Consider the following 56,720-nt stretch of genomic DNA (forward strand, 5'->3'; position numbering starts at 1 on the left):
CGCCGCCGGCTGGATTGCGGCACTGTGGGGCAACGACATTACCCGCTGGTACGTCGGACACTTCTGATGTGGGTGCTGGGTTTAACCGGGGGCATTGGCAGCGGTAAAAGTGCAGCCAGCGACTACTTTGCCAAACTCGGCATTGTGGTGGTGGACGCCGATATCGTCGCCCGCGAAGTCGTCGAACCCGGCCAGCCGGCCTGGCAGGCCATCCGCGAGCATTTTGGCCCAGAGGTACTGCAGGCCGATGGCAGCCTGAACCGTGCCTGGCTGCGCCAGAAAGTGTTTGCCGAACCAGCCGAGCGCCAATGGCTGGAACAACAAACCCACCCACGCATCCGCGCCAGCATTATTCGCCAGCTGCAACAGGCGCAGTCACCCTACGCCATTCTCAGCTCACCCTTGTTGTTTGAATCCGGCCAGGCACAGTTAACGGCCCGCACGCTGCTAATTGATGTGCCGGAAGAAGTACAGTTACAACGCGCCAGCGCCCGCGATGGCAACGACGCCGAACAAATCCGCCGCATTATGGCCGCCCAGCTGAGCCGGCAGGAACGCCGTACCCGCGCTGACGACCTGGTGGATAACAGCGGTAGCCTGGAACAGTTGTATGCGCAGCTGCAGGGGTTGCATGAGAGGTATCTCTCGTTGAGCGTTGAGGGTTAAGCGTTAGGCGAGCATTGGAGCTTTACTACCGGGCACGCTGAACCCTGAACGCCCAACCCTTAACGACAAATTAACTCCGAAAATACCCATAACGATTGAAAAAAACATTCTGGACACCGCATGAAAGTAAACTGCCCAACCTGCAAAAAAGACGTGGAATGGACCCCGGAGAATAAATACCGGCCGTTCTGCAGCGAACGCTGCAAGCTGATTGATTTAGGCGAATGGGCCAGTGAAGGGCATGCCATTCCCGGCCGCCCGGCGGATGAAATTTTAATGTCGGAAGACTGGGAAGCCAGCCAGCAGGAACCGAAGCATTGAGCAGTGTTTAGGGTTGGGCGTTCAAGGTTCAGCGAGCCCGGCGTTCAGTCCCGATGCCCGCTCAATACTCAACGCACGACTAACCCTCAACCCTCAACCCTCAACGCCTAACGCATCAATGCCCCCGATGATGCCCGCCTTTACCTGGGCCCATGCCCGGCCCTTCCATACCACGGATATCGGCTGTTACCGTCTGACATTCGCCATCGGCAAAGCATAACTCCAGTGCCAGCGGTGCGTTCAGAGGCAGTTGCAGGTTAAACAGCATCAGGTGCAGGCCACCCGGTTGCAGGCTGACATTGCCGCCGGCGGGTACGGTGATGGATTCAATTTCACGCATCCGCATCACGCCGTTGTCGTTGGTATGGGTGTGAATTTCAATATTGCCGGCCCATTCGGCCCTGGCCGATACCAGTACTTTGTCGGCACTGCCCGGGTTGCTCAGTTGCATAAAGGCCGCACTCATGGCGCGGCCGGGAATGGGTTCCCGTACCCAGGCACCATTCACCTCAACCGGTTCTGCCCATAGCGGGGCGGATAACAGGGTTGCTAATACAAGGGCCAAACTACGCATTGTCATTCTCCGGCTTAATGCCTTAACCAATTAAAAACCAAACCATAATCGACCCGGGCACGCTGGGCCAGCACCAGCCCTGAGACAAATTGCCGCACTATTGCCGCTCTATTGCCGCACCATTACCACACTCAAGCCGGCTGCCAGTTCAGTGCATCCTGCAGCTGGGCGGAAGGGCGGCTGAAGGCATAACCGCTTAAACCGCCCACGCCCACCTGCTGCAACGCCTGCACATCGGCCGGTTGTTCTACCCCTTCGGCCAACACCTGTAAATCCAGACTGTGGGCAATCTGCACCATGGACTGCACAAAAAAGCGGTGGTCACCGGCCTGCGCCAGACCACGGTTAAAGCTGCCATCAATGCGCAGGTACTGCAGCGGTAAGCGTTGCAGATAGGCAAAAGCCATACTGCCGGTGCCCACCTGATCGACCCCCAGCACCACGCCAAACGGCTGCACCACATCCGCCAGCCGTAACAGTGCGGCTTCGGTGCCGGGCAGTGACGATTCGGGTAATTCCAGTGCCAGCTGGGCGGCCGCTTCCGGCGCCGCCGCCAGCCACTGCTGCAGCTGGCGTTGGAAGGCATCGTTCAGCACCGATGCCGGCGAAATATTCACACAACAGCGCACGCCTGCAGGTAAAACCTGTTGCTGCAGCTGACGCAACACGTTGCGCACAATCAGGGCATCAAACTGGGCCGCCAGATGGTGCTGTTCCACCATCGGCCAGAAACGGCCGGCGCTGAACGATTGCCCCTGCCACTCAATACGGCTGAACACTTCCAGCTGTTGCAGGGTTTTGCCATCGGCCGCCAGTACCGGCTGAAACAGCAGCTGCAGCCCTTCGTTCTGCAACACCTGCAGCAGCATGGTGCGCCATTCCCCGGCCGTCAGTTCAGCGTTTGCGTTATCGCCATCGTAGAGTTTTACCCCGCCGGTGGCCTGATGCTGCGCCTGCCGTAAGGCGGCATCGGCACAGCTGAGGGCCTGCGCCGGTGATTCCTGTTCACCCTGCAACACCACGCCGCCCAGATGAAACACCAGCCCCTGCCGGCGCGACAACACTGTGGTGCTGAGCTGGTCGTACAGTTGCTCGGCCAGCACCGCAGCCTGGGCTTTGCCGGTACAGGGCAGATAGAGGGCAAAATCACTGCCACTGCGGCGACCGGCAAAGGCGGCGCTGTAACCCTGCAACCAGAAACGCAGCTGGCGGCCCAGACCGTGCAATAAATCATCGGCGGCCTGGCGGCCCTGCTGCTGATTCAGCTCGGCCAATTGCTGCAGTTGCAGCAATAACAGCACGCCACTGTGGCCATCACGGCGCTGCAGAATATGTTCCAGCCGCTGGTCAAAGCCGCGCCGGTTTAATAAACCACTGAGGCTGTCGCTGAAGGTTTCGGCACGCAGCTGTTCGGTTAAGGCCGCTTGCTCGGTAAAGATGGTGCGCAGTTTTTTCACCATCTGATTCATGGCCAGCACCATCTGACGCAATTCCCGCGCTTTGGGAATGTTGCGCTGCACCGGCCATTGGCGGTTGCAGATCGCCTGTGCCTGTTTTTCCACTTCCGCCAGCGGCCGCAGCAGCCAGCGCAATAACCATTGCAATAACAGCAGGCTGAGCACCAGTACCAGCCCGTACCATTGCAGCTCGTGGCGTACCATGGTCCATAAATCCTGATAGGCCGGGCCGCTGTGGCTCAGCACCCGCAACGTGCCCAGTCGTTGCCAGCCGCTGGTGACATCGGCTTCCGCAACCAATAAATCCAGCGCAAACAAACGCGGCAACCAGTCCGGCACATCGCTCACCACGTCATCGGCGCGGCGCTGCAACTGGCTGCCATCGGTCGCCTGCAATTCAATCAGGGCAAAGAAACCACGATCAAACAGCGCATCCATCTGGCGCTGCAGCTGTACCATATCGCCGGCCGTCTGCGACATGGATAACGCCAGCGAGGTGGCGGCATCGTAGGCGCGGGCGTTCAGCTGTTGCTCAAACGCGCTGCGGGCATTGTTAAGCGTCAGCAACAGGCTGCCGCTGAGCAGAATAAGAACCAGAAGGCCGGTGAGAATCGAGAATTGCTGTCGCAGGGTCATGGCACTGCTTCCTTGTTATCCGTTCTTGTTATTGGTTTTGTTACGCACTGCTATAAATCCATGCCCTGGGCCTGCATGCGCACGCGCAGGTCAGTCCAGAGGTCGAGCTTGTTCGGGTTGCCCATCAGAATGCCCTGCCCTTTCAGGCGCTCCAGCCACATGCCTTCGGCATTAAAACTGTACACCGGCACCAGGTCCGGACGCTTGCTGGCCGGAGCAATAATATTGATCAGGTTATCCAGCACCAGCGGCACCGCATCCGGCGTGGGAAAGTAGGTTAATACCATGTGCGCTTCGTTCAGGCGAACCGCTTTCACATAGGTAATCCGCAGTTTGGCGGTATCCACACCCAGTTGGCGCAACGAGTAGTATTTGGCGATCACATAGTCTTCGCAGTCGGCACCGGCGGTGGTCAGAATGTCGTAGGGCGTGGCCCAGTAATCGTCCTGCTGCCAATGTTTCAGATCGCTGATAAACGGAACTTCGCGGTTAAAAAACGCATTCACGGCAGCCAGCTGTTCAGCCTCCGGCGCGCCGGCCAGATTGGCCAGTAAATCCTGCCAGCGTTGCAGTCGCGCCACGGCGGCCGCATCGAAATCCTGTCCGGCCTGTTCCAGCAAGGCTTCCGGTACTGCCCGGCGGGCATCGGCACCGGCACGGGTAACCAGCAGCAGGCCTGCCAGTAACAGGACAAACAGCAGGAAAACACGGCGGCACATTGTTGTTATTATGGGTGCGGACATAAAAGCACTGACAGAGCCGGCAAGGGCGTTAAGCATACGCGAAGTTAACAGCCTGAAACCATAATGCCGTCGATCCGTTTACAAAAGCTGCTATGCTCAGCCCATCAGGTTTGCAAAAGTAATAACAATGTCTGAGACCGAAATGCTCAGTGCTGCCGAGCGTCTGAAACAGCACTTTTCTTCCCGGGTACTGAATCAGGTCCGGCAGGTAATTGACTTGTGGCGCCAGCTGCCTGGCAGCCAATGGTCGGCCGAGCGCATGACCGATTTCCGCACCGGTTGTGAAAAATTACAGAAATTTGCCCAGCGTTTTGAAGCCGCCCGTCACGAACAACTGGCCCGCGCCCTGTTACAGATTCTGCACAGCATTCAGCCTGGCCGCAGCCCCGACAGCGCCCAGCTGGAGCAGCTGAACAAGCTGATTATTGACCTTAGTAAAACCGCCCTGCGTCACACCGATGACAAAGCCACCGGCGTACCGATTCCGGAAAAGAAACCCGTGTATGTGGCCCTCAGCCATCAGGACCAGGCCGCATTAATGGCCGAGCAGATGCAGTATTTCGGCTTACGTCCGGAACTGCAGATCTCGGCCACTGAATTTCAGCAGGCCCTGCAGCGCCGCCACCCTTCGGTGCTGGTAATTGACCATGATTTCGGCGGCCCCCAACAAGGTGTCGCGCTGGTGCAGCAGCTGCAACAAAGCCGCGAAAATCCGTTACCGGTACTCTTCACTTACAGCGGTAACGAACGGCCGGCACTGGCCGAACAGTTGCAGATGATGCGTTGCGGCGGCGTGGGTATTTATAACGAAACCGACGTCCACAGCCTGATTGGTCAGCTGGAATCCCTGCTCGACGTTATTCCTGAGTCCCCCTACAAAGTACTGGTTATTGACGATTCCCGCGCCCAGTCACAACACACCAGCAATGTGCTGAACAAGGCCGGTATGCTCACCGAGGTGATCAACGACCCACTCACCGTACTGGATGTGCTCAGTGGCTTTACCCCGGACCTGATTCTGATGGATATGTACATGCCGGGCTGCAACGGCATGGAACTGGCCAAGGTGATCCGTCAGCAACGTCAGTACCTGAACCTGCCTATTATCTATTTATCCGGTGAGGAAGACCGCGAACGTCAGCTGGCCGCCATGGCTGAAGGCGGTGACGATTTCCTGACCAAGCCGGTGGAAAGCAATCACTTGCTCACCACCGTGCGCAACCGCATTGTCCGCGCCCGCCAGCTGCACCAGCTGATTGCCCGCGACAGCCTCACCGGCCTGCTCAATCACACCCACCTGTTGGGGGCCTTGCAGGAAGCCATGCGCCGTAATACCGACCGGCCGCTGACCTTTGTGATGGTGGACATCGACCACTTCAAACAGGTGAACGATACCCATGGTCACCCGGTCGGTGACCTGGTAATCCGCAACCTGTCGCTGTTTTTACGCCAGCGCCTGCGCAAATCGGACCCCATCGGCCGTTACGGCGGTGAAGAATTTGCCGTGATCCTGCCCGACGCTGACGAAGCTCAGGCCATCAGCATCATGGACGATATCCGCGCCGGCTTTGCCAACCTGCTGCACGATGGCAAAAGCCTGCGCGTCAGCTTTTCCTGTGGCGTAGCGCAATGGCAGGGCGAAAGCCTGAGCGAACTGGTCTCGTCCGCTGATCAGGCGCTGTATCAGGCCAAGCATCAGGGCCGCAATCAGGTCGTCGGCGCCAGCAGCCTGCCCAGCCACTAAACCCAGCCAACAAGGCTGGCCGCTGCTGCGCTGGACGCTGTGCCGCTTTTTCGGCAAACTCGCCCGCTTCTGACTGCAAATCCTTTCCCGACTGCAAGGTAATCCCGCTATGGCAGGCATTTTGGTTTTACAGGGGCCGAACCTGAATCTGCTCGGCACCCGCGAGCCGCATATTTACGGCAGCACCACGCTGGCCGATATTGAACAACGGCTGCAGGCACAAGCGGCGGCGGCGGGCTTCACGCTGGAACAATTCCAGAGTAACGCCGAACACGAGCTGCTGAACCGTATTCATGCCGCCCGTACCGATGGCACCGCCTTTATCATTATTAACCCGGCCGCCTTTACCCACACCAGCGTGGCGCTGCGCGATGCCCTGGCCGGCGTCGCCATTCCCTTTATCGAAGTGCATATTTCCAACGTGCATGCCCGTGAAGCCTTCCGCCAGCATTCGTACCTGTCGGATATTGCCATCGGCGTTATCGCCGGGCTGGGCGTACAGGGCTACGAACTGGCGTTACAGGCGGCCGTAAAACGCCTGCAGGAGCAAGCATAATGTCGTGGATGCAAGTCCGGTTTCACGCCGGTGCCGACCAGGTCGAAGCACTGGAAAATGCCTTACTGGCCGTTGGCGCTCTGTCCGTTACCCTGCAGGACGATGCCGACCAGCCCATTCTGGAACCGGAACTGGGTACCACCCCGATCTGGGACAACACCCAGGTTATCGGCCTGTTTGAAGCCAGCCGTAACAGCCACGAGCTGCTGCAGGAAATTAATGCAGCGTTTCAGGCCGAAGGCGGCAACGAGCTACCGCGCCATAAAACCGAACTGGTAGAAGACAAAGACTGGGTACGGGCGTGGATGGATGACTACCACCCCATGCCGTTCGGCAAGCGTTTATGGGTATGCCCCAGCTGGCGGGAACCGCCGCAGCCGGACGCGGTCAATCTGCTGCTCGATCCGGGCCTGGCCTTTGGTACCGGCACCCACCCGACCACGGCGCTGTGTCTGCGCTACCTCGACCGTGAAGTGCAGGGCAACGAACTGGTGGTGGATTACGGTTGTGGCAGTGGTATTTTGGGCATCGCCGCCCTGCTGCTGGGCGCGAAACACATGGTCGGCGTGGACATCGACCCGCAGGCCTTAACCGCCACCCGCGATAACGCCGGCCGCAATGGCATTGCCGACGACCGCTATGAAATTTATTTGCCGGCCGATACGCCGGCGGTACAGGGTGATATTACCGTGGCCAATATTCTGGCCGGCCCGCTGACCGAACTGGGGCCGCATATTGCCGGCCTTACCCGTCAGGGCGGTAAACTGGCGTTGTCCGGCCTGCTGGCCGAGCAGGCTGAAGAAGTGTCGGCCTGCTACAGCCAGTGGTTCGATATGGCCCCGGCTCAGCAACAGGATGACTGGGTTATTCTTACAGGGATTAAACGCTAAGGATTGTTCATGGCCGTACACGTTACCCGCTGCCCCCATTGTCAGACCAGCTTTCGCGTCCGCGACGAGCATCTGAGTGCTGCCCGCGGCATGGTGCGGTGCGGCTCCTGCCTGCAGGTATTCAAAGCGGCTGAGCACTTTATTGATGGCGACGCAGCACCAGCCGCCGCCAAAACACTGGTAAAAGCACCCGCGACAGCCGCGCAGCCGGCCAGACAACCGGCACCGCCAAAACCTGCCGCGGTAAAACCGCCCGCCCCTGCCGACGATGACGACGATTTCGGTCTGATTCACGACAATATGGACGACGAGCCACTACCGGAAAAAATGGCCGATGATCCCTTTGTCGATTTCAATCTGCGCACGCCGGAAAAACAACCGCGGCCGGCCCCGCGCTTTGAACTGGAACTGGATGAATCCATTACCAGCCTGCGCAATGCCAGCAGCACCACCCTGGATTTCGTTGACCCAGAAAAGGCCGGCAAAGGACAGGATGACGACGAAGCCTGGGCCGATGCCCTGCTGCAGGACGACCCGCAGGATGATATTGCCCCGCCACCCAAGCGCCCGGTGCTGAACGAAGCCGAATTTAACTTTGATCTGCCACCGCCGGAAGAAGATGATTTCCGTGGTTTCCTCGATGACGACGAAGACGAAGCCGGGCTTGCGGCGACCAAACGCCCCTCAAAAAACACCGGTAAAAACACCAGTTTTGCCCTGAATGGCGATGACGAGCTGACACAACAAGCCCGGGAAATTGCCATTCCGGTGCGCAATGTCCCCCGCCTGCAGGCTGAACCGCTGCAGTTTCAGGAACCCACGGCCAATCACCGCCGGCTGCCCTGGGGCTGGCTCAGCGGCATTGTACTGATGCTGATCATTGCCGCCGCCCAGACCCTGTATTTCCGCTTTGACGACTGGGCGCGCACGCCCCAATGGCGGCCGTTCTACAGCCAGCTGTGCGCGCAACTGAACTGCACCCTGCCCAAAGTGCAGAACGTCCGCGAAATGAATACCCAGCACCTGGTCGTGCGTGCCCACCCGAAGCTGCAGAAAGCCCTGATGGTAGATACCCTGCTGCTGAACCGCGCCGATTACGAACAGCCCTTCCCGGATCTGCTGCTGGTATTCAGCGACCTGAACGACCGCGTGGTCGCCAGCCGCCGCTTTACCCCGGCGCAGTACCTGTCGGGTGAACTGGCCGGCCAGCAGGACATGCCGGTACGCACCCCGGTGCACATTGCCCTGGAACTGGTCGACCCGGGCCCGGAAGCGGTTAGCTACGCCATCGATTTGCTGGGGAATCAGTAGGGGCGTCGCCGTTAAGTGTTAGGCGTTAAGGGTTTGGCGCGCACTGCAGCAAAAACCCAACGCCCAACGCCCAACGCCCAACGCCCAACGCCCAACGCCCAACGCCCAACGAACATTTTCCCCCTTTATTCCGAAGGGGGTTATGAGTATCATACCGCGCCTTAACCGCAGCACATTTTTTAACCAGATCTCACCCGAATTCTTATGCCCGCAATTGGCCCCTACACACTACCCAATCCCGTAGTTCTGGCGCCGATGGCCGGGGTTACCGATCTGCCGTTCCGGCGCTTATGCCGGCAACTGGGCGCCGGTCTGGTGGTGGGTGAAATGGTGTCGGCCAGCGCCGATACCCGCAACACCCGCAAATCACAGCTGCGTATGAACCATGAGGGCGAGCCCGAGCCTATCGCCGTACAGATCGTCGGTGGTGACCCGGAAATTATGGCCGCCGGTGCGGTTTTTAACGTACAGAACGGCGCCCAGATCATCGACATCAACATGGGTTGCCCGGCCAAAAAAGTGTGCAACAAAGCGGCCGGTTCGGCGCTGATGAAAGACGAAGGCCTGGTACGCGAAATTCTGCAGGCCGTGGTGGCCGCCGTGGATGTACCGGTATCGCTGAAAATCCGTACCGGCTGGGATCCGGACCACCGCAATGGTCCGCGCATTGCCCGTATTGCTGAAGATGCCGGCATTGTGTCGCTGGCGGTGCATGGCCGCACCCGCGCCTGTGGTTACGGCAACACGGTGGAATACGACACCATTCGTACCATTAAACAGAGCGTTGGTATTCCGGTGTTCGCCAATGGCGACATCACCAGTGCCGAAAAAGCCGTCGCCGTTATGCAATACACCGGGGCCGATGGCGTATTAATCGGCCGCGCCGCCCAGGGGCGGCCGTGGATCTTCCGCGAAGTGGCACATTATCTGGCCACCGGCGAACAACTGCCGCCGCCATCACTGGCCGAGGTAGAGCAGATTCTGCTGTCACACCTGCAGGGTTTGTATGAATTTTACGGTGAGTTTCTGGGTGTCCGCATTGCCCGCAAACACACCGGCTGGTACCTGGCGCAGCAAGGTGATACCGGCTTCCGCAGCCGCTTTAACCCGCTCGACAGCGCCGCCGCCCAACTGGCCGCCGTACAGGCATTTTTTAAGGACGCTATCCGCAGCAAGGAGTTAGCCGCATGAACACCAAGCTTTTAGAAACCGATTTTATGAACACCGACGTTATCGATAGAAGGATGGTTGACACTGTGAGCGATTCAGCAGACCTGCAGCAATTTCTGCGCGCCCCGTTAGAACCCACGCAAACCCTGCGTGACAGTGTGGAAAAAGCACTGCAGAACTACTTTGATCAGCTGGATGGTCAGTCCGTGGTGGATATTTACGACATGGTCCTGTCCGAGGTGGAAGCCCCGCTGCTGGAAACCGTGATGAAATATACCCGCGACAACCAGACCAAGGCCTCACTGGTGCTGGGCCTGAACCGCGGTACGCTGCGTAAAAAGCTGAAACAGTACGGCATGCTGTAAGCCTGCGGGCCAGCACCGGCGGCCCTGTGCCGCTTTTTCTTTTTTCATTGACGACAGAAAGCGACCCTATGAGCACTCACATTCCTGCCAACGAAAAACCGGTTGATATTACTCCGGTACGCCGCGCCCTGATCAGCGTGTCTGACAAAACCGGCATCGTCGACTTCGCCCGTGCCCTGCACGCCGCCGGCGTGGAAATCCTGTCCACTGGCGGTACTTATAAGCTGCTGATCGACAATAAGATTCCCGCCATAGAAGTGTCTGACTACACCGGTTTTCCGGAAATGATGGATGGCCGGGTAAAAACCCTGCACCCGAAAATTCACGGTGGTGTGCTGGGTCGTCGTGGTCAGGACGATGCGGTAATGGCCGAACACGGTATCAACCCCATTGATCTGGTGGTGGTCAACCTGTACCCGTTCGCCGCCACCGTGGCCAAGCCTGACTGCCACCTGGCACTGGCGATTGAAAACATCGACATCGGTGGCCCCACCATGGTGCGCTCCGCCGCCAAGAACCACGCCTACGTGGGCATTGTGGTGAACACCGCCGACTACGCGCTGGTGCTGAACGACCTGCAGGCGCACAACGGTCTGCGCTACAAAACCCGCTTCAACCTGGCCTTGAAAGCCTTTGAACACACTTCCGCTTACGACGGCATGATCGCCAACTACCTGGGCACCATTGACCAGTCTGCGGAAGAACTGAGCACCGACAACCGTCTGGCGTTCCCGCAGACCTTCAACAGCCAGTTCATCAAAGCGCAGGACATGCGTTACGGCGAAAACCCGCATCAGCACGCGGCGTTTTACGTGGAAGCCAACCCGGTTGAAGCCTCGATTGCTACCGCCAAACAGTTGCAGGGCAAAGAACTGTCGTACAACAACGTGGCCGACACCGACGCCGCGCTGGAATGCGTAAAATCCTTTACCAAACCGGCCTGTGTGATCGTGAAGCACGCCAACCCCTGCGGCGTGGCCGTGGTACCGGAAGACGACGGCGGCATCCGCAAAGCCTACGATCTGGCCTACGCCACCGACAGCGAATCCGCCTTTGGCGGCATCATCGCCTTTAACCGTGAGCTGGACGCCGAAACGGCCAAAGCCATTGTTGACCGTCAGTTTGTGGAAGTGATCATTGCACCGAAAGTCAGCCCGGAGGCTGCCGATGTGGTCGCCGCCAAGCAGAACGTGCGTTTGCTCGAATGCGGCCAGTGGCCAGCCGAGCGTAGCGCCGGGTTTGATTACAAGCGCGTCAACGGCGGTTTGCTGGTGCAGGACCGTGACAACGGTATGATCAGCGAAGCTGACCTGAAAGTGGTGACCAAACGCGCCCCCACCGAAGCCGAACTGCACGACCTGATCTTCGCCTGGAAAGTGGCCAAGTTCGTGAAGTCCAACGCCATTGTGTACGCCAAAAACCGTCAGACCGTGGGCGTCGGCGCCGGCCAGATGAGCCGCGTCAACTCCGCCCGTATTGCGGCCATTAAAGCCGAACACGCCGGTCTGGCCGTGGAAGGTGCGGTAATGGCGTCGGACGCCTTCTTCCCGTTCCGCGATGGCATCGACAACGCCGCGAAAAATGGCATTAAAGCCATTATTCAGCCGGGCGGTTCGATCCGCGATGAAGAAGTGATTGCGGCGGCCGATGAGGCCGGAATCGCAATGGTGTTTACCAACATGCGCCACTTCCGCCACTAAGCTTTTCGGAGCTGCTGCGCTTGGGCTGGCGGCGTTAAAAATTCCTTCGGGATGCTCATGTAGATTAATGGCAATAACGTTGGGCGTTCTGCGGGCACATCAGCGCAGGCGATGAACACTGAACGTGGAACGTTGAACGATTAAACAGGTACCGATTATGAAAGTGTTAATTATTGGCAGTGGTGGTCGCGAACACGCTCTGGCCTGGAAGGCCTTGCAATCGCCGCTGGTTGAGAAAGTATTCGTCGCGCCCGGCAACGCCGGCACCGCTATTGAAGCCGGTGTGGAAAACGTTGCCATCGATGTGATGAACTTCGACGCGCTGGAAGCCTTCGCCAAAGACAACGGCATTGGTTTAACCATCGTCGGCCCCGAAGCGCCACTGGTAGGTGGTATCGTGAACCAGTTTGAAGCCGCTGGGCTGAAAATTTTTGGCCCGCGTCAGGGCGCGGCGCAGCTGGAGGGTTCCAAAGCCTTCACCAAAGATTTCCTCGCCCGCCATAAAATCCCGACCGCCGATTACCAGAACTTCACCGAGGTTGAGCCGGCCCTGGCGTACCTGCGTGAAAAAGGCGCACCGATTGTGGTGAAGGCCGATGGTCTGGCCGCCGGTAAAGGCGTGATCGTGGCCGAAACACTGGAGCAAGCCGAAGACGCCGTAAAAGACATGCTGTCCGGCAACGCCTTTGGTGATGCCGGCTGCCGCGTGGTAATTGAAGAATTCCTCGCCGGCGAAGAAGCCTCTTTCATCGTCATGGTCGATGGCAAAAACGTGCTGCCAATGGCCACCAGCCAAGACCACAAGCGCGTCGGTGATAAAGACACCGGCCCGAATACCGGTGGTATGGGTGCCTATTCCCCGGCGCCGGTGGTCACGCAGGAAATTCACGACCGCGTCATGCGCGAGGTCATTTACCCAACCGTCAACGGCATGGCCGCCGAAGGCAACGATTACACCGGTTTCCTCTACGCCGGTCTGATGATCGACGCCGCCGGCACCCCGAAAGTGATCGAATACAACTGCCGCTTCGGTGACCCGGAAACCCAGCCAATCATGCTGCGTATGCAGTCGGATCTGGTGGCGCATTGCCTGGCCGCACTGGATGGCAAACTGGACAGCGAAACTGCCCAGTGGGATCCGCGTCCGTCACTGGGTGTGGTACTGGCGGCGGCCGGTTACCCGGGCGATTACCCGAAGGGTGATGTGATCAGCCTGCCGGCCACGGAAGCGGAAGGCTGCAAAGTGTTCCACGCCGGTACCCAGCTGAATGCCGCCGGCCAGCCGGTGACCGCCGGTGGCCGTGTGCTGTGCGCTACCGCACTGGGCAACAGCGTCAGTGAAGCGCAGGCCAAAGCCTATGACCTGATCAAAGGAATCAGCTGGCAGGGCATGTTCTGCCGCTCCGACATTGGCTACCGCGCCATTGCCCGCGAGCAGGATAACCACTAACAGGTTCAGACGGAGATCTCAGGGATGAGCCAGTCACTGCCCACCACCGTACTGACGGTCCTGCTGGCCTGGTTGCTGTCTGCAGCCGCCAGCGCCAACAGCCCGGTGCTGGTTCCTCCCGAGTCATTCGCTTACTCCATTGCGCCCTTTGTTTCGGTCTACGAAGACAGCAGCCGGCAACTGACCATAAACGAGATGGTGCAGCGCGATTACCAGCTGCGTTTTACGCCCAGCCATGCACAAGCGCTGAAATTTGGTATCAGTCGTTCCAATTACTGGCTGCGCTTCAGTGTCACCAACCCCTACCAACACCGCCGTGAAGTGATATTCACCCTGTCGGACAGTGATCTGGCGGTGTTTGAAGTCTTTGATATCAGCGATCCGGATAACCACCAACACCTGACCGATGATCACCCCGCCCGCGATCTGCGCGGTGGTTATATGCAGGCCTATCCGGTGGTGCTGAGCCTGCCCCCCGGCAGCACCCATACTTATATGCTGCTGCTGAACTCCGATGGTCTGTTCAGCACTCAGCCACGACTGCTGTCACGGGATCGCTTTGTCGCCAATGAGCAGGAATATTCGCTGCTGGCCGGCATTGCCTTCAGCTGGATTCTGGCGACGCTGGCCTTTTTCAGCTTTGTCTGGTGTACCCGCAAAACACCCATGGCCGCCATCGGCATCCTGTATGGCCTGGCTCTGGCGCTGTATCAGCCGGCCTGGTCCGGACATCTGCACCTGTTCGCCGGCGTCAGTACATTTGTTGCCGATAAACTCAGCGAGCTGGCGCTGGCAATATCGGCCGCCGCACACCTGCTGGCCGGTACGCAATTGCCCTGGCAGGGACGCTATGCCGGCAAAATACGCCGCGGGCTGAAACTGGCCGCTGCTCTGCAGGTTCCGGCAGCGGTGCTGATTATGCTGCTGTTACCGCAACCGGCCATGCTGTTGATTGCCGCCCTGATGATGCTGAATTCCCTGCTGATGATTCCGCTCCTGTTACTGGTGCCGGGCAAAGACAAGTACCTCAGCAACTGGCTGCTGGCCGGGCACGCGGTCTTACTGATTGGTGGTCTGCTGGCCCTGCTGACCGCCTACAACCTGCTGACGCTGGACAGCCTGATTTACTGGGCACCGATTATTCTGCCGATGCTGGTCATGGCCACCTTAGTGGTTGCCACCATGCTGCTGATTACTTCGGGCCGGCAACCGGTCGCCCGACGGGATAACGAACTGCGCCTGACCCCGGCCCTGCTGGCGCAGATCAGCCACGAACTGCGCAGCCCGATCAACGGCGTACTGGGAATGCACGAGCTGCTGGCCGACACCCCCATCAGCCAGCAACAGCGGGAACTGGCCGACACCATTGCCCTGGCTGGCCATGATCTGCTGCATATCGTCAACGAAATTTCCGATACCGCGCGCCTGCACAACGGCGTGCTGGAGCTGGAGCGGCATGCGTTTAATCCGGCCCCTTTACTGACCCGCATGGTCAGCCATTTCCAGCAGGAAGCGGCGCGTAAACAGGTCGAGCTGGTACTGGATCTGCGTGATGATCTGCCGGCTCTGGTCAGCGGTGATCCGGCCCGGCTGCAACTGGCGCTGCATAACCTGCTGGCGCGGGCTCTGGCCTATACCGAACACGGGGAAATGACCTTATCGGTAGCCCCTTACCGCAGCACACAGGCCAGCGGTATCCGCCTGCAGATACAATTAAGCAGCACCATTCTGAAACAGGAAGAACTGAAAAGCGCCTTCCAGATTCTGCAATATCAATTGCCCATTCCTGACAGCCGTAACGATAAGAACTGGAGTCTGCTGCTCACCCGATTCCTGCTGCAGCGTATGCATGCCTTGCTGGAAGTGGAGAGCATGACCGCGCAGGGAGCCTCGCTGACGCTCTTTATGCCGCTGCCAACCCAGCCCAGCCCGGCCGTTGTCAGCCCCAAAACCGATGGTTCGCTGATTGGGAAACGGGTATTGATTGTGGATGACAGTGCGTCGTTACGGGCGGTGCTGGAACGTCAGACCAAACGCTGGGGGATGCGCCCGGACACCACTTACAGCGCCAAAGAAGCCCTGGCGATGCTGCGCAATCAGATCAATATCGGCAAGCCCTACGACATCATCATCATGGACCACGATATGCCGGTGATGAACGGCCTGCAGCTGGCCGCGCGGATTAACCAGGATGCGGATATCAGCATCAAACCGGCGCGGCTGATGCTGACCGGTATCAGCCTGTCCGTTATCCGCAAAGAAGCCATCGAACAAGGCATTCAGTGTCTGCTGTCAAAACCGGCCGACAGTGAACGCCTGCGCCAGGCCATTCAGGATTTACTGCGCACTTAACCGGCGGGCACGGCGCGACTGGCCGCCCAGTCACGCAGATCCTGCATCGGCTCGGCCATCACCACGGATAATGGCTGCGTACGCTGTAATTCCAGCAACAGATCGGCGGTGCCGATCTGGCCATTGTTGCCGGCGGCATGCCAGGCCGATACCACCGCCTGCTCCAGCTCGGCACCGGAGAAACCCTCAGCGGCCTGCGCCAGCACCGGTAAATCCAGCGTCTGCGGGTCCAGCCCGCGCTTCTGCAGGTGAATGCGCAGAATATCGGCCCGTACCGCCGCTTCCGGCAGATCGACAAAAAACATTTCATCCAGCCGGCCCTTGCGCAGCAGTTCCGGCGGTAAGGCATGAATGTTGTTGGCGGTGGCGACCACAAACACCCGCGTATCGTGTTCGGCCAGCCAGGTTAACAGGGTGCCGAGAATGCGCTGACTGACACCGGCATCGTTGCTGTCCTGCCCCAGACCTTTTTCAATTTCATCAATCCACACCACGCAGGGCGACATCATTTCCGCCAGCTTTAACGCTTCGCGCAGATTGCGCTCGGTTTCACCGAAAAACTTGTTGTACAGGGTGCCGAAATCCAACCGCAATAATGGTATGCCCCAGTGCCCGGCCACCGCTTTGGCGGCCAGACTTTTACCGCTGCCCTGCACCCCGAACAGCAGCATGCCACGCGGACGCAGCTGACGTTCGGCGGTTAAAAACGCCTGCCGGCGTTGTTCCAGCCACTGTTTCAATGCCGTTAAGCCGGCCACATCGCTCATGCGCGCGGTGTCGTATTCAAAGCTCATCACCCCGTCCATATCCAGCAGTGCCAGCTTGGCCCGGCTGACGCCCGGCACATCGTCCTGGGTGATGGCACCGTCATCGACAATGGCGCCCCGCACCAGCCGGCGCGCGTCCGACAAGGTTAACCCACGCAGGTTGGCGACCAGCTGCTGCAGGGTGGCGTTATCGGTACGGACTTTCACGCCCGAGGTTTTGGCGTAGCGCTGCGCTTCTGCCCGCACCAATGCCAGCAGCTGCTGTTCATCCGGCAAGGCCATACTGAAGGTGGCACTCAGGCGCTGTAATTCCGCCGGCACTTTCAGGCTGTGACTGAGCAGCACCAGGGTTTTGCCCAGCCGTTCCTGCTGCAGAGCAATGTCCTTTAACAACCGCACCACCACCGGTTCTTCCAGGAAGGGATGCAGGTCGCAGAAAATAAACAGGCCGCCATCGTGACGTTCGCGCACCGCTTTCAGCGCATCGGCCGGCTGGCGGGTATCACCACCACCAACGTCCTCACCAAAACCGAGCCGGCGCAAACCGTCGGTTAAGGTCCATTGCTGCAACGCCAGCCCGCGGCGGATGGCCAGCCGGGTCAGCATCTCCAGCGCCCGCGCTTCCTCGTGAGATTCGATCAGCAAAATGGGAACGTGCCGGTCGAGCAACAGCCCAAGATCATGAATTTCCTGCATGCCAGACTCCTTCAATAGGCCGCCATTCTAGCCCCTGCACTGCCACCGGGCGAGTACTGTACTACCCCGATTTGTGGCATGCAGGCACCGGCCAAATGGCTTAGAATGGCGCAAAGTCCGGAGGTAGCCTTATGAGCAGCAGCACCCGCCATTATTCCCTGTTCGATAAACTGATCCACAACGCCGATCAGGCCCTGCGCACGCTGGTGCCCGGCGCCGCGCAGGAATACCGCCCGTCACCCGCACAGCAGCGTGACCACCACGAACTGAGCGACACCGAAGCCCGCCACGCCGCCGGCTTAATGCGTATTAACCACACCGGCGAAGTCTGCGCCCAGGCGCTGTACCAGGGCCAGGCGCTAACCGCGCGCCTGCCGGAAGTGCGTGAGGCCATGGAAGAAGCCGCCCGCGAAGAGGTTGACCATCTGGTCTGGTGCGAACAACGCATCAAAGAACTGGGCGGCCGCACCAGCCTGCTGAACCCGCTGTTTTACGGCCTGTCGTTCGGCATCGGCGCGCTGGCCGGCAAAATTTCTGACCGCGTCAGCCTGGGCTTTGTCGCCGCCACCGAAGAACAGGTGTGCAAACACCTGAGCCAGCACATGACCAGCCTGCCGGTGCAGGACGAGAAGAGCAAAGCCGTGCTGCTGCAGATGCTGGAAGACGAAGCCCGTCATGCCACCACCGCCCTCGACGCCGGTGGGCATAAATTTCCCCTGCCGGTGAAACTGGCCATGACCGCGGTTTCCAAGGTCATGACCAAGTCTGTTTACCGGGTCTGATTTTCAGCCTGTTCGGCTGGGTGGCCGTACGCCAGCCCTGCCGGGCTGGTTGGCTGCCACTGCGTGGCAGCTAATGCGGGGCTTCGCCTACCGCCATGGATGGCGGAAATGCCGGTTTTGCAGGAGCAAAAACCGGCCCTGCACCCCAATGCAAGGGGAGGCATCCCCTTACCAACCCCTCTGGCCCGCGTTCCAGCTGGTTACTCGCTTCGCTCGCCCTTCGGGCCAGCCTTCGGCTGTTACTCCCGCTGGTCGTTTCCTCGTTTACCAAACCCAATTGAGCATACGCGGCCAAGGGGCATCCATGCCCCTACCCGCTCGTTTGGAATCATCCAAACGATGCTATTGGCTTTGGAAAACTTCGGGCTGAAACGAATGGGCCGAAACAACTTCAGCGGCTACGCCGGCATGGTTTTATTGAGCGCGCTCTGCGCGCAAAACCAAAAACCAAAAACCAAAAACCAAAAACCAAAAACCAAAAACCAAAAACCAAAAACCAAAAACCAAAAGAAAATATCCGGCCACAGGCCGCCAAAAAAGATTCAGGTTGCTGCGGTTTTACCAGGCCCATTCGGGCCAGCCCGCAGGTAAAAAAAGCCGGTAGCCATGCCCGGATGACTCCGGGCAAGGATCGTGGCACAGGACGTGCATTACGATCCGTTGGCTTAACCGGATTTTTTTAACCAGGATCAGCTGGGACGCGGGCCAGAGGGGTTCGCAAGGGGATGCCTCCCCTTGCATTGGGGCGCAGGGGCGGAGCCCCGCATCAGGCCGCCAACGGCGGCCTGTCCAGAGGCCGCAGGCCGCATAAGCCGTCACGCAGTGACGGCTAAACCAGCCCGGCAGGGCTGGCATAAGCGGGCAGAAAACAGGCGCTTCAGGCCGCCCGTGCCTTACGAATCAGGTCGTAAGCCGTCTGGATTTCCTGCGTTTTTTCCTTCGCCAGTTTCATCATTTCCTCCGGCAGGCCCTTGGCCACCAGCTTATCCGGATGATGCTGACTCATTAATTTGCGGTAGGCTTTTTTCAGCTCGTCATCGCTGGCGTCCACCGCCACCCCCAGCACCGCGTAGGCGTTGCGCAGCTGCGCCGGTGCATCGGGGCGGGTGTTGTATTGCTGGCGCTGGCCGCTCATGGCGGCCTGCACCCGGCTGTTGATCCATTCAAACTGAAACGCACCAATACCCAACTGCCGACATAAACGGTCAAACAAGCGCCGTTCTTCTACCGACAGGCGCCCATCGGCGTAGGCGACGCTGAGCTGAATTTCCAGAAACATCTGCGCCAGCCCATGGCGTTGCTTTAGCAAGTCACGCAGCCGCTGTAAATCCGCATCGACGTCGGTGGCCGGGTCTTTGCCTTCGGTAAAAAAGCGGATAGCACTCTGGCGCTGGGCGCCGGTTAACCCCATCTGCGCCATAATCTGGCTGGCGGCATCAATTTCCTGCTCACTGACGCGGCCGTCAGCTTTGGCCAGCCGGCCCATAAAGCGGAAGGTGGTGCGGAAGAACACCTGCTGCACTTCGCGCTGGTCGCCCTTACCTGCAGCCGCTGTTGCGCCCCCGGACAATACCCGGACCAGGGCGTTATCCAACAAATGCCCGGCAAAGGCACCCACCAGCAAACCAAAGGGGCCGCCGCTGAGCAGCCCGACGATGGCGCCAAAGATTTTTCCGAACCAGATTTTCATAGGCTTAAACCCTGCCCTTGCTGCTGATGCTGCAGGTACTGCTCCAGCTGTTGTAAGCGTTGCGGTGTACCAACGTCCACCCAGGGCTGTTCCAACAGCGCACCGGCCATACGTTGATGATCCATCGCCCGCCGCAGCAGCGGCGCCAGCGGGAAAGCACCCGGCTCGCAACCGGCCAGCAGCTGCGGGTGCAGCACACTGAGGCCACTGAAGGTTAAGCGGGGTGCATCCACCGCCGTGGCCGGGTTCAGGACCCGGCTCTGCTGCAGAATAAAATCGCCACTGGGATTATGGTCGGGATTCTGCACCAGCCATAACCAGCCCAGATCATCGCCCAGCTGAATATCGCTGACGCCCTGATAATCCCAGCCCGTCCAGACATCGCCATTAACCAGAAAAAACGGCTCGCTGCCCAGTAATGGCAAGGCCTGCAGAATACCGCCGCCGGTTTCCAGCGCTTGTGGTTCCGGCGAATACTGCAGGCGCGCCCCATAACGGCTACCGTCACCCAGCGTGGTTTCAATCTGCGCCCCCAGCCAGGCGTGGTTAATCACTATGTCGGTAATACCGGCCGCTACCAGTTTTTCAATGTGATGCACAATTAAGGGTTTACCCGCCAGCGGCAGCAGCGGTTTGGGGCAATGGTCGGTCAGCGGTGCCATACGGGTACCGCGACCGGCGGCCAGGATCATGGCTTTCATTCAGCGCTGCTGTCGCGGATATGCGGTGTTTCCGAAGCCGGCAGTTGGGCCAGCAGGGGCATAAAGCGTTGCTGCAGCCAGGCGTGAAACGCCGCCAGTTCGTCATAGCGGGCGCTGATATCCAGCAGGTATTGGCAGGTATTGGGGATATCGGCCAGATAGCCGCTCTTGCCGTCGCGCAGATGCAGGCGGGCAAAAATACCGGCGGCTTTTAAATGCCGTTGCAGGCCCATCCAGTCAAAATCGCGGCGGAACTGCGCCCAGTCGCCCAGGTAAATGCCCTGCGGGCGGGCCTGTTCCCAGTACAGTGCGGCCAGCTCATCCACCAGTGTGGCCGGCCAGCGCACGTAGCAATCACGCAGCAGCGACACCAGATCGTAAGTGGCAGGGCCGGCCACGGCATCCTGAAAATCGATTACCCCCAGTGAACCATCGGGGCGCAGCATCAGGTTGCGGGAGTGGTAATCGCGGTGCACTGCCACCACCGGCTGTGCCAGTGCGCTGGCCCGCAGCAGTGTAAAGGTTTGGTGCAGCAGCTCCTGTTCGGCATCGCTCAGTTCCATGCCCAGCAGTTGCTGGCACAACCAGTCGCGGAACAGCGCCATTTCGCGGTCCAGCAAGCCGGCATCGTAAGGCGGCAGGTTGTCGGTCGGCAGTTGCTGAATGTGTAACAGCTGGGTGATGGCCTGACCGTACAGATCCGCCAGGTCTTTTTCACTCAGGCCATCGGCGTGCAGCGCCGGCCACAACAGCTGGTCGCCAAAGTCTTCCAGCAGCATAAAGCCGCGCTCAAAATCATGCGCAATCACTTTCGGTACCGTCACATCCTGGTCGCGCCAGGCTTTGGCGACGGCCACAAAGCGCGGGTTGTCTTCTTTATCGGCCGGTGCATCAACGGCAATCCAGCTGTGGTTTAAACAATGCAGACGGAAATAACGGCGAAAACTGGCATCGCCGGATACCATGTCCATTTTTGCGGTCACATCAAAGTCGGCATGCTGGCGAATCATCGCCACAGCCCATTGCGCGAGATCTTCCCGACGCTGATCCATGCTGGCCTCTCAGGGTTAGTCGTTCTAAAATTGGCCGCCTTTCCGGCAGCCCTGCTCAGTGCAGTGGTTTTGCTGTTAAGATACCACACTCATTATGGATAGGCGCTACAGCCAGTCATGACACAGTTTTGCCAGACATTTCAGCGCCTTACGTCTTTTATTGCGGTCTGTTCCGGGCTGCTTTTATGGCCGTTGGCGGCCCACGCAGAGAACCTGTCCACGCCGCCACTAAGCTGGTACGAGCGTGACCAGTTAAGCGCAGCAGAACAGCAGGCGCTGCCGGAATTCTGCCGCGGCGCTTACCGTATTCCGGCCATTACGCCCCTGCCCGGCGATCTTTCCGAAGCCGAGGCCGACCAGTCCACCAGCGACAAAGACGGTAATTTCGAGCTGCAGGGCAACGTGGTACTGCAACAGCAGGATCGTATTGTACGCAGCCAGACCGCCCGCTGGTTTCAGAGCCTTAATACCGGGGAATTCAGCGGTCAGGTGGGGGTCACCACGCCCGAGCTGGTATTGCAGGGTGAACAGGCCAGCCTGGACCAGACGGCCGGACGGCTGCATATCAACCAGGCCGAATATTCCCTGCCGGGCCGGCATATCCGCGGCAGTGCCGATGAAATCCAGTCAACCAATACCGGGCTGATGGATATGCGCAACGCCACCTTTACCTTTTGCGAACCCGGCCATAACGACTGGGATATTGCCGCCACAGAACTGCATCTGGACCAGAACGAGGGCATTGGTACCGCGAAACACACCCGTTTGCGCATTGCCCGGGTGCCGGTGTTGTATCTGCCCTATTACCGCTTCCCTATTGGTGATCAGCGGATGACGGGTTTTCTGAATCCGAGCGTTGCCATCACTAGCAAACTGCAGGCCGAAGATATTCAGATTCCGTTTTACTGGAATATCGCGCCCAATTACGACGCCACCATTACGCCGCACTATGTGCGTGAACACGGCACGGTGCTGGAATCCCAGTTCCGTCATAAAACCCGCTGGTTCGGCGATGGTGAATTTAACTACGCCTACCTGGAAAAAGACAAAACCACAGAAGAGAAGCGCTGGCTGGTCAATTACCAGCAGGAAGGCCGCTTTGGCAGCAACTGGCAGCACCGCTGGGTTTACAACAACGTCAGCGATGACGATTACCTGAATGATATGACCCCGACGTCCTATGTTGACCGCACCACACAACTGCCGCGGCGCGGGGAAATTCTGTGGAACCGGAATAACTGGCATTTCGATATCACCGGTGAGACCTTCCAGACCATCGACCCCAACATTGGTCTGGCTGCCCGCCCTTATGGCCGGTTGCCGCAACTGAACCTGTCGTACATGCCACTGACCATTAACCAATGGCAATTCCAGCAGCGCCTGCAGGCCACCCGCTTCAGCCGCAAAAGCAACGACATCATCAACGATACCGAACAAACGCTGAGCGGCTTTGCCGCCCTCAACGGTGACCGGCTGTTATCCGATACCAGCCTTGCCTACCCAATGGAATGGCCCTTTGGTTTTGTAAAACCGGAAATTGAATACCGCTACCGCAGCTATAACTTACGGGATGCCGATGAAGCCCTGCTGGCCCGTCCGGATGCCCCGGATCTGCATGCCAGCTTTGGCGTGCCACGCTACAGCCTCGATGCCGGCCTTTATTTTGACCGCGATCTGGACCTGTTCGGCAGCGACTATCAGCAAACTCTGGAACCACGGGTGTTCTGGGTAAACAGCCCGTATCAGGAAAACCAACACCAGATTCCGAATTTCGACAGTGCCGCCATCACCGTCACCTATGCCAGTTTATTTACCGGTGAGCGCTTCACCGGTGATGATCGCCTGGCCGACCTGGATCAGGTCAGTGCCGGCGTCACCAGCCGCTTTATCCGGGGTGACGGACTGGAACAATTCCGTGCCAGTGTTGGCCAGATTTTCTATCAGACCGACCGTCAGGTGCAGCTGAACGGTACAACGGTTCCCCCGGCGGACACGCGCAATACCTCCAGCATGCTGGCCGAGGTGGAATGGACCCCCGACACCCACTGGTCGGTGTATTCCATCCTCGAATGGGACCCTTACGATAATTACACTAAGCAGAGTCGTTATGGTCTGCGGTTCCAGCACGATAACCGCATGCTGAACCTGGCCAGCAATACCACCAAACAGTTCAATGCCAGCAAAGACGAAACCGAGGTTCTCAGCGACCAGATCGACATCGGTGCTTTCTGGTCACTGAATGATCGCTGGGCTTTAATCGCCCGTGCGCTGTACGATAACCGCCCATACGAAGAATCACCCAAACAGCCACGCAGCCGGATTCTGGAATCTTTGGCCGGCGTCGAATATCAGAATTGCTGTTGGCGGGTACAGTTTACCTACCGGGAAAGCTCCTTACAGGAGAATAACCCCGAGTCGGAATTCACCACGCGTAAGCGCTATGGCTTTCTGTTCAGCGTACAGCTGAAAGGGCTTGGAAATTTTGGTGCTGGCACCGACAAACTTATCAGCGAAAGCGTAACCGGATACTCAAGACGGCAATATCATGACTATTAAATCTTTATTACTCGGCGGCCTGCTCGCCGTGGGCGCGACACTCACCCAGGCTGAACCGGTGCTGCTGGATCAGGTAATCGCCGTGGTGGATGACGATGTCATTATGGCGTCAGAACTGCAGCAGCGGGTGGAACTGGTGTATCAGCAAAACCGTGGCGGTACGCTGCCGCCGCAAGCGGCGCTGGAAAGCCAGGTGCTGGAGCGCATGATTATTGAAAGCATCCAGCTGCAGATGGCCGAACGCGGCGGTGTGCGCATCAGCGATGCCCAGCTGAACGAAGCGATGGGGCGTATTGCCAGCCAGAACAATATGAGCCTGCCGCAATTCCGGCAGGCCATGGAAGCGGAAGGCATTTCCTTCGCCTTAGCGCGCCAGCAGATTCTGGATGAAATGCGCATTTCCCGCGTGCAGCGTTTTCAGGTCGGTGAGCGCATTCAGATTACCGATCAGGACGTCGATTACTTCCTCGCCTCAGAGCTGGGCAAAATGGCTTCATCGGCGGAATACCAACTGGGCCATATTCTGATCGCCACCCCCGACAACGCCACCCCGGCGGATCTGAAAGCGGCCGAAAAGAAAGCCAGCGAGATCGTCCGTAAACTGCGTAACGGCGGTGATTTCCGCCAGCTGGCGATGGCCGAATCCAGCAGCCGCACCGCACTGGAAGGTGGCGATTTAGGCTGGCGCAAAGAAAGCCAGCTGCCCGGCTTATTTGCCGACGTTGCCCCCAAGCTGCAGGTCGGTGAAATCTCCGACCCCATCAGCGCCAGTGGCGGCTTTCATATTATTCAGCTGAAAGACAAACGCGGCGGCAGCACCCAGCTGATTACCCAGACCAAAACCCGCCATATTCTGCTGCGCCCGAACGAGCTGCGCGATGCCGAAGACGCTGAGCGCCAGATTCACCAGCTGTATCAGCGTCTGCAGGCCGGCGAAGATTTCGCCACCCTGGCGCGCGAATTCAGCGATGACCCCGGCAGCGGCAGCAACGGCGGTGATTTAGGCTGGGTCAACCCGGGCGATATGGTGCCGGAATTTGACGCCACCATGAAAGACACCGCCGCCGGCGCCATCAGCGCGCCCTTTGAAACCCAGTTCGGCTGGCACATTCTGCTGGTTGAACAACGCCGCCAGACCGACGTTGGTGCCGAAAACCAGCGAAATCAGGTGCGCAATATGCTGTACGGCCGTCGCTTTGAAGAAGAGTTGCCCATCTGGCTGCGTAAAATCCGCTCCGAAGCCTATGTGGAAATCAAGGACCGTTCATGACCCTGCGTCTTGCCATTACCGCCGGTGAACCGGCCGGCATCGGTCCCGACCTGTGCATTCAGATTGCCCAGCAAGTGCACGCACATGAACTGGTGGTGATTGCCGACCCACAGCTGCTGCAGCAACGCGCCGCCCTGCTCGGTTTACCGTTGAGCATTCGCCTTTACAACGACGCCGAAGCACCTCGCCCCTCGTGCGCTGGTGAACTCTGCGTCTGCCCCGTGGCTCTGGCGCAGCCGGTGGTGGCCGGGCAACTGCAGGTAGCCAACAGCCACTATGTACTGGAAACCCTGCGCGTGGCGGTGCAGGGCGCATTGGATAAACGCTGGGCGGGTATCGTCACCGCGCCGGTGCACAAAGGCATCATCAACGACGCCGGCATTGCCTTCAGTGGCCACACCGAATATTTCCGTGATTATTGCGGCGTAAAAGAAGTGGTGATGATGCTGGCCACCAGCGACCTGCGCGTGGCACTTGTAACCACTCACTTACCGCTGAAAGACGTTCCGGCGGCCATTACCCCGGAGCGCATCAAGCGGGTAACGCGCATTCTGCATAACGACCTGGTGACCTTTTTCGGTATTCCGGCGCCGCATATTCTGGTCGCCGGGCTGAATCCGCACGCCGGCGAAGACGGCCATCTTGGCCGCGAAGAACTGGATGTGATTATCCCTACTCTGAACGACCTGCGCGCCGAGGGCCTGCACCTCACCGGCCCGCTGCCGGCCGATACCCTGTACACGCCCAAGCACCTGCAGCACGCCGACGCCACCCTGGCCATGTACCACGATCAGGGCCTGCCGGTACTGAAATTTCATGGCTTCGGCCGCGCCGCCAACATTACTCTTGGCCTTCCCGTTATCCGCACCTCGGTGGACCACGGCACCGCCCTCGACCTCGCCGGCAGCGGCAAGGCCGACGCCGGCAGCCTGTTAACCGCCATCGACGTCGCCCTGCACATGGCAGCTCATCATGTCTGAAAAACGCAAACACATCCCTACCGCGCAGGGCCACAAAGCCCGTAAGCGTTTTGGCCAGAACTTCCTGCACGATCACCATGTGATCGACAAAATCGTCCGCGCCATTAACCCCAAACACAGCGATGCGCTGGTGGAAATCGGCCCGGGCATGGGCGCCATTACCGAACCGCTGCTGGAAGCCTGTGGCAAGCTGGATGTGGTGGAACTGGACCGCGATTTAATCCCGATTCTGCGCACCAAGTTTTTTAATTACCCGGAATTCCGCATTCACGAAGGCGATGCGCTGAAGTTTGACTTCAACACCATTCTGCAGCCCGGCCAGCGCCTGCGCATTGTCGGCAACCTGCCGTACAACATCTCCACACCGCTGATTTTTCACTTTCTGGCGCACCACAAAATTGTGCAGGACATGCACTTTATGCTGCAGAAAGAAGTGGTTGAACGTCTGGCCTCCGGCCCTGGCACCTCCGATTACGGTCGGCTGGGTATCATGGCGCAGTACTACTGCAAGGTAGAGCCGCTGTTTATTGTTGGCCCCGGTTCCTTCAATCCGCCGCCGAAAGTGGATTCCGCCATTGTGCGCCTGCGCCCTTACGAAGAACTGCCCTACCCGGCCAAAGACGTGAAAGTGCTGCAACGGGTGGTGCGCGAAGCCTTCAGCATGCGCCGCAAAACCCTGCGCAACACGCTGAAAAACCTGATCAGCGCCGAACAGCTGGAAGCCATCGGCATTGATACGACGCTGCGCCCAGAACGCTTAACCCTGCAGGAATACGTGCGCATTGCCGATGCTGTGTGCGATTTGGGGCTGCTCACCGACCCAGGTATCGATGAAAGCTTCGATGAAGGCGCCGATGACCTGAACGCGGACGACCAGGCATGAACCTCAGTGACAGCATTGTGGTAACGGTAAAACCGGAATACCTGCCGCAGCAATCGTTGCCGGAAGAACAGCGCTATGTGTTTGCCTACCATATCCGCATTCACAACAACGGCCTGCAAGGCGCCACCCTGCGCAGCCGCCACTGGTTTATTACCGACGGCAACAACGAGGTGCAGGAAGTGAAAGGCGACGGCGTGGTGGGCGAACAACCCACCATTGAGCCGGGTGAAACCTACCGTTATTCCTCCGGTGCGGTCTTACGCACCCGGGTTGGCAGTATGCGTGGCTACTACGTGATGCAGGCCGATGACGGCACCCTGTTCCACGCCAGCATTCCGGTCTTTACCCTCGCCAGCCCCAACGCGCTGAACTGAGGAATACACCCATGGCAACTTACGCAATCGGTGATATTCAGGGCTGCTACGACGCCTTGCAACGCCTGCTGCAACAGTGCGCCTTTGATCCGCAGCACGATCAGCTGTGGCTGGCCGGCGATCTGGTCAACCGTGGCCCACAGTCACTGCAGGTGCTGCGTTTTGTGCAGCAGCTGGGTGAGCGCGCCAGGGTGGTGTTGGGTAACCACGATCTGCACTTACTGGCGCTGCATTACAGCGGCGGCAAACTGAAAAAAAGCGACACCATTCAGGATATTCTGCAGGCACCGGATCGTGAACAACTGCTGGATTGGCTGCGTCGCCAACCCTTAGTGGTACTGGATGAAACCAACAACTGGTGCATGAGCCATGCCGGCATTCCGCCCCACTGGAGTGTGCAACAGGCCCGGCAGCTGGCACAGGAAGTGGAACGTGTTTTACAAAGCGACCGGTGCAGCGAATTTTTCCGCCAGATGTACGGCAACCTGCCCGACCGCTTGCAACCGGACTTACAGGGGATAGACCGGCTGCGGGTCATTGTGAATTACTTAACCCGCATGCGCTTTGTCGGCCCGGATAACGAACTGGATCTGCTCAGCAAAGAAGGGGTTGGCACCGCACCGGCGGGCTTTCAGCCCTGGTTTAAGGTGCAGCCACGGCAGGCTGCCGCTAACCGGCTGCTGTTCGGCCACTGGGCGGCGCTGGAAGGCAAAACTGACAGCACCAATGTGTACGCGCTGGATACCGGCTGCGTCTGGGGCGGGCAATTATCGGCGCTGCGACTGGACGACGAAACCTGGTTCCGGGTACCGGCCACACTTTAACCAACAGGGTAACCGCTATGAACTTTAAACGCATCCGTACCGGCGAAGCCAAGGCGCTGCTGGACCAGGGCAACCTGAACATTGCTGATATCCGCGATGAACTGAGCTACGAAGCCGGCCATATCCGCGGCGCCGTGCGCGTGGACAACAGCAACCTGCAGCAGTTTATGCAGGGCTGCGACAAAGATGCACCGCTGGTGGTGTGCTGCTACCACGGTAATTCCAGCCAGGGCGCGGCGCAGTTTTTTGCCAGCCAGGGCTTCAGCCAGGTGTACAGCGTGGATGGCGGCTACGAAATGTGGAAGCTGGGTTTTCCCGAGCTGTGCGAGCGCAGCTGAGTAACATCAGCCATCGCCTCCGGCCGGCCGTGCTCAGGCACGTTGCCGGCGCCATTCGGCGCGTAAATTAATAAGATTACCGCCAAACATCAGCAGCGCTCCCAGCAATACCCACACGTCCAGCGCCTCGCCGTAAAACACAAACCCCACCACCGCAATCAGCGGCAGCCGTAAAAAATCCAGCGGCACCACCACTCCGGCATCGGCCAGCTGAAAGGCTTTGGTCATGCAGTAATGCGCACTCATGGCGGTAACGCCGACCAGCACCATCCACACCCACAGCTCCCCCTGCGGCATCAGCCATTGTGGCTGGTCGGGTAGCAGGCTGAGGGGAATCAGGCTCATGGGTAACTGCATCAGGGTCATATAAAACAGAATGCACAACGGTGTGTCGGTGCCGCTGAGTGACTTGGTAAAAATATAAGCCGCGGCATAGCCCATGGCCCCGGCCAGCACCGCCAGCGCCGCCGGATGCATCACCCCGGCACCGGGCCGCAGAATCAGCAATAACCCGCCAATCCCAAACAGCAGCGCCAGCCAGCGCGGGGCGGTTAACCGCTCGCCCAGCACCAGTGCCGCCAGCAAGGCGGTCCAGACTGGCGTGGTAAATTCCAGCGCAATCACTTCCGCCAATGAGATAAGACCGAGGCCGTAAAACCAGCCATATTGGCCGGCAAAATGGGCGATATTACGCCCCAGATGGGCTTTTACACGATGAGTACGCAGCTGCTGCCAGCCGGTCAGCCACACCAGGCCGCCGATCAGCAGTACGCCGATAACGCTGCGGATTAAGAGAATCTGAAAGGTGGAGAAAGACGCCGCCAGTTCACGGCCGGACACCGCCATCAGAATAAAAGACACCAGTGCCGCGGCCATCCAGAGTGCGGCCCCGGCGACCGGGTGTTGCCTTACTGCCATGAGAATTGTCCGCGGGGTTACTGCGAGGCCGGCAGGCTAACAACTGCTGCCTTACCAGGCAATAACCATATCGTCGCGTTGAATCGCCAGGCGTTCGGCACTGAGCTTCATCTCAGCAATAACAAACTGCGGCTGCACCTGCTTAACCACAATTTCAGTGGCCATGTCGGTCAGCTCGGTGCGCGGCTCCAGATCCAGGTTGTAGAACGTACCGGTACGGTACACCTGAAATTTATCGCCGGGGCGAATGCCGGCACCAGCGCTGGCTTCAATATGCAGACGATTACCCCGTGCCTGTACGATGCGCGCCATAAAGGGCTGGCAACGCAGCACTTCATTCACGTCCGCCACCGCGCCCTGCAACACCTGGCGCACTTCTTTACCGTAACCGGTTTGCCAGAACTGCGGCGAGCCAAAGCCAACCGCCTGCACCGACGGTGCATTCCACTGCCCCACCGCGCTGTAACTGCGCTGGAATAACATGGCGCCGCTTAAACCATCGTGCACAAACACATCCATCACAAACTGGCGCGGCCGGCTGGCTTCCGGCAAACCCAGCCGGGCCCGCCATTCACCGGCGTTACTGGCGCGGTCGGCCAGCGATAAATCGCGTACCACGCCCGACACCACATATTGCGCGCCCAGTTGCGTGGCCAGCGCCACCGAGGTGGTTAAGCGCTGCTGCGCGGTTTCTTTCGACGGTGCGCGGCGCGGGTCCTGATACAGACTGATGCGGGTAGCATCCAGTGCATGCACCGCACCGCTGTTATTCAGGCTGTTCACCAGCACCCGGGGTAAATCCTGCTCAACATTCTGCAGCTGGCCCACCGTGGCCTGTTGCGGCTGCGCCAGCCCGAAACCGGCCACCGCCACCGCTTTACGGTAGCGCTGCTCACTGGCCGGGCACATGGCATCAGCAGCCACTTCGGCACGGATACCCACCTCATACAGGCCATCCGTTTGTTCTTCCCACAGCACTTCAACATTGCGCAACTGCGCCGTACTGCGCACCTGCACATCGTCCTGCGCCATAACCCCTTTGCTTAACAACGCCGTACTGCGCACCTGCGCACTGGCGCGCAGACTGGCCTGATGCATGGCATCTTTCAGCGCCTGACTGCGCACATGGCTGATGGCCCCCTGCACCGGCGCACTGCCAATGGCTTCCACCATCTGCACGGCCTGCGCCGGCCATGCCAGTACCAGCGCCGGTATCAAAATCAGCAATGCCCGCATAAAAGCCTCCGTTGTGGGTTAACGCCGAACCGCAGTGGCATCATTCAATAAAGTAAAAACCGGCTTCCGGCATGCTGCTTTCACCCTGCACCCGCTGGCGCTGACTGGCGGCAAACTTGTTTGGTGCCGGCGCTCCGCCCGCCACCGTGGTACGGCAATCCACGTTGAAACGCTGGTTATCCACGGTTTGCAGACAATTGCGGAAGCCATGATCAATCACCATTTCCAGCACCGTTTCCACCGTACCATCCGGCATCACATCGGTAGAAACCACGCGGGCACCGTGCATATAGGTTTCGACATAAGAACGGAAGCGGTCATTCTGCACCACCATATCGCGCACCGTGGTGCTGCCCTGCACCGAGATGCCATACACGCGCTCAGCCATGGCGCGGTAAGCGTCCATACGGGCGGCGCGGATGGCCAGCAGGCGACGCTGCGCATCCGACTTGGACTTACTGGCCACCTCCGTAGCGCCATAACCCACAACCCGCAAGGTCATGGGAGCAATAGGGTCAACTTCCTGCTTTACCGGCTCAAAGTAAGCCCCTGGCTTCTGATTTACGTCTTTCTTACTGGCACAACCAGCCAGCAAAGCAGTGGCCACCAACAAGGCAGACACAGGCGCAATACGCGCAGATAACAGGGTACGGATCATGGTTTTCTCCCGACGACAGTCTCGTTGGCTACTGTGTCGGCCGTGATGGCAGAAGGTTTAGGCTTTTTTACCCCGCCGACTGACAGCAATGACAGCCGGCCGGGGTGTGCATGGCGCAGATTGGCGACTATTATAGGGAGCATACCGATGAGCGGAAAACTGACGTAAGAGTCAAGAAAAACCAGCAAGTTCCCGCGCCATCACCCTGAACCCAAAACCACGCACAAGGATCGATCATGATGAAACGTTCTCTGCTGGCGGTTGCCGTAACCGCACTGACCTCTCAGGCGGTCTATGCCGCACCTTACATGCCCATGGATGCCCGTGGTCTGGCCATGGGTAACACCGGTGTTGCCAGCGCCAAGCGCGCCCACGCCCCGGCTTACAACCCGTCGCTGCTGGCGCAGGGTTCAGAAAAAGACGATTTCGCGCTGCTGTTCCCGCAACTGGGTGTGCAGGTAGCCGATGAAGAAGAAATGATTGATGAAGCGGAATTGCTGTCGGATGAGATTATTCCGCGGTTTGAAGATGCGATTGAAGGTAATGGTGGCTTTATTGGCCTGGAAAGTGCTCTGGATAACTTTACCAGCAACCCAAGCTCAGGAAACCTTAGTAGTCTGGAAGCCAGTCTTGGCGAAGTACAGCAATCGGTTACTGAACTGGATGATTCGTTAAAAAATATTTCCGGTAATCCGTTATCGGCCAATCTGGGCCTGAACTTTGCGTTAGCGATTCCCAGCAAAAAATTTGCTGCAGCATTAAGTGTTGGCGGCTCTGCGGGTGTTTCTGGCCGGGTTAAATATTCCCAGGCGGATTCTGATTTATTCACATCCTATGTACCGGAAGTACAGGAGTTAGTAGATTTCGTTAATGAAGTTAATACTTCAGTGAACTCCGGTGGCTCCATACCGCTTCCTGAAGTCCCCACCAGTAACATCGTTGATTACTCCGGATTCATTACCGATTCTCCCGCAACAGCCGGCGCCACAGTATCAAACATTGGTTTATCTGATGCAGCCAGTGATCCTGATTTGACGTCCTCCGTACAGGTGGTCGCTTACGCCATTGCCGATGTAGGTATTTCCTTTGCCCGTGAATTTGATATCAAAGGCGAAAAAGTCGCCTTCGGTATTACTCCGAAACTGCAGAAAGTTTCCACCTTCCATTATGCCGATAAAATTGATGGTTTTGACGACGTTGACGAAGACACCCTGAAAGATACCCAACAAGATTACACCCGCTTTAACATGGATATCGGTGCCTCCTACCGCTTCGGTGGATCTGGTAAGTGGATGGTCGGTGTTGTAGGTAAAAACCTGTTCGGTGGCAGCTTTGATTATGAAGATGCTACGGTTTATGAAAAAGATGTAAACGGTGATCCTATTCTGTCAACGGGATACTCCATTGAAGGTGGCAAAGTTAAACTGAACCCACAATTCCGTGCCGGTGTGGCGTATAACGGTGACTGGACCAGCATCGCGCTGGACGTTGACCTGGTCGAAAACGATCCGGTTGCCTTCGAAAACGCAACCCAATACGCCTCACTGGGTGTGGAGCTGGATGTGTTCAGTTTCCTGCAACTGCGTGCCGGTTACCGCACCAACATGAGCGCCAGTGATGCCAACGTCGCCTCGATTGGTCTTGGTCTGTCACCCTTTGGTGTGCACCTGGACATCGCCGCGATGGCCAACCCGAGCAAGCCGGAAAAAGAAGCCGGTGTTGCGATGGAACTGGGCTTCTATTTCTGAAGCCAGCTCTAACCGGGTACACTCTGGCCGCAGAATCACAGCGGCCTGAGTGTCCGGATGTTGTCGCCAAGCTTAACGTAGCTTGAGCGCCGTTCAGAAAATTGCTGCAGCAACCTTGTGCGCCATGGATGGCGCGCAAGAGCCTACAGGGATGTATTCACGGCGAGTTGCCGCAGCAATTTCCTGAATAAAGGCTCCCCAAGCGGGGCTAGCAAAAACGACACCGTAAAAGCCGCTGACAAACAGCGGCTTTTTTATATCCGCTTTAATACCGAACCACGGACATTGTTTATGCAGATTTATCTGGTCGGCGGCGCCGTCCGCGATGGCTTACTGAAGCGCCCGGTTAAAGACCGCGACTGGGTGGTGGTGGGTGCCACGCCGGAACAGTTACTGGCATTGGGCTACGAGCAGGTCGGTGCCGATTTTCCGGTTTTTCTGCACCCCAAAACGCGCGAAGAATACGCGCTGGCGCGCACCGAGCGAAAATCCGGCCTGGGGTATCAGGGCTTTGAATGCCGCTTCAGCCCCGATGTAACGCTGGAACAGGATTTACTGCGCCGCGATTTAACCATCAACGCCATGGCGCAGGATGAACAGGGCCACATTGTTGACCCTTATGGCGGCCGCGCCGATTTAGAGAAAAAAATACTGCGCCATGTGTCGCCGGCGTTTGCCGAAGACCCGCTGCGGGTATTGCGGGTTGCGCGCTTTGCCGCCCGTTTTGCGCCGCTGGGCTTTACCATCGCTCCGGAAACCCTGGCATTAATGCAGCACATGGTTAGCGCCGGCGAACTGGATCATCTGGTCGCCGAACGGGTCTGGACCGAAACCCGCCGCGCCCTGCTGGAAACCACGCCCGGGGTTTATATTGAAACGCTGCGCGCCTGTGGCGCCTTAAAGGTGTGGCTGCCGGAACTGGATGCGCTGTTCGGCATTCCACAGCCGGAAAAACACCACCCGGAAATAGACTGCGGCCTGCACGCCCTGCTGTCCTTGCAGGCCGCCGCCGCAGAAACGAACGAATTGCCCGTGCGCTGGGCAGCACTGGTACACGACTTGGGCAAAGCCTTAACGCCGCCCGCCGAATGGCCACGCCATATTGCCCACGAAACCCGGGGCCTGAAACCGCTGAAAACCCTGCACAAACGCCTGAAAACACCGAATGACTGCGCCGATCTAGCGCTGTTGAGCAGTGAGTTTCACACCCATGTGCACCGCGCCTTCGAGTTAAAAGGCAGCACCTTAGTAAAACTGTTTAACCAGCTGGATGCCTGGCGCAAGCCGGAGCGTTTTGAGCAATTTCTGCAGGTCTGTGAAGCCGATGCCCATGGCCGTACCGGACTGGAACACTCGCCCTACCCGCAGGCTGATTATTGCCGGGCAGCGTTGCGCGAAGCCTTAACCATTACGGCGCAGGATATGATTGCTCAGGGCCTGCAGGGAGCGGCGATAAGGGCCGGTCTGGACGAAGCGCGCGCCACGCATTTGCAGCGGTGGAAAAATCAGCCAGACGCTGGACGGGAGACGAATAAGTAGCTGAACGCTCGCTGCGCTGGACGGGAGACGCATAAAAACAATTGTGCGGAACCCGAGGGCGCACTCAGCGCCCAACAGGATACAACGGCTGACTGGCCAGCAGCGGCCAGTAATCGGCCAACCGGGCGCCGGTTTGCGGGTCGGTACCCTGGGGGTGAATATCCAGCAGCGGCCGCAGTACAAAGGCACATTGGCGGATATCAGTACGCGGTAACTGCAGGCCGGCAAATTCACCGACTGCATCACCAAACAGCAGAATATCGATATCCAGCGCGCGGGAAGAATATTTCACCGCATCCGGCGTGCGGCCAAATTCGGTTTCCAGCTGTTTAAGATCAGCGGCTAAAGTGCCCACATCATCCGGGCATTCAATCAGCACCGCCAGATTAATAAAATCCGGGCCATCAAAGCCCATCGCCGGTGAGCGGTACCAGGGCGACACGGCCAGCAGCGGGTAATCCTGACTGAGGCGGGCCAACCCCAGCGCCAGATGATGTTCCGGCTCAATATTCGACCCCAGCCCCAGATACACCTGTGTCATGCCCGGCCACCGTTCAGTGGCAAATCGCCACGCTCAATGTACAGGCCCACCGCGCGGGCCTGCGGCACCACGGCCGGTTTTTCCACCCGGATACTCAGCCAGGGCATACCAAATTCTTTACGCAGTTCCTCGGCCAGCCGTTCCAGCAGCGACTCCAGCAGCTGAAAATGCTGCTCGCGCACAAAGCGTTCAATAAACAGCGTGACGGCGTGGTAATCGAGGGCGTGCATCAGGTCATCTGTGGCGGCGGCGATACGGATATCCCAGGCCATCTCCAGATCAAACACCAGCGGCTGGCGCACCTGCTTTTCCCAGTCGTACACCCCAATAACCGCATCCACCTGCAAACCGCGGATAAACACCTTATCCATGCGCGGCTCCGGCCTGTTCATCCACGGCCGGCAGGCTGGTCATCGGCCAGCGCGGCACCACCGCCACCGCCAGATCTTCCTGTTGGCCGGCCAATAAGCGGCGGGTGCCGGCGTAGGCGATCATGGCGCCGTTATCGGTACAGAGTTCCGGGCGCGGGTAATACACCGCGCCACCCATGGCTTCAGTGGCGGTGCGCAGTTGTTCACGCAGGCGCTTATTGGCACCCACACCACCGGCAATAATCAGGCGTTTTACACCGGTTTGCTGCAATGCACGCTTGCATTTGATTACCAGCGTATCGACCACCGCCGCCTGAAAGCAGGCCGCAATGTCGGCTTTATCGGTATCACTGAGTACACCGTCAACGGCGCACGCCAGAATGGTGGTGCGCACCTGGGTTTTCAGGCCGCTGAAACTGAAATCCAGCCCGGGGCGGTCGGTCATCGGGCGCGGGAATTTAAAGCGGGTGCTGTCGCCGCTGTCGGCCAGTTTGCTGAGTGCCGGGCCACCCGGATACGGCAGGCCCATCATTTTGGCGGCTTTGTCAAAGGCTTCGCCGGCGGCATCGTCCAGCGACTCGCCCAGCAATTCATAGCGACCAATACCATCGACCCGCACCAGCTGGGTGTGACCACCGGAGACCAATAAAGCAATAAAAGGAAATTCAGGAACATCATCTTCCAGCATCGGTGCCAGCAAGTGACCTTCCATGTGGTGGACGCCGACGGCGGGAATATCCAGCGCCCAGGCCAGGCTGCGGCCCAAACAGGCACCCACCAGCAGCGCACCTACTAAGCCAGGCCCAGAGGTATAGGCAATACCATCCAGTTCGTTAACGCTCAGACCGGCTTCGTTCAGCACTTCATGGATCAGAGGTAAGGCTTTACGCACATGGTCACGCGAGGCCAGTTCCGGCACCACACCACCGTATTCGGCATGCAGGGCAATCTGTGAATACACGCGGTGCGCCAGCAAGCCACGCTCACTGTCGTACAGAGCAATGCCCGTCTCGTCACAGGATGTTTCCAGACCTAAAACCCGCATAAAAACCTCACCAAATGAAGGGCCGCCATAATACTGCCGAGCCCCGGAGCATGCCAGCCAAACAGCCCCTGGCCGGCATCGAAATGCGGGCTTTGCATTCCGGATTCAAAGCGTTTAGAATGCCCGCCCTCTGACTGGGGCCTGTGGTTTCCCCATAATCAACGCATTGACTAACACGTAGGTGATTGGATGCCAGCTGTAAAAGTTAAAGAAAACGAGCCGTTTGACGTCGCTCTGCGTCGCTTCAAGCGTTCCTGCGAAAAAGCCGGTGTACTGGCTGAAGTACGTCGTCGTGAACACTACGAGAAGCCGACCTGGATCCGCAAGCGCAAAGCCGCTGCTGCCGTTAAGCGTCATCTGAAGAAAGTTCAGCGCGAACAGCGCAAAATGACCCGTCTGTACTAATACAGCCGGGCCCGGGAATAACAGGAGCACGCATGAGTACTCTGGTTGCCAACATCAAAGAAGCTGTGAAAGCAGCGATGCGCGCCAAAGAAAAAGAGCGGCTGAACGCCCTGCGTCTGATTACCTCAGAATTTAAGCGGGTGGAAGTTGACGAGCGTATCGAAATTGATGACGCCCGCGCCCTGGTTATTCTCGACAAGATGCTTAAACAACGTCGCGATTCACTGGCCCAATATCAGGCCGCTGGCCGCGACGATCTGGCTGCTGTTGAACAGTTCGAAATGAACGTTATCAGCGAATATATGCCAGAACCCCTGAGCGATGACGAATTGGCCAAACTGGTGGCTGATGCAATTGCACAGTCTGGTGCTGCTTCAATGCAGGACATGGGCAAAGTGATGGGCATCCTCAAACCACAAGTGCAGGGTCGTGCCGATATGGCACAGATCAGTCAACAGGTTAAGTCTCAACTGGGCTGATTCTGCCGGGGTGTTAAGAAAGCGCTGCATCGGAAGGTGCCAGCGCTTTTTTCGTTTGCAGTACCGCACGGTATAGCCTTCTGTACGGCATCCGTTCGTACTAAACTCCCGTTCCGCAGCAGCAACAAGAGCAGGTTATGGCAGGCCGGATTCCCCAGAGTTTTATTGATGATCTGCTGACCCGCGTCGATGTGATCGACGTGGTGGATAGCCGCGTAAAACTGAAAAAAACCGGCAAAAATTACTCCGCCTGCTGCCCGTTTCATAACGAAAAATCGCCCTCGTTTACCGTCAGCCCCGACAAGCAGTTTTATTATTGCTTTGGCTGTGGCGCGTCCGGTTCGGCGCTGAAATTCGTAATGGAATTTGATGGTGTCAGCTTTCCCGAAGCGGTGGAAAAGCTGGCCCAGCAAGCCGGTATGGAAGTACCAAAAGAACAGGCCAGCGCCGGCGAAATACGCCAGGAAGAATTGCACAAACCCTTGCTGGAACTCATGGAAAAAGCTGGCCGTTTTTACGAACAGATGCTGCGCAGCCATGAACAGCGTGGCAAAGCGGTGGACTACCTGAAAGGCCGGGGCTTATCGGGTAAAGCAGCCAAATTTTTTGGCATCGGCTTTGCGCCGCCAGGCTGGGATAACCTGCAAAGTTTTTTAGCCGCCAATGGCGATAAAAACACCATTAAACAATTAATCAGCTGCGGCATGCTGATTGAAAAAGAAGACGGCCGCACCTACGACCGCTTCCGCGACCGCATTATGTTTCCCATCCGCGATGCCCGCGGGCGTTATATCGGTTTTGGCGGCCGGGTATTAACCGACGAAAAACCCAAATATCTGAACTCGCCGGAAACACCGTTATTTCACAAGGGCAAAGAACTGTACGGCCTGTACGAAGCGCGCAAAATCCGCCAGAAACTCACCCGTTTTGTGATTGTGGAAGGCTATATGGACGTGGTGGCACTGGCCGAATACGGTATTCATTACGCCGTCGCCACCCTCGGCACCGCCACCAGCGAACACCACCTGCGCCGTTTATTTAAAATCGTGCCGGAAGTAATTTTCTGCTTCGACGGCGACAACGCCGGCCGCACCGCCGCCGCCCGCGCCATGGAAACCGTATTGCCGGTACTGGAAGATGGCCTGCAGGCGCGCTTTTTATTTTTACCTGACGGCGAAGACCCCGACAGCCTGGTGCGCAAAGAAGGCAAACCGGCCTTTGAACAACGGCTGAACAACGCCGTTCATCTGCCGGAATTTTTATTCAGTTTTGTCAAAGAACAGGTGGATTTTGACACCCTCGACGGCAAAGCCCGCTTCGACCAGCTGGCTGCACCACTGATTAACCGCCTGCCCAAAGGCATGTTGCGCAATTTAATGCGCAAACAGCTGGGAGATGAACTGGGCACCGACAGCGTGGCACTGGAAAAACTGGAAAATGCTCCGGAAACGGCGCCACCAACCATCCCCCCGGCCACCCACCAGGCCAACCATCCGGCCGCCAGCGACGAATTTGCTGCCGCCGCCGTGCCCGACTATCTGCACGAAGACCCGGATGAACAACTGCCGCCGGTACAGGATCACAGCGCCGACACCTTAGCGCCGCTGGTATACAAAGCGCTGTGCGCCATTGTGCGCAAACCGGTGCTGGCCAACCAGCTGACGTTGCCGGCGACCGAAGCCGAAAGCGAACAGGAACGACTATTGCTGGAAGTGCTGAAAAAACTGCAGCAGTCGCCACAAAGCAGCAGCATTGGCCTGCTTATTCAATGGATCGGTTCGCCCTACCAGAGCGAATTGCAACGCATCGCCGAACTGCCCAAGCACGACATTCCACCCGCGGCCAGTGACATTGAAGCCGTACTGAAACAAATGAATGCGCGTCAGCTGAGTGCCGAGCTGCGCCACTTAACCCAGCGCTTTGAGCGGGGCGAAAAACTCAGCCCGGAAGAGCGGGCCCGCAAACTCGAGCTGCAGAAACAACTGCACCATATCCACAAAAAACGCGCGCGGATTTATAACCACAACCCGCATTAAACCGGCAACGCCGTGGGCCAACCGACAAATTGCACAAAAAGTCGTAACCGGACCTTGAGTTCAGGCAGTTCGGACCTATATTAAAGCCCACGTTCAGCCAAGCCCCGCCGGGGTTGGCCAAAGCCGCCCAAAACGGCAAAAACACCGGAACCCTTCGCCTGGCCACTGGCCTAATGATCGGTTAAAAGTTATACTTTCGCGCTTTTCTTCCGCCTCAAAGAACCGGAACACAGGGCTTCTATGTCAGCGAACACGCAACAATCTCGTCTTAAAGAACTGATCGCCAAGGGTAAGGAGCAAGGCTACCTTACTTACGCCCAGGTAAATGACCACCTGCCGGACGACATCGCCAACCCGGACCAGGTTGAAGACATCATCCGCATGATCAACGACATCGGCATTCCGGTATCCGAGGTCGCACCCGATGGTGAAACCCTGTTTATGGCAGACGCCGCCGATGACGCCGCGGCTGAAGAAGCGGCTGCAGCACTGGCGCTGGTCGAATCCGACGTCGGCCGCACCACTGACCCGGTGCGTATGTATATGCGCGAAATGGGTACCGTGGAACTGCTGACCCGCGAAGGCGAAATCGTTATTGCCAAGCGCATCGAAGAAGGCATCCGTGAAGTGATGTCGGCGCTGGCTTATTACCCCGGTGCGGTAAAAACCATTCTGCAGGCATTCCGTGAAGCCGAAGAAGATCCGAACCGCGTCGGTGATATTTTCTCTGGTTTTATCGACCCGTCCGATGTGGACCCGGAGCCGGGCCCGCAATCCGGTCCGGATGCCGTTGCCGCCGCTGCAGAAAGCAACGACGATGACAGCAGCGATGACGACGACAGCGACGACAGCGAAGACAGCGGCATTGATATGGCCGAAGTTACCCGTCGCTTCGAAGAAATCCGCACTGCCAGCGATGCCATGGAAAAAGCCCTGGCCAAACATGGCCGTGCGCACAAGAAAACCGAAGAAGCCATCGCCCGCATGGCCGAACTGTTCGCCCCCATCAAGCTGACGCCGAAATATTTTGAGCAGCTGGTCAGCGAAGCCCGTGGCGCCCTGGAGCAGATCCGCACCCAGGAACGTCAGATTATGGTCATGATGACGCGCAAATGCGGCATGGACCGTAAAGACTTTATCAGTGGTTTCCAGGGCAACGAAATTAATAACGACTGGATTGAAGGCCTGATCGCCGCCGGCAAGGCGTACTCCGACAAGCTGGATACCTACAAGTTAGATATTTTCCGCGCGCAGAAAAAGATCAAAGCCGTCGAAGACCGCGTTGGTCTGACCATTCCGGAAATTAAAGAAGTAAACCGCCGCGTTTCCATCGGTGAAGCCCGCGCCCGCCGCGCCAAGAAAGAAATGGTCGAGGCGAACCTGCGTCTGGTTATTTCTATTGCCAAGAAATACACCAACCGTGGCCTGCAATTCCTCGACCTGATTCAGGAAGGCAATATCGGCCTGATGAAAGCGGTGGATAAATTCGAATACCGTCGTGGTTATAAGTTTTCTACTTACGCCACCTGGTGGATCCGTCAGGCCATCACCCGTTCGATTGCCGACCAGGCGCGTACCATCCGTATTCCGGTGCACATGATCGAAACCATCAACAAACTGAACCGCATCTCCCGTCAGATGCTGCAGGAGATGGGCCGTGAACCGACGCCGGAAGAACTGGCTGAGCGCATGGAAATGCCGGAAGACAAAATCCGCAAAGTACTGAAAATTGCCAAAGAACCGATCTCCATGGAAACGCCGATCGGCGACGATGAAGATTCGCATCTGGGCGATTTTATCGAGGACACTCATTCCGAGTCGCCGCTCGATACCGCTACCGCCGAAGGCCTGACCGAAGCCACCCGTGCGGTGCTGGCCGGCCTGACCGCCCGCGAAGCCAAAGTACTGCGTATGCGTTTCGGTATCGATATGAACACCGACCACACGCTGGAAGAAGTGGGCAAACAGTTCGACGTTACCCGTGAACGTATCCGTCAGATCGAAGCCAAGGCCCTGCGCAAACTGCGTCATCCTTCCCGCTCCGATCACCTGCGTTCTTTTATTGACGATTAATCATCGTCCCTAAAACGAATCCGGAAAGCCCGCTCACGCGGGCTTTTTTTATTGCTAAATCAAAGGGCTGGCACTGACCGGAGTGGCTGCTTATAATGCCGGCTCGCTGCCAGACAGCCGCTGCCCAGGGCAGCAGGCGCAGCAAGAGGGCCTTTAGCTCAGTTGGTTAGAGCACGCGACTCATAATCGCTAGGTCCCCGGTTCGAGCCCGGGAAGGCCCACCATTTTTGTTTAATTTCTTCACACCTATCGCGTGCAGCACGCGCCTCTACTTTTTAAGTCCCAAGGTCCCCGGTTCGAGCCTGGGAAGGCCCACCATTTTTGTTTAATTTCTTCACACCTATCGCGTGCAGCACGCGCCTCTACTTTTTAAGTCCCAAGGTCCCCGGTTCGAGCCCGGGAAGGCCCACCATCTTATTTTTATCTACCCATTTTTATCTTTACAGCCCACGCCAGCAGGGTAACCTGTGGGGGTTACGCTATTTGCTAATCCCGAACAATAACAACAAGGGACCTCACCATGTTCAGCCTTACCGTCAACGGCGTGTCGCACACGCTGGATCTGGATGGCGACACCCCACTGCTGTGGGTTGTGCGCGATATGCTCGGCCTGAAAGGAAGTAAATTTGGTTGCGGCGCCGGCCAGTGCGGTGCCTGCACCATGCACCTGAATGGCCAGCCCATCCGTACCTGCATTACGCCGCTGTCGGCAGTGGCCGGCCAGAACATTACCACCATTGAAGGCATTACCCCGGCGCACGGGTTAAGCCCGGTGCAGCAAGCCTGGGAAGAACTGAGCGTACCGCAATGCGGCTACTGCCAGTCGGGCCAGATTATGGCGGCCACGGCGCTGCTGGCCAGCAACCCGCGCCCCAGCGATGCCGATATCGACAACGCTATGAGTGGTAATTTATGCCGCTGTGGTACCTACCCGCGCATCCGCAAAGCCATTCATCGTGCCGCCGAACTGGTGGGCCAGCGCCCGCGTACCGGTGCCTTGTTTTATGAAGTGACCACGCCGGAGGTGCAGCATGGCTGAGCCCATCATCACCCCCGATAACAGCCTGAACCGGCGTGATTTTCTGAAAACCTCCGGGCTGGCGTCCGGGGCGTTGTTAATCAGCGTCGCCCTGCCCGGCTGCAGCTCGCTGGGGCATAAAGGCATGGTGTCGCAGCAGCAATGGCAGGCCAGCGCCTGGGTGCGTATCGATACCGACGATCAAGTCACCTTTGTGCTCGACCGGGTCGAGATGGGCCAGGGCACCTACTCAGGCCTGGTGACGTTGCTGTGTGAGGAACTGGAAGTGGAGCCCGCCAGCGTAGCGGTGGAGTTTGCCGAGGTCGATTCCATTTATAACAACCCGCTCTACAAACTGCAGATTACCGGCGGTTCTACCAGCATCGCCAGCAGTTATGAACGCGTCCGCATTGCCGGCGCCACGGCGCGGGAAATGCTGAAACAAGCCGCCGCCCGGGTACTGAACGAGCCCGTTGCCAGCCTGCGCTGCGAACAGGGCCAGGTGTTTTCCGCCAACCGCCAGCCCATCCGCTACGGCCAGCTGGTGCATCTGGCGGCGGTTGAATCGGTACCCGGTAACCTCGAACTGAAACAACCGGAGCAGTTCCGCTACATCGGCAAAAACGCGCAGCGGCTGGATACCCGCGGCAAAATTACCGGCCAGGCTCAGTACGGTATTGATGTTGAATTACCCGGCATGCTGTACGCCGTGGTCAGCCGCGCCCCGGCCTATGGCGGCACGGTAAAAACCTACGATGCCAGCGCCGCCAAAGCCGCCGCCGGAGTGGTGGATGTTTTGGAAATTGCAGCCGCCGGCCGCCACGGTATTGCCGTGGTTGCCCGCTCGTACTGGCAGGCGCGCAAAGCGCAGCAGCTGTTAAAGATTGAATGGCAAACGCCCGCCAATGCGCCGTCCGATGCCTCTGTCTGGCGCCAGTATGAACAGGATCTGGACCAGGACTCCGGCGACACCTTGCGTAACGACGGCAATTTCCGCCGCGCCGCCAAACAGGCTACCAGCCAGCTGCAGGCCGAATACCGCCTGCCCTATCTGGCCCACGCCACGCTAGAGCCACAGGTGTGCGTCGTCAGCGCTAACCGGCACGGCATGGAAGTCTGGGCACCGACGCAGGCGCCCAGCCTGGCGCGCATTGCCGCCGCCAAACACAGTCGCTACAGCGTCGACGATATTCTGGTGCACACCACCTGGATCGGCGGTGGTTTTGGCCGCCGGTTAATGCAGGATTTTGTCGCCGAATGTGCCTTTATTGCTGACCGTCTGCAGCAGCCGGTAAAGCTGATTTTCAGCCGCGAAGAAGATACCCAGCACGACTATTACCGCCCGGCCAGCCTGCACCGTTTAACCGCCACTTTTGATGCCCAGGGTCAGCTGAACGGCTGGCAGCACCGGCTGGCACACCCGAAAGTGATGCACTGGTTTGTGCCCGATGCCGCCGCCGCCCAGTATCATTTTATGCCCAAGTTTATGTTTTCCACCCTCGCCGTGGCCGGCAAGCTGGGCGAAGGCATACTGGCCCCGAACGACACCTCGGGTTATGAAGGCGCCAACGATTTACCCTACGCCATCGACAACCTGCGCATGGATTTTGTCCACAGTGAACCCGGCGTGCCGGTGGGTTACTGGCGCGCCGTGGGCCATTCGCATAATGGTTTTGTTACCGAAAGCTTTATTGATGAACTGGCCCACCAGCAACAGCAAGATCCGCTGACCTTCCGTCGCCGCTTATTGCAACAGCATCCGCGCGCCCTGGCGGTGCTGGATAAAGCCGCTGCTTTGGCCAGCTGGGGTCAGCCGCTGCCCGGTTGTAAACAAGGACTGGCCATTCATAAAAGTTTTGGCAGCTGGGTGGCGCAGATTGCCGATGTGCAGGTACAGAACGGCAGCATCCGGGTAAAACGGGTGGTGTGCGTGGTCGACTGTGGTGTGGTGGTGAACCCGGATATTGTCCGCGCGCAAATGGAAGGCGGCATTATTTTCGGTTTAACCGCCGCACTGTACGGCAAGATCAACCTGCTCAACGGCGCGGTGCAGCAAAGTAATTTCCATGATTACCCGCTGCTGCGGCTGGAAGAAACGCCGGCCATAGAGGTCGCCATTATCGACAGCACGGCGGAACCAACCGGCGTGGGCGAACCCGGCGTGCCGCCACTGGCCGCCGCCGTCGCCAATGCGGTCTTCGTGGCCACCGGCCAGCGTTTACGCCAGCTGCCGCTGCAACTGAGCTGATATGGCGCAGGAATTTTACCCGGCCGATGCCACTATTCTGCGCCATGCGGCCAGTGCCCTGCAGGCCGGTAGGCCGGTGTGGCTGGGCACAGTGCTGGCCACCTATGGCAGCAGCCCGCGCCCGCCCGGCTCGTTATGGGCCTGGTCACCAACACTGGGCATGGCCGGTTCGTTATCCGGCGGCTGTGTGGAAGAAGATTTACTGCAGCGGCTGCAACAGGGCCAGTTCGGAAATAGCCCCGCGCGGTTGAGTTTTGGCGTCAGCCACGAGGAACAACAGCGCTATCGCCTGCCTTGCGGCGGGGTGCTGGATATTCTGCTGGAACCCCTTACCAGCGCCGATCTTACTCACTTATTGCAGATGTGCTGGCTGCTGGAAGAACGCCTGCCCTTTGTCCGTGAACACACTGGCGAGCATTACCGGCTGACCGAACCGCAACCCGGCGAAGCGCTGCTGAGCCTGCATAAACAGGGTTTCCGGCGGGTATTTCAGCCACAGTGGCAACTGCTGTTAGTGGGGGCCGGGGAAGTGGCGCGGCAACTGGCGCAGCTGGCCCAGCCAGCTGGTTTTGAAGTAACCCTGTGCGACCACCGCGAGGCGTTTTTACAGGGCTTTGATGTGCCCGGCGTCCACATTGCCCGCTGCCAGCCCGACCAGCTGATTGCCCGCCAGTTTCAGGATAAACAATGCGCCATTGTCACCCTCGCCCACGATCCCCGGCTGGATGATCTGGCGCTGCTGGAAGCCTTTAACACCACTGCCTATTACCTTGGTGCCATGGGCTCGCTGCGCACCTCGGCCAGCCGCCGCCAACGGCTGCAGGAGCTGGGCATCAGTGCTGCGCAATTACAGCGTTTGCATGCACCGGTCGGGTTGGATATTGGCAGTAAAACGCCCTACGAAATTGCCCTGTCCATTCTGGTGCATCTGTTGCAACAACGACCACAGACGCATTCGTAGCCGCTGTGCTAAGGTCATAAGCCATCCTTCTCAGCGGAGCCTGAACATGCACGATACCGGAGTGGTACTGCTGGCCGCCGGCCTCAGTGAACGCTATGGCGGCGATAAACGCCTGGCGGCCGTTACCCTGAATGGCCACACCGAACCCATGTTACTGGCCACGGTTAAGCAGATTCAGGCCAGCGGCCTGCCGTTGTTGGTGGTGTTGCGACCGGGCGACGAGCAATGGGAAAAACAGCTCAGCCAGATGGGCATTGATTGGGGCACCTGCCCGGAAGCAGCGTTAGGCATGGGCCACAGCCTGGCCTTTGGCGTACACGCCACCCAGCAGTGGCAGCACTGGATTATTGCCCTGGCCGATATGCCCTTTGTGCAACCGGCGACTTACCGTGCCATTGCCCGGGCGCTGGAACACCACCCCATAGTGCGGCCGTATTACTCTGACCCCACCACGGGTGTTAACCACGCTGGTAACCCCGTGGGCTTTCAGCAGCAATTTGGTTATCAATTAATGCAATGCCGCGGCGATAGCGGCGCCCGCGCCTTGCTGCGCCAGCACGCCGATCAGGTATTTGCCTTAACCGTTAACGATACTGGCATCGTGCAGGATATTGATCAGCCGTATCCGACCAATAGCCAGAAGTAACACCGGCCAACAAGGTCTAGACTGAAGGAGTGCCAATAACAAGAAGGGCCGTACCATGTCGAAGTTAACGCTTTATCCGGTTTCCAGTGTCGATGAGCTGGTGTACCCCGAGCAGGCTCAGCACCATACGCTGGAAAGCCGCGCACTGAATTTTTTTACCGATTTTTATAATGTTGAGCCGCTGATTATTGATGATGAGGTGTCCGCAGTTGATGCGCGTAATACCATGATCCGTACCCATGTACGCTTAAAGTTGGTGGTCGATAAAAATAAACAGTTTATTGGTATTATCAGCGCGAAAGAATTATCCGAGCAGAATATTCTGGCCCGCTCGCTGCAGCAACAAACGCCCCGTGATGAAATCCGCGTCGCTGATCTGATGATCCGTAAAACCGATTTACTGGCCTTACATTTTGACGAGGTTAACCAGGCCAGCATTGGTGATGTGGTGCAGTTTCTGAAAGACAATCATCAGCAGCACTGTCTGGTATTAGACGGCGACCTGCATCAGATTCGCGGTATTTTTTCCGCCAGTGATATTTCGCGGAAGCTTAAATTACCGCTGAACATTCATGAGCAAACCAGCTTCAGTAAAGTATTTGACGTGGCTTTCTGAAGATAAAAAAAGGCCCCGTTTCCGGGGCCTTATCCAAGACGAAATTACTGTATCAGGTAATTTTCATACTCTTTGCGCAAATCCACTTTCAGTAATTTACCGGTCGCGGTGTGCGGCAGGCTATCGACAAAAATCACCGCATCCGGCATCCACCATTTGGCGATTTTATCGCTGAGGAATTCTTTCACCTCGTCCTCAGTCACCTTACTGCCTTCTTTGCGGATGGCCAGCAACAGCGGCCGCTCATCCCATTTCGGGTGATGGGCACCGATCACACAACACTCCAGCAATTCCGGATGACCCACGGCCGCGTTTTCCAGATCAATGGAGCTGATCCATTCGCCACCAGACTTAATCACATCTTTGGAACGGTCAACAATGTGCATGTAGTTATTCGGGTCAATGGTGGCCACGTCACCGGTATCAAACCAGCCGTCGATAAAGCTGCTGCGGTCAGCATTTTTGTAATACCCGTTAATAATCCAGGGGCCACGCACCAGCAGACGACCAAAGGTTTTACCATCGCGCGGTAATTCCTGGTTATTGTCATCGACAATTTTCATTTCCACACCATACACAGGCCGGCCCTGCTTAGCCTGCAGGGCGTAACGCTGCTCCAGTGGTAATTGCAGGGTGTGAATATTGGGTGAGTTAACCGAGCCAATCGGGCTCATTTCGGTCATGCCCCAGGCATGAATCACAAAGGCGTCGTGCACTTCCTGGAATTTACGGATCATGGACAACGGCGCGGCGGCACCGCCAATCACCACGTTTTGCACCGAGTCCAGTTTTTTGCCGATGCTGTCCATGTGGTTCAGCAACATCAGCCATACCGTGGGCACACCGAGCAATAAATCGGGTTTTTCGGCTTCAATTAATTCCCACAGTGACGCGCCATCCATACCCGGGCCGGGGAATACCTGTTTGGCGCCGGTGATGGCCGCTGAATAGGGCGTACCCCAGGCATTGACGTGAAACATTGGTACGACCGGCAGGAAGCAGGAGGTCGACGCCAGTCCCAGCGCCTCTTCGCCAATGGAGGCCATGGCGTGCAATACAGTCGAACGGTGGCTGTACAAAACACCCTTGGGGTTACCGGTGGTGCCCGAGGTGTAGCACATACTGGCAGCGGCGCGTTCGTCAAATTCCGGCCAACTGAATACATCGCTTTCTGCGGCAATCAGCGTTTCGTAACAATGAGCATTCGGCAATGACGTGGCCGGCATTTTGTCTTCGTCGCACAGCACCACAAAGCCTTCGACACCGGTAATCTGGTCCTGAATTTTTTCCAGCAGCGGCACAAAGGTTAAATCGACAAAAATCCAGCGGTCTTCGGCGTGGTTAATAATGTACACCAGCTGCTCCGGGAACAGCCGCGGGTTAATGGTGTGCAGTACCGCCCCATAACCGGATACACCAAAATACAGTTCGTAATGGCGATAACCATTCCAGGCCAGGGTGGCGATGCGGTCACCCTGCTGAATGCCCCAGCGCTGCAGCAGGTTCGCCACTTTACGCGCCCGCACGGCAGCGTCTTTCATGGTGTAGCGGTGGATATCGCCTTCACAGCGACGGCTGACAATGCCCGCATCGGGGTGCGTGATTTCAGCGTGCTCAAGCAGACCGGAAATCAGTAATGGACGCTCCATCATCTGACCGAGCAAAGGTTGACCGGACATGGTTCTCTCCTGACTGTTATTGTTGTTCGGCTTTCACCATAAAAGGCGCACCAGCGGAACTCAAGTACGACCTTTGTTACGTTTTGTCAGGGTGGTAACGATAAATAAGACATTCGTCTTTTTTCGGCCCGTTAATTCGCCAGATTAATTCAAACCCCTGTTCCAGCGGCCGCAACTGCCCTGAATATAAGTCATTAATACAAAGATGATCCGCCACGCTGCGCCAGCAACCGTCCGCCTGTGGCTGCAGTTCAAATAAAAAGACCCGCTCACCACGCCGGCCATGCGACAGGCGGATGCCCTGCTCATTGCGTTGCCAGATAAAGCGGTTAAACATCGCTACCGGCACGCCGCCATCGGCGCAAAACTCGCCCTGCTCAATAAAATGCAGCTCGTCCTCAGCGTGCCATTCCAGCGTCACCTGCCCGTTACCCTGGCCGGCCCAGCCGGTTTGCGAGCGCGGACCCGGCTGCGCACTGTAGAAAAAAGCACCAACGGTCGCCAGCTGTTGCCACAACGGCTGGATTCGCTCATCGCTTTGCTGCATTCTGCGCCTCATTCAAAGATTACTGCGGTGGATTATCGGCTATGGCATTGTTGTGGGCCATCACCCTGTTATGGGCGTTTTCGTTTTCCCTGATCGGTGTGTATCTGGCCGGTCAGGTCGACAGCTATTTTGCCGTGCTTACCCGCGTTGTTCTGGCGGCTCTGGTATTTTTACCCTTGCTGTTACGCAACCCCTTAGCCCCAAAACTGGCACTGCAGCTGATGGGCATTGGCGCCATCCAGCTGGGGCTGATGTATCTGTTTTATTACCAGTCTTTTTTATTGCTCAGCGTGCCGGAAGTGCTGATTTTTACCATCTTTACGCCGGTGTATGTCACCCTTATTTATGATCTGCTGGAGCGCCGATTTCACCCTCGTTATCTAGTCAGCGCCGTGCTGGCGATTGGTGGTGCCGCCATTATGCGCTGGAATAATCTGAATGAAGATTTCTGGCAAGGCTTTCTGGTGGTACAGGGCGCTAATCTTTGTTTTGCCACCGGCCAGGTGCTGTACAAATACCGGCTGGAACATTGGCCACAAGCACAACAACCGGCGCAGCATAAAATATTCGGCTGGTTTTATCTGGGTGCCCTGGCGGTGGTATTACCCGCCTGGTGGTTATTGGGCCAGCCGGCTTACCCCACCAGCAATCTGCAATGGTCAGTATTAATCTGGCTGGGCGTGGTGGCTTCCGGGCTGGGGTATTTTGCCTGGAATCTGGGTGCCACTCAGGTCAGCAGCGGCCAGCTGGCCATTATGAATAACGCCTTAATTCCGGCCGGCTTGCTGGTGAACTTAGTGTTGTGGAACCGTGACACGGATCTGTTACGGTTAAGCGCCGGAGCGGTTATTATGCTGCTCGCTCTGTGGCTGATCAGAGCCTGGCCCCCCCGTTAAGAGACAATACCCGTGATTTTATCCACCTGGCTGACGGTCGTTACTATTTGCTTGCTGGGCGCCATGTCGCCCGGCCCATCGGTGGCGCTGGTATTGCGTCATACCTTACTGGGTGGGCGTAAGCAGGGCATGACCACGGGTATTTTTCATGGTCTGGGCATTGGTATTTATGCCTTTATGACGGTGTTGGGACTGGCCGTTATTATTAATACCCACCCCGGTTTATTACAAAGTTTGCAATGGCTGGGAGCGCTGTATCTGCTGTGGCTGGGGGTGGTTAACCTGAAAGCCAGGCCGGCCGGCAACATTACCCGCTTAACGCCGACCACCTCGGCCAGTGCGGCCCGCGATGGTTTTATGATGGCGTTTTTAAATCCGAAAGCGGCGTTGTTTTTTCTGGCCCTGTTCAGTCAGGTGGTGGGCGGGGAAACATCGCTGCCGGCCAAAAGTGGTTATGCGTTAACGGCCATGCTGGTCGATATGAGCTGGTACGTTCTGGTGGCCTGGTTATTCTCACAACCTTCCTGGCTGCGCTGGTTGCAGCAATACAGCCACTGGGTGGAGCGGTTTTTCGGCGTTATTTTACTGCTGCTGGCGGCGCGGATTTTCAGCCAGCTGCTGTAACCGGTTATTCTTCTTCGCTGAAAAATTCTTCCCCGGCAAAATCTTCACTGTCATCGTCAGCATGGTCGGCACCGCCGAATAAATCATGCAGTAAATCTTTTTCTGCGCTGGTTACTGCACTCAGATTTTCAGCCAGTGGCGGGTAACACACCTGATTACGGCCACTATGTTTGGCCTGATACAGCAGCTTATCGGCTTCGTTCAGCAGCCGGTCGGCTGGCCAGGGGTGGCTGGCATCACACAAAGCCAGACCAAGGCTGGCGGTAATGTTCAGCGTATGACCATCACATTGCAGCGGGGTATTGGCAATGTTTTCGCACAGCCGGCGCGCTACCTGAATAGCCAGCGGCCGTTCGGTAGAGGGCAGAATAATGGCAAATTCTTCACCGCCGTAACGGCAATGAATATCCAGTTTACGGGTAGAGTCGCGGATTAATCGTGCGGTTTGCTGCAACACCAGATTGCCCACTTCATGACCCCAGGTATCGTTTACCTGCTTGAAGTGATCCAGGTCCAGCATAATCAGCGCTGTTGGCAGCAGGGTGCGCTCGGTCCGCTCCAGTTCCTGCGCCAGTGCGGTACGGAAATAGCGCACATTAAACAGCCCGGTTAACGGGTCAGTAATCACTTGCTGACGCAGCTGTACTACTTCTTCCACAATCGGGCACTGAGTTTCGCCCACCGGGCACTGCGGCCGGCTGGCCGTGATTGGGGTTCGGATTGTGGTGTGCTGATTCATAGTCATCAAAAACTACCAACAAAATGACGCCAGCAGTCTAGCAGAGCCAATCACTGCTGACTGCCCCGTCGCGTCATGGTTAGCCTCAGAAATCATCCGGACCCCGGAAACGACTGTGCAATTCATGCACATCCGGCGCCTGTAATCCGGCGGTGCCGGCCCCGTCCAGACGTCCGCTGACCGTTGGCAGGCGCAGATTAAACTGCACGCCGCGAATATCCAGCGGGGTAAAAATCAGGGTTTCGCCCTTACGGCCGCTGCATTGCAGCAACCAACGTGGCAACCCCGGATGCTGCGGGTCCAGCCAGCTGACCGGCCCACCGCTGCAATCCAGCCGCTGCACCTGCGGCTGCCCTTCACTGCTGATTTCCACCGTCACAAGCGGTTTGCTTAAGCGTTGTTCAAACTGGGCAACCGCTTCGTTTTCACTGCCCGCCAACCCCACCAGCGGTAATTCATCCTGCAGACGCTGCTGCAGGTGTAAATGCTCGACACTGCCATCGCGGTATTCCAGCCGCAAGTAATAGTCATCGCTGCGGTTGTGCACGTTATCGAAGGCGATATCGCCATCAAAACCCTGGGTTATCTGCTGCACAAAATACAGCCCTAAACCTTTGCCGTGGTGGCCGCGCGCCCGGCGGGTGGAAAAGCCCAGTTTGAATATCTGCCCGCGGTCGTCATCAGCGATGTGTGGGCCACGGTTATACAGCGTCAGACACAGATGCTGCTGCGCTTCCCACAAGCGGATTGATACCGGTGGAAAACGGCTTTTATACTGCTTTTTAGTAGCGTAATAACGGGCATTTTTTAACAGATTTTCCAGCAACAGAATCAGATGATTCGGATTACCGGCCAGCCGGTCGCAGGGCTGTAACTCAATGCTGAACAGACCATCACTGTCGGTTAAGTGCACGGCATCGGTGGTCGCCTGAAACAGCGCGGCCGGCTCCGGTTTGCCATCGGCATCGCACAGGGTTGCACCCAGATGCAGACGCAGGGTATCCAGCAGCGCCTGCTGCGGATCGAATACCGGCTGCAGCGGCAAAGACTCCAGCGCGGTGCCCTGTAATTCGGCCTGGAACAGTAATTCTTCACAGCGGCTGATATGGGCACCGATGTGCATGGCCATGTTGTCGGTGGTGGATAAATCCAGCAGATCCCACAAATAGCGCATACCGCTTAAGGCTTCCTGATACTGCAGTGCGGTGCTGCCGTTGTCGTCCGGCAGACTGTGGCTGGCCGCATATTGCAGAGCCGACTGCACTTTATCGAAGGAAATCACGCCGTTGTGGCGCACCTCCGCGGCAATACTGCGGAAGTGCAGATACTTCTCGTCGTATTCAATGTATTCCAGCAATTTATCGCTGATAAACATTTTCAGTTTATCGGTATGGCTGGCTGAGGTTTGTGCGCGCTGCTGCAGCTGACGTTTATTATCCCAGAGTTTTTTAAACTGATTTTTCACACGGTTTTTCTGCTGCATAAAAGAGCGCAAATCAAACCAGGCGAAGATCAGAAAGCCCAGAAATGCGCCACTGAAATACTCCGGCCGGAATAAAAAATCCGGCAACTTCAGCAGGCTGATTAATTCCGGCTGCAGCAGCAATAATGCATAAAACAGCAGCAGTTTCACCAGCAGCAACGTGCGCCATGGGTAACGGATGGAAAAACGGAAATTATCCGGTTTCAACTCCGCTTTGGTATCGGTTGAACTTGTCATAAAGGCTTCCAGCAGTAAGCGCCTTCATCACCAAAGGTGGCGATGTAGCGGCCGGCGCGGCATTGGTCCATAAATTCCTGCTCATGTCCGTGCGCCGCCGCCATGGAATGACGCAGAATTTTTATATGCTGACGGTAACTGGCGTAGGAGAATTTTTCGATATCGGCTTCCAGTAAATCGGCCATCTGCATGGTGGTTAATGGTCGTGGTGACGCCTCGACCAGAAAGCGCAGAATTTTACGCGGCGTCGGTGCCAGCGGCCGGGCAGGATTGGCCGGGTTCATCAGTTTATTGCCCTGCCACCACACCTCCCAGCTGACCAGATCAATGCGTAAATCGCCGCTCACCAGCTGCGCTTTTTTATTCGCCACCGGCTGCAGGCTCTGACGCAGCAAGGCTTTCATGCGCCACAGCAATACGCCTTCGATATTGCGCTGATGCTTGGCGATAAAATCCTGCGTCACCCCTTCTTCAAAGGCTTTCTGTTCGATGCCGGTGCCGGAATGCTCGGATAAAAACACGATCGGCAGTGCCGGCCATTTTTTCAGCAAGGCTTTGGAAACGCTGAAACCGCCGTCATCGTTGCCGTTCAGGCTGGCGTCCAGAATGGCGATGTGCGGCGCATCACCGGCATCGGTCTGCGCAATGCGGGCCAGCGCCGGTTCAGCAAAGCGGAACACTTCCAGCCGGTTATTCTCACCAGCGGCCAGTTCTCCCTCAGCACCGGGAGCAAAATTACTGCGCTCCAGCAGCGGGCGGAATTTCTCTATCCAGTGGCTCTGATCTTCGACCCAGAAAATTTTGATCATGGGCAGCTCCCTGTTATTGCCCCGAGCATACCACCGCCACCAGCCCCCTGCAGACCCCGCGCCCTCACCGGCGCGACAGAAATCACATTCTGCTCACCGATTTTTCACCGCGCTTTTGCATTCTGTGTCCATCGGCTCTGTGTCAGGGCCTGCATAACAACGAACGAGGACACCATCATGTCGGATTTACTTCACCTCTGGTCAGACAAAGCTGCGGTTTCCGTGGCGGTCTGGATGCTGCTCAGCATTACCCTGCTCTACTTCGGCCGCACCCCGGCTCATCATCTGCTGCTGGCGCTGGGCCACGGCCTGCGCCAGGGTCTGCGCTTAACCAGCCGCGCCCTCGGCCAGCTGGAACAACGCCTGACCCAGCGCAACCGCGACGTGTTGCTGGCCGCTGCCCGCAACGACAGCGAACGCCGCATTGAGCGGGAATTTGCCCGCATTCAGACCCTGGTCAGCCGTGAACTGGCCGGCTATCCGGGCCTGCAACGGCAGATCAGCAGCGCTATCGATAACGTTGAAACCCGCTGCCGCGACGCCGCCGAAGAGGCACCACTGCCACCCGCCTGGAGCGATGTGGTACAGATGATCGCTGCCCTGCCCAGCCATGGTGATCCGGCGGTGGCGAAAATTCTGACCACCATCAAAGAAGCCGTGGAAGAAACCCACCGCGAAACCCTGAAAGCCTGGCAACACAGCAGCGCCAGCCGCCATAAGCTGCTGGCCGGTATGCAGCCGCAGTGGCGCACTCTGCAGAACCGCGTTGATGACGTGGGTGCAACGGTCGACGCACTGGATAAACGCAGCCATCAGCTCGACCAGCAGCTGCAACAGTTTGAGGCCATTCGCCGCGGTGAAGACGCCGCCGTGCGCAGCCTGACCTCTTCCTCGCTGACGCAATTTTTTATCTCCGGCATTGTGCTGGTGATTGCCCTGCTCGGCGGCCTGATCAACTTTCAGTTAATCGCCCTGCCGATGTCGGAAATGGTTGGCGGCACCAGCTACATCGGCGCCCTGAAAACCTCGGACATTGCCGCGCTGGTGATCATTCTGATTGAAGTGGCGATGGGGCTGTTCCTGCTCGAGTCCCTGCGCATCACCCGCCTGTTTCCGATGATCAGCAGCATGGACGATAAGATGCGCCGCCGCATGGTGGTGATCAGCCTGACCATCCTAACGGTACTGGCCGGTATTGAAGCCTCGCTGGCCTATATGCGCGACCTGCTGGCGCTGGATAAAGAAGCGCTGCAGCAGTCACTGGCCATGACCAGCGCCGCCGCCGGCGTGGCCGCCAGCCATGCGGAATTCCGTTGGATTCCATCCATCGGGCAGATGGTGATGGGCTTTATCCTGCCCTTTGCGCTGGCCTTTATCGCCATCCCGCTGGAGTCCTTTATCCAGTCGCTGCGCACCGTGCTGGGCCTGTTACTGGTGGCGGTCATCCGTGTACTGGCCATCGGCAGCCGCTTGCTGGGACAGGTATCACTGCACAGTGCCACGCTGCTGACCCATGCCTACGACCTGCTGATTATGCTGCCGCTGAGTGTGGAGCGTTTGCTGCAGCGTCGTCGTAACGCCGCGCCGGCCACAGCGGAAGCCGTGGCAACCGACGCCGATGAGCAGAGTAAGGATCAACACAGCAGCGTCAGCGAACGTCCATCACGCCGCAGCCGTCGTACCAGCACCGATGACGCTCTGGTCGCCAGCGCCTGATACACGGAGAACACTATGAATACCATCACCAAACTCTGTGCCGCCGCCTGCCTGCCCCTGAGCCTGCTGCTCAGCGGCTGCGGCGAGGGCGCCCCGCAGAATAAAGCGGTGTTTATGCTGATCGACACCTCCGGCACCTACACCCAAGAGCTGGATAAAGCCCGTGCCATCAGCAACTACCTGCTGGCCAACCTGAACAGCGGCGACTCACTGGCGCTGGCGCGCATCGACAGTGGCAGTTTCAGCGAGAAAGACATCCTCGCCAAAACCACCTTCGATATGCGCCCCAGCACCGCCAACGAACAGAAACGCCGTTTTAAACAGAGCGTGGACGAATTTGCCGCCGGTCTCAGTAAAGGCAGCCCGCACACCGACATTACCGGCGGTGTGATGCAGGCCACTCAGTATCTGCAGGAAACCGGTGCCGGCGACAAATTCATTCTTATTTTTTCGGATATGGAAGAGGACTTACCCCATGATCACATTAGAGATTTTCCAATTCGGCTGGATGACGTTAACGTGGTTGCTCTCAATGTCACTAAGCTACGCAGCGATAACCTGGACCCGCGGGACTATCTGAAACGTCTGCAGCACTGGCAACAGC

Annotated in this window: 54 protein-coding genes and 1 tRNA gene (2 of these 55 cut by a window edge); 37 read left to right on the plus strand and 18 right to left on the minus strand. The window is 57.9% G+C overall.

The features are described 5' to 3' along the window. From GJQ55_RS10725 to yacG, 3 genes are all read left to right on the plus strand, one after another. Positions 1 to 67, plus strand: the 3' end of a protein-coding gene (locus GJQ55_RS10725; RefSeq protein ID WP_228344963.1) for a prepilin peptidase. 812 nt of this gene lie to the left of the window's left edge; 67 of the gene's 879 nt are visible here — the last part of the coding sequence; its start codon lies beyond the left edge, outside the window; it ends in the stop codon at positions 65 to 67. Then, positions 67 to 666: a dephospho-CoA kinase gene (gene coaE, locus GJQ55_RS10730; protein ID WP_420907144.1), complete on the plus strand. Its 600-nt coding sequence runs from the start codon at positions 67 to 69 to the stop codon at positions 664 to 666. The genes GJQ55_RS10725 and coaE overlap by 1 nt, the downstream gene beginning before the upstream one ends. A gap of 120 nt (positions 667 to 786) precedes the next feature. Next, positions 787 to 987, plus strand: coding sequence for a DNA gyrase inhibitor YacG (gene yacG, locus GJQ55_RS10735; RefSeq protein WP_228344964.1), 201 nt, complete (start codon positions 787 to 789; stop codon positions 985 to 987). A gap of 115 nt (positions 988 to 1,102) precedes the next feature. Here yacG and GJQ55_RS10740 read toward each other — a convergent pair whose 3' ends face one another. The 3 genes from GJQ55_RS10740 to GJQ55_RS10750 form a co-directional block, all read right to left on the minus strand. Beyond that, a complete protein-coding gene (locus GJQ55_RS10740; RefSeq protein ID WP_228344965.1) occupies positions 1,103 to 1,561 on the minus strand; it encodes a copper chaperone PCu(A)C in 459 nt (152 codons plus the stop codon). Positions 1,562 to 1,692: 131 nt separating this feature from the next. Further along, positions 1,693 to 3,654 carry an EAL domain-containing protein gene (locus tag GJQ55_RS10745; protein ID WP_228344966.1) on the minus strand — a complete coding sequence of 654 codons (1,962 nt, stop codon included), beginning with the start codon at positions 3,652 to 3,654 and terminating at the stop codon, positions 1,693 to 1,695. A 50-nt stretch (positions 3,655 to 3,704) separates the two neighbouring features. Continuing rightward, complete coding sequence (locus GJQ55_RS10750; protein ID WP_228344967.1) at positions 3,705 to 4,373, minus strand: transglutaminase-like cysteine peptidase; 669 nt, start codon at positions 4,371 to 4,373, stop codon at positions 3,705 to 3,707. A gap of 151 nt (positions 4,374 to 4,524) precedes the next feature. Between GJQ55_RS10750 and GJQ55_RS10755 the strand changes: the two genes are divergently transcribed. The 9 genes from GJQ55_RS10755 to GJQ55_RS10795 all read left to right on the plus strand — a co-directional run bounded on the left by GJQ55_RS10755 (position 4,525) and on the right by GJQ55_RS10795 (position 15,935). Then, complete coding sequence (locus GJQ55_RS10755; RefSeq protein WP_228344968.1) at positions 4,525 to 6,141, plus strand: GGDEF domain-containing response regulator; 1,617 nt, start codon at positions 4,525 to 4,527, stop codon at positions 6,139 to 6,141. A gap of 109 nt (positions 6,142 to 6,250) precedes the next feature. Continuing rightward, positions 6,251 to 6,697: a type II 3-dehydroquinate dehydratase gene (aroQ, locus tag GJQ55_RS10760; protein WP_228344969.1), complete on the plus strand. Its 447-nt coding sequence runs from the start codon at positions 6,251 to 6,253 to the stop codon at positions 6,695 to 6,697. Next, complete coding sequence (prmA, locus tag GJQ55_RS10765) at positions 6,697 to 7,587, plus strand: 50S ribosomal protein L11 methyltransferase (RefSeq protein WP_228344970.1); 891 nt, start codon at positions 6,697 to 6,699, stop codon at positions 7,585 to 7,587. Before aroQ ends, prmA begins: the two co-directional genes overlap by 1 nt. Positions 7,588 to 7,596: 9 nt before the next feature. Next, entirely contained in the window at positions 7,597 to 8,898 is a 1,302-nt protein-coding gene (locus GJQ55_RS10770) for a DUF3426 domain-containing protein (protein WP_228344971.1), read from the plus strand. Positions 8,899 to 9,102: 204 nt separating this feature from the next. Beyond that, positions 9,103 to 10,089: a tRNA dihydrouridine synthase DusB gene (gene dusB / locus GJQ55_RS10775; protein ID WP_228344972.1), complete on the plus strand. Its 987-nt coding sequence runs from the start codon at positions 9,103 to 9,105 to the stop codon at positions 10,087 to 10,089. A gap of 53 nt (positions 10,090 to 10,142) precedes the next feature. Then, on the plus strand, positions 10,143 to 10,433 hold the full coding sequence (gene fis, locus GJQ55_RS10780; RefSeq protein WP_228346786.1) for a DNA-binding transcriptional regulator Fis: 291 nt from the start codon (positions 10,143 to 10,145) through the stop codon (positions 10,431 to 10,433). A gap of 68 nt (positions 10,434 to 10,501) precedes the next feature. Continuing rightward, complete coding sequence (purH, locus tag GJQ55_RS10785) at positions 10,502 to 12,133, plus strand: bifunctional phosphoribosylaminoimidazolecarboxamide formyltransferase/IMP cyclohydrolase (protein ID WP_228344973.1); 1,632 nt, start codon at positions 10,502 to 10,504, stop codon at positions 12,131 to 12,133. Positions 12,134 to 12,290: 157 nt separating this feature from the next. Next, positions 12,291 to 13,583: a phosphoribosylamine--glycine ligase gene (purD, locus tag GJQ55_RS10790; protein ID WP_228344974.1), complete on the plus strand. Its 1,293-nt coding sequence runs from the start codon at positions 12,291 to 12,293 to the stop codon at positions 13,581 to 13,583. A 24-nt stretch (positions 13,584 to 13,607) separates the two neighbouring features. Then, complete coding sequence (locus GJQ55_RS10795) at positions 13,608 to 15,935, plus strand: hybrid sensor histidine kinase/response regulator (RefSeq protein WP_228344975.1); 2,328 nt, start codon at positions 13,608 to 13,610, stop codon at positions 15,933 to 15,935. On the opposite strand, the gene GJQ55_RS10800 is transcribed toward GJQ55_RS10795, so the two are convergent. Then, on the minus strand, positions 15,932 to 17,398 hold the full coding sequence (locus tag GJQ55_RS10800) for an AAA family ATPase (RefSeq protein ID WP_228344976.1): 1,467 nt from the start codon (positions 17,396 to 17,398) through the stop codon (positions 15,932 to 15,934). The two genes, GJQ55_RS10795 and GJQ55_RS10800, sit on opposite strands and share 4 nt — an antisense overlap. 131 nt (positions 17,399 to 17,529) lie before the next feature. Between GJQ55_RS10800 and coq7 the strand changes: the two genes are divergently transcribed. Together coq7 and GJQ55_RS10810 are read left to right on the plus strand one after the other, a co-directional pair. Next, positions 17,530 to 18,180: a 2-polyprenyl-3-methyl-6-methoxy-1,4-benzoquinone monooxygenase gene (coq7, locus tag GJQ55_RS10805; protein ID WP_228344977.1), complete on the plus strand. Its 651-nt coding sequence runs from the start codon at positions 17,530 to 17,532 to the stop codon at positions 18,178 to 18,180. Positions 18,181 to 18,288: 108 nt separating this feature from the next. Next, positions 18,289 to 18,771, plus strand: a complete 483-nt coding sequence (locus GJQ55_RS10810; protein ID WP_228344978.1) for a hypothetical protein — start codon at positions 18,289 to 18,291, stop codon at positions 18,769 to 18,771. 286 nt (positions 18,772 to 19,057) lie between these two features. Here the strand turns inward: GJQ55_RS10810 and djlA are convergent, their stop codons facing one another. Genes djlA through GJQ55_RS10825 form a run of 3 tightly spaced genes read right to left on the minus strand, consistent with a single transcriptional unit; the run spans position 19,058 to position 21,623 of the window. Further along, on the minus strand, positions 19,058 to 19,870 hold the full coding sequence (gene djlA / locus GJQ55_RS10815) for a co-chaperone DjlA (RefSeq protein ID WP_228344979.1): 813 nt from the start codon (positions 19,868 to 19,870) through the stop codon (positions 19,058 to 19,060). Next, entirely contained in the window at positions 19,867 to 20,571 is a 705-nt protein-coding gene (gene murU, locus GJQ55_RS10820) for an N-acetylmuramate alpha-1-phosphate uridylyltransferase MurU (protein ID WP_228344980.1), read from the minus strand. The genes djlA and murU overlap by 4 nt, the downstream gene beginning before the upstream one ends. Then, positions 20,568 to 21,623, minus strand: coding sequence for an aminoglycoside phosphotransferase family protein (locus GJQ55_RS10825; RefSeq protein WP_228344981.1), 1,056 nt, complete (start codon positions 21,621 to 21,623; stop codon positions 20,568 to 20,570). Before GJQ55_RS10825 ends, murU begins: the two co-directional genes overlap by 4 nt. 192 nt (positions 21,624 to 21,815) lie before the next feature. On the opposite strand from GJQ55_RS10825, the gene GJQ55_RS10830 reads away from it, so the two are divergent. From GJQ55_RS10830 to glpE, 7 genes are read left to right on the plus strand one after another with little or no spacing between them, the layout of a single operon-like run. Continuing rightward, complete coding sequence (locus GJQ55_RS10830) at positions 21,816 to 24,179, plus strand: LPS-assembly protein LptD (RefSeq protein WP_228344982.1); 2,364 nt, start codon at positions 21,816 to 21,818, stop codon at positions 24,177 to 24,179. Continuing rightward, a complete protein-coding gene (locus tag GJQ55_RS10835) occupies positions 24,169 to 25,449 on the plus strand; it encodes a peptidylprolyl isomerase (RefSeq protein WP_228344983.1) in 1,281 nt (426 codons plus the stop codon). The genes GJQ55_RS10830 and GJQ55_RS10835 overlap by 11 nt, the downstream gene beginning before the upstream one ends. Continuing rightward, positions 25,446 to 26,429, plus strand: a complete 984-nt coding sequence (gene pdxA / locus GJQ55_RS10840) for a 4-hydroxythreonine-4-phosphate dehydrogenase PdxA (RefSeq protein WP_228344984.1) — start codon at positions 25,446 to 25,448, stop codon at positions 26,427 to 26,429. Before GJQ55_RS10835 ends, pdxA begins: the two co-directional genes overlap by 4 nt. Then, entirely contained in the window at positions 26,422 to 27,312 is an 891-nt protein-coding gene (gene rsmA / locus GJQ55_RS10845) for a 16S rRNA (adenine(1518)-N(6)/adenine(1519)-N(6))-dimethyltransferase RsmA (protein WP_228344985.1), read from the plus strand. The genes pdxA and rsmA overlap by 8 nt, the downstream gene beginning before the upstream one ends. Then, the gene (gene apaG / locus GJQ55_RS10850) at positions 27,309 to 27,686 is read left to right on the plus strand and encodes a Co2+/Mg2+ efflux protein ApaG (RefSeq protein ID WP_228344986.1); all 378 of its coding nucleotides are present in this window, start codon (positions 27,309 to 27,311) and stop codon (positions 27,684 to 27,686) included. The genes rsmA and apaG overlap by 4 nt, the downstream gene beginning before the upstream one ends. Positions 27,687 to 27,697: 11 nt before the next feature. Continuing rightward, on the plus strand, positions 27,698 to 28,510 hold the full coding sequence (locus GJQ55_RS10855) for a symmetrical bis(5'-nucleosyl)-tetraphosphatase (protein ID WP_228344987.1): 813 nt from the start codon (positions 27,698 to 27,700) through the stop codon (positions 28,508 to 28,510). 17 nt (positions 28,511 to 28,527) lie between these two features. Continuing rightward, positions 28,528 to 28,848, plus strand: a complete 321-nt coding sequence (glpE, locus tag GJQ55_RS10860) for a thiosulfate sulfurtransferase GlpE (RefSeq protein ID WP_228344988.1) — start codon at positions 28,528 to 28,530, stop codon at positions 28,846 to 28,848. Between the two features lie 33 nt (positions 28,849 to 28,881). Here the strand turns inward: glpE and GJQ55_RS10865 are convergent, their stop codons facing one another. The 3 genes from GJQ55_RS10865 to GJQ55_RS10875 are packed head-to-tail and all read right to left on the minus strand — an operon-like array spanning position 28,882 to position 31,660. After that, complete coding sequence (locus GJQ55_RS10865; protein ID WP_228344989.1) at positions 28,882 to 29,766, minus strand: DMT family transporter; 885 nt, start codon at positions 29,764 to 29,766, stop codon at positions 28,882 to 28,884. Positions 29,767 to 29,817: 51 nt separating this feature from the next. Beyond that, positions 29,818 to 31,002, minus strand: a complete 1,185-nt coding sequence (locus GJQ55_RS10870) for a flagellar assembly protein FlgT (protein WP_228344990.1) — start codon at positions 31,000 to 31,002, stop codon at positions 29,818 to 29,820. A 40-nt stretch (positions 31,003 to 31,042) separates the two neighbouring features. Continuing rightward, on the minus strand, positions 31,043 to 31,660 hold the full coding sequence (locus GJQ55_RS10875; protein ID WP_228344991.1) for an LPP20 family lipoprotein: 618 nt from the start codon (positions 31,658 to 31,660) through the stop codon (positions 31,043 to 31,045). A gap of 236 nt (positions 31,661 to 31,896) precedes the next feature. Here GJQ55_RS10875 and traF point away from each other — a divergent pair, with 236 nt between their 5' ends. Further along, entirely contained in the window at positions 31,897 to 33,408 is a 1,512-nt protein-coding gene (gene traF, locus GJQ55_RS10880) for a conjugal transfer protein TraF (protein WP_228344992.1), read from the plus strand. 291 nt (positions 33,409 to 33,699) lie between these two features. Then, positions 33,700 to 34,947 carry a multifunctional CCA addition/repair protein gene (locus GJQ55_RS10885; RefSeq protein WP_228344993.1) on the plus strand — a complete coding sequence of 416 codons (1,248 nt, stop codon included), beginning with the start codon at positions 33,700 to 33,702 and terminating at the stop codon, positions 34,945 to 34,947. Between the two features lie 64 nt (positions 34,948 to 35,011). Here the strand turns inward: GJQ55_RS10885 and folK are convergent, their stop codons facing one another. Genes folK through tsaD form a run of 3 tightly spaced genes read right to left on the minus strand, consistent with a single transcriptional unit; the run spans position 35,012 to position 36,904 of the window. Then, the gene (folK, locus tag GJQ55_RS10890; RefSeq protein WP_228344994.1) at positions 35,012 to 35,488 is read right to left on the minus strand and encodes a 2-amino-4-hydroxy-6-hydroxymethyldihydropteridine diphosphokinase; all 477 of its coding nucleotides are present in this window, start codon (positions 35,486 to 35,488) and stop codon (positions 35,012 to 35,014) included. Continuing rightward, positions 35,485 to 35,859 carry a dihydroneopterin aldolase gene (gene folB, locus GJQ55_RS10895; protein WP_228344995.1) on the minus strand — a complete coding sequence of 125 codons (375 nt, stop codon included), beginning with the start codon at positions 35,857 to 35,859 and terminating at the stop codon, positions 35,485 to 35,487. The genes folK and folB overlap by 4 nt, the downstream gene beginning before the upstream one ends. Beyond that, on the minus strand, positions 35,852 to 36,904 hold the full coding sequence (gene tsaD / locus GJQ55_RS10900; protein WP_228344996.1) for a tRNA (adenosine(37)-N6)-threonylcarbamoyltransferase complex transferase subunit TsaD: 1,053 nt from the start codon (positions 36,902 to 36,904) through the stop codon (positions 35,852 to 35,854). Before tsaD ends, folB begins: the two co-directional genes overlap by 8 nt. A gap of 189 nt (positions 36,905 to 37,093) precedes the next feature. On the opposite strand from tsaD, the gene rpsU reads away from it, so the two are divergent. The 10 genes from rpsU to GJQ55_RS10950 all read left to right on the plus strand — a co-directional run bounded on the left by rpsU (position 37,094) and on the right by GJQ55_RS10950 (position 47,386). Continuing rightward, the gene (rpsU, locus tag GJQ55_RS10905) at positions 37,094 to 37,309 is read left to right on the plus strand and encodes a 30S ribosomal protein S21 (protein WP_228344997.1); all 216 of its coding nucleotides are present in this window, start codon (positions 37,094 to 37,096) and stop codon (positions 37,307 to 37,309) included. A 32-nt stretch (positions 37,310 to 37,341) separates the two neighbouring features. Continuing rightward, complete coding sequence (locus GJQ55_RS10910) at positions 37,342 to 37,788, plus strand: GatB/YqeY domain-containing protein (RefSeq protein WP_228344998.1); 447 nt, start codon at positions 37,342 to 37,344, stop codon at positions 37,786 to 37,788. 137 nt (positions 37,789 to 37,925) lie between these two features. Further along, a complete protein-coding gene (gene dnaG / locus GJQ55_RS10915; protein WP_228344999.1) occupies positions 37,926 to 39,824 on the plus strand; it encodes a DNA primase in 1,899 nt (632 codons plus the stop codon). Positions 39,825 to 40,064: 240 nt separating this feature from the next. Further along, positions 40,065 to 41,897, plus strand: a complete 1,833-nt coding sequence (gene rpoD / locus GJQ55_RS10920; RefSeq protein ID WP_228345000.1) for an RNA polymerase sigma factor RpoD — start codon at positions 40,065 to 40,067, stop codon at positions 41,895 to 41,897. A gap of 147 nt (positions 41,898 to 42,044) precedes the next feature. Then, a tRNA-Ile gene (locus GJQ55_RS10925) sits at positions 42,045 to 42,121 on the plus strand. Positions 42,122 to 42,417: 296 nt separating this feature from the next. Beyond that, positions 42,418 to 42,936 carry a (2Fe-2S)-binding protein gene (locus GJQ55_RS10930; protein ID WP_228345001.1) on the plus strand — a complete coding sequence of 173 codons (519 nt, stop codon included), beginning with the start codon at positions 42,418 to 42,420 and terminating at the stop codon, positions 42,934 to 42,936. Further along, positions 42,929 to 45,163, plus strand: a complete 2,235-nt coding sequence (locus tag GJQ55_RS10935) for a xanthine dehydrogenase family protein molybdopterin-binding subunit (RefSeq protein ID WP_228345002.1) — start codon at positions 42,929 to 42,931, stop codon at positions 45,161 to 45,163. Before GJQ55_RS10930 ends, GJQ55_RS10935 begins: the two co-directional genes overlap by 8 nt. A gap of 1 nt (position 45,164) precedes the next feature. After that, positions 45,165 to 46,124: an XdhC family protein gene (locus tag GJQ55_RS10940; protein WP_228345003.1), complete on the plus strand. Its 960-nt coding sequence runs from the start codon at positions 45,165 to 45,167 to the stop codon at positions 46,122 to 46,124. 46 nt (positions 46,125 to 46,170) lie between these two features. Next, on the plus strand, positions 46,171 to 46,770 hold the full coding sequence (locus GJQ55_RS10945; protein WP_228345004.1) for a nucleotidyltransferase family protein: 600 nt from the start codon (positions 46,171 to 46,173) through the stop codon (positions 46,768 to 46,770). Between the two features lie 55 nt (positions 46,771 to 46,825). After that, a complete protein-coding gene (locus GJQ55_RS10950) occupies positions 46,826 to 47,386 on the plus strand; it encodes a CBS domain-containing protein (RefSeq protein WP_228345005.1) in 561 nt (186 codons plus the stop codon). Between the two features lie 44 nt (positions 47,387 to 47,430). Here GJQ55_RS10950 and GJQ55_RS10955 read toward each other — a convergent pair whose 3' ends face one another. Both GJQ55_RS10955 and GJQ55_RS10960 read right to left on the minus strand, forming a co-directional pair. Next, positions 47,431 to 49,065 carry a long-chain-fatty-acid--CoA ligase gene (locus GJQ55_RS10955; RefSeq protein WP_275944424.1) on the minus strand — a complete coding sequence of 545 codons (1,635 nt, stop codon included), beginning with the start codon at positions 49,063 to 49,065 and terminating at the stop codon, positions 47,431 to 47,433. A gap of 76 nt (positions 49,066 to 49,141) precedes the next feature. Continuing rightward, positions 49,142 to 49,612, minus strand: coding sequence for a DUF6314 family protein (locus GJQ55_RS10960; RefSeq protein ID WP_228345006.1), 471 nt, complete (start codon positions 49,610 to 49,612; stop codon positions 49,142 to 49,144). A 41-nt stretch (positions 49,613 to 49,653) separates the two neighbouring features. Between GJQ55_RS10960 and GJQ55_RS10965 the strand changes: the two genes are divergently transcribed. Continuing rightward, on the plus strand, positions 49,654 to 50,508 hold the full coding sequence (locus GJQ55_RS10965) for a DMT family transporter (RefSeq protein ID WP_228345007.1): 855 nt from the start codon (positions 49,654 to 49,656) through the stop codon (positions 50,506 to 50,508). Positions 50,509 to 50,520: 12 nt separating this feature from the next. Continuing rightward, on the plus strand, positions 50,521 to 51,132 hold the full coding sequence (locus GJQ55_RS10970) for a LysE family translocator (RefSeq protein WP_228345008.1): 612 nt from the start codon (positions 50,521 to 50,523) through the stop codon (positions 51,130 to 51,132). A gap of 4 nt (positions 51,133 to 51,136) precedes the next feature. Here the strand turns inward: GJQ55_RS10970 and GJQ55_RS10975 are convergent, their stop codons facing one another. From GJQ55_RS10975 to GJQ55_RS10985, 3 genes are all read right to left on the minus strand, one after another. After that, complete coding sequence (locus GJQ55_RS10975) at positions 51,137 to 51,814, minus strand: GGDEF domain-containing protein (protein ID WP_228345009.1); 678 nt, start codon at positions 51,812 to 51,814, stop codon at positions 51,137 to 51,139. Positions 51,815 to 51,956: 142 nt separating this feature from the next. Next, positions 51,957 to 53,591, minus strand: a complete 1,635-nt coding sequence (locus GJQ55_RS10980) for a sensor histidine kinase (protein ID WP_228345010.1) — start codon at positions 53,589 to 53,591, stop codon at positions 51,957 to 51,959. Continuing rightward, positions 53,588 to 54,400, minus strand: a complete 813-nt coding sequence (locus tag GJQ55_RS10985) for a response regulator transcription factor (protein WP_228345011.1) — start codon at positions 54,398 to 54,400, stop codon at positions 53,588 to 53,590. The genes GJQ55_RS10980 and GJQ55_RS10985 overlap by 4 nt, the downstream gene beginning before the upstream one ends. Positions 54,401 to 54,577: 177 nt before the next feature. Here GJQ55_RS10985 and GJQ55_RS10990 point away from each other — a divergent pair, with 177 nt between their 5' ends. Beyond that, complete coding sequence (locus tag GJQ55_RS10990) at positions 54,578 to 56,116, plus strand: hypothetical protein (RefSeq protein WP_228345012.1); 1,539 nt, start codon at positions 54,578 to 54,580, stop codon at positions 56,114 to 56,116. Between the two features lie 15 nt (positions 56,117 to 56,131). Next, on the plus strand, positions 56,132 to 56,720 hold the 5' portion of the coding sequence (locus GJQ55_RS10995) for a vWA domain-containing protein (protein ID WP_228345013.1). 74 nt of this gene lie beyond the right edge of the window; only the first 589 of its 663 coding nucleotides appear in the window; it begins with the start codon at positions 56,132 to 56,134; the stop codon falls past the right edge of the window.

Origin of the sequence: Venatoribacter cucullus (assembly GCF_016132445.1) — a bacterium.
Taxonomy (GTDB): Bacteria; Pseudomonadota; Gammaproteobacteria; order Pseudomonadales; family Oceanobacteraceae; genus Venatoribacter; species Venatoribacter cucullus.

Bases quoted from the DNA above. Each gene is read 5' to 3' on its own strand.
- coaE (WP_420907144.1), top strand. From the start codon at position 67: ATGTGGGTGCTGGGTTTAACCGGGGGCATTGGCAGCGGTAAAAGTGCA.
- yacG (WP_228344964.1), top strand. From the start codon at position 787: ATGAAAGTAAACTGCCCAACCTGCAAAAAAGACGTGGAATGGACCCCG.
- GJQ55_RS10740 (WP_228344965.1), bottom strand. From the start codon at position 1,561: ATGCGTAGTTTGGCCCTTGTATTAGCAACCCTGTTATCCGCCCCGCTA.
- GJQ55_RS10745 (WP_228344966.1), bottom strand. From the start codon at position 3,654: ATGACCCTGCGACAGCAATTCTCGATTCTCACCGGCCTTCTGGTTCTT.
- GJQ55_RS10750 (WP_228344967.1), bottom strand. From the start codon at position 4,373: ATGTGCCGCCGTGTTTTCCTGCTGTTTGTCCTGTTACTGGCAGGCCTG.
- GJQ55_RS10755 (WP_228344968.1), top strand. From the start codon at position 4,525: ATGTCTGAGACCGAAATGCTCAGTGCTGCCGAGCGTCTGAAACAGCAC.
- aroQ (WP_228344969.1), top strand. From the start codon at position 6,251: ATGGCAGGCATTTTGGTTTTACAGGGGCCGAACCTGAATCTGCTCGGC.
- prmA (WP_228344970.1), top strand. From the start codon at position 6,697: ATGTCGTGGATGCAAGTCCGGTTTCACGCCGGTGCCGACCAGGTCGAA.
- GJQ55_RS10770 (WP_228344971.1), top strand. From the start codon at position 7,597: ATGGCCGTACACGTTACCCGCTGCCCCCATTGTCAGACCAGCTTTCGC.
- dusB (WP_228344972.1), top strand. From the start codon at position 9,103: ATGCCCGCAATTGGCCCCTACACACTACCCAATCCCGTAGTTCTGGCG.
- fis (WP_228346786.1), top strand. From the start codon at position 10,143: ATGGTTGACACTGTGAGCGATTCAGCAGACCTGCAGCAATTTCTGCGC.
- purH (WP_228344973.1), top strand. From the start codon at position 10,502: ATGAGCACTCACATTCCTGCCAACGAAAAACCGGTTGATATTACTCCG.
- purD (WP_228344974.1), top strand. From the start codon at position 12,291: ATGAAAGTGTTAATTATTGGCAGTGGTGGTCGCGAACACGCTCTGGCC.
- GJQ55_RS10795 (WP_228344975.1), top strand. From the start codon at position 13,608: ATGAGCCAGTCACTGCCCACCACCGTACTGACGGTCCTGCTGGCCTGG.
- GJQ55_RS10800 (WP_228344976.1), bottom strand. From the start codon at position 17,398: ATGCAGGAAATTCATGATCTTGGGCTGTTGCTCGACCGGCACGTTCCC.
- coq7 (WP_228344977.1), top strand. From the start codon at position 17,530: ATGAGCAGCAGCACCCGCCATTATTCCCTGTTCGATAAACTGATCCAC.
- GJQ55_RS10810 (WP_228344978.1), top strand. From the start codon at position 18,289: ATGCCGGTTTTGCAGGAGCAAAAACCGGCCCTGCACCCCAATGCAAGG.
- djlA (WP_228344979.1), bottom strand. From the start codon at position 19,870: ATGAAAATCTGGTTCGGAAAAATCTTTGGCGCCATCGTCGGGCTGCTC.
- murU (WP_228344980.1), bottom strand. From the start codon at position 20,571: ATGAAAGCCATGATCCTGGCCGCCGGTCGCGGTACCCGTATGGCACCG.
- GJQ55_RS10825 (WP_228344981.1), bottom strand. From the start codon at position 21,623: ATGGATCAGCGTCGGGAAGATCTCGCGCAATGGGCTGTGGCGATGATT.
- GJQ55_RS10835 (WP_228344983.1), top strand. From the start codon at position 24,169: ATGACTATTAAATCTTTATTACTCGGCGGCCTGCTCGCCGTGGGCGCG.
- pdxA (WP_228344984.1), top strand. From the start codon at position 25,446: ATGACCCTGCGTCTTGCCATTACCGCCGGTGAACCGGCCGGCATCGGT.
- rsmA (WP_228344985.1), top strand. From the start codon at position 26,422: ATGTCTGAAAAACGCAAACACATCCCTACCGCGCAGGGCCACAAAGCC.
- apaG (WP_228344986.1), top strand. From the start codon at position 27,309: ATGAACCTCAGTGACAGCATTGTGGTAACGGTAAAACCGGAATACCTG.
- GJQ55_RS10855 (WP_228344987.1), top strand. From the start codon at position 27,698: ATGGCAACTTACGCAATCGGTGATATTCAGGGCTGCTACGACGCCTTG.
- glpE (WP_228344988.1), top strand. From the start codon at position 28,528: ATGAACTTTAAACGCATCCGTACCGGCGAAGCCAAGGCGCTGCTGGAC.
- GJQ55_RS10865 (WP_228344989.1), bottom strand. From the start codon at position 29,766: ATGGCAGTAAGGCAACACCCGGTCGCCGGGGCCGCACTCTGGATGGCC.
- GJQ55_RS10870 (WP_228344990.1), bottom strand. From the start codon at position 31,002: ATGCGGGCATTGCTGATTTTGATACCGGCGCTGGTACTGGCATGGCCG.
- GJQ55_RS10875 (WP_228344991.1), bottom strand. From the start codon at position 31,660: ATGATCCGTACCCTGTTATCTGCGCGTATTGCGCCTGTGTCTGCCTTG.
- traF (WP_228344992.1), top strand. From the start codon at position 31,897: ATGATGAAACGTTCTCTGCTGGCGGTTGCCGTAACCGCACTGACCTCT.
- GJQ55_RS10885 (WP_228344993.1), top strand. From the start codon at position 33,700: ATGCAGATTTATCTGGTCGGCGGCGCCGTCCGCGATGGCTTACTGAAG.
- folK (WP_228344994.1), bottom strand. From the start codon at position 35,488: ATGACACAGGTGTATCTGGGGCTGGGGTCGAATATTGAGCCGGAACAT.
- folB (WP_228344995.1), bottom strand. From the start codon at position 35,859: ATGGATAAGGTGTTTATCCGCGGTTTGCAGGTGGATGCGGTTATTGGG.
- tsaD (WP_228344996.1), bottom strand. From the start codon at position 36,904: ATGCGGGTTTTAGGTCTGGAAACATCCTGTGACGAGACGGGCATTGCT.
- rpsU (WP_228344997.1), top strand. From the start codon at position 37,094: ATGCCAGCTGTAAAAGTTAAAGAAAACGAGCCGTTTGACGTCGCTCTG.
- GJQ55_RS10910 (WP_228344998.1), top strand. From the start codon at position 37,342: ATGAGTACTCTGGTTGCCAACATCAAAGAAGCTGTGAAAGCAGCGATG.
- dnaG (WP_228344999.1), top strand. From the start codon at position 37,926: ATGGCAGGCCGGATTCCCCAGAGTTTTATTGATGATCTGCTGACCCGC.
- rpoD (WP_228345000.1), top strand. From the start codon at position 40,065: ATGTCAGCGAACACGCAACAATCTCGTCTTAAAGAACTGATCGCCAAG.
- GJQ55_RS10930 (WP_228345001.1), top strand. From the start codon at position 42,418: ATGTTCAGCCTTACCGTCAACGGCGTGTCGCACACGCTGGATCTGGAT.
- GJQ55_RS10935 (WP_228345002.1), top strand. From the start codon at position 42,929: ATGGCTGAGCCCATCATCACCCCCGATAACAGCCTGAACCGGCGTGAT.
- GJQ55_RS10940 (WP_228345003.1), top strand. From the start codon at position 45,165: ATGGCGCAGGAATTTTACCCGGCCGATGCCACTATTCTGCGCCATGCG.
- GJQ55_RS10945 (WP_228345004.1), top strand. From the start codon at position 46,171: ATGCACGATACCGGAGTGGTACTGCTGGCCGCCGGCCTCAGTGAACGC.
- GJQ55_RS10950 (WP_228345005.1), top strand. From the start codon at position 46,826: ATGTCGAAGTTAACGCTTTATCCGGTTTCCAGTGTCGATGAGCTGGTG.
- GJQ55_RS10955 (WP_275944424.1), bottom strand. From the start codon at position 49,065: ATGTCCGGTCAACCTTTGCTCGGTCAGATGATGGAGCGTCCATTACTG.
- GJQ55_RS10960 (WP_228345006.1), bottom strand. From the start codon at position 49,612: ATGCAGCAAAGCGATGAGCGAATCCAGCCGTTGTGGCAACAGCTGGCG.
- GJQ55_RS10965 (WP_228345007.1), top strand. From the start codon at position 49,654: ATGGCATTGTTGTGGGCCATCACCCTGTTATGGGCGTTTTCGTTTTCC.
- GJQ55_RS10980 (WP_228345010.1), bottom strand. From the start codon at position 53,591: ATGACAAGTTCAACCGATACCAAAGCGGAGTTGAAACCGGATAATTTC.
- GJQ55_RS10985 (WP_228345011.1), bottom strand. From the start codon at position 54,400: ATGATCAAAATTTTCTGGGTCGAAGATCAGAGCCACTGGATAGAGAAA.
- GJQ55_RS10990 (WP_228345012.1), top strand. From the start codon at position 54,578: ATGTCGGATTTACTTCACCTCTGGTCAGACAAAGCTGCGGTTTCCGTG.